Source organism: Stenotrophomonas sp. TWI1409 (assembly GCF_039673015.1).
In the GTDB taxonomy this organism is placed as follows: domain Bacteria; phylum Pseudomonadota; class Gammaproteobacteria; order Xanthomonadales; family Xanthomonadaceae; genus Stenotrophomonas; species Stenotrophomonas maltophilia_A.
The window spans coordinates 1-45,560 of sequence record NZ_JBDJKU010000038.1 but is presented as its reverse complement, the minus strand read 5'-3'; the positions used below and the strand labels follow the sequence as shown (position 1 = coordinate 45,560).

The following is a 45,560-nucleotide window of genomic DNA, read 5'->3' as shown; positions in this document are numbered from 1 at the left end:
TTGGGGGGTGGGGGGCCGGGGGGCCGCCACCCTCTGGGGGTGTTGTTTTTTGCTGTGCCGGGCCCGGGCCCGGCACTACCAAGCCTGGGTAAATCACCCGGCGGCCAGCAACTGCGGCTGCAGCGCGCTGAAGATCCGCGCCAGCCGCTCCGCCCATGCCTGCTGCCCGGCGGCATCGGCGATCAGGTCCTGGCGGATCTCCAGTTCCACGTGCACCAGCCCGCGGCCTTCGCCATGCACCGGCACCGCGTAGTCGCTGGTGCTGCTGACTGAATAGGGTTCGTTGTCACCCACCACCAGGTCGCCTTCGTCGCGCAGTGCCTGCAGCAGTGCATGCGCAAAGCGCGTGTCCTGGTTGTACAGCACGCCGGCATGCCACGGCCGCTGCATGCCGTTCATCGCTGGCGTGAAGCTGTGCATCATCACCAGCAGGGTGGGGCGACCGGCATCGCGGCGTGCGTCCAGTTCGGCGTCGATGCGTGCGTGGTACGGCGCGTGGATCGCATCGATGCGCTGTTGCCGCTGTGCCACTGACAGACCGGCATTGCCCGGGACCACGGTGTGGTCGCTTACTTCCGGAATCAGCGTCGGCGAGGCCAGTGGGCGGTTGCAGTCGATCAGCAGCCGCGAATAGGTCTGTTCGATCGCCCATGCATCCAGCCGTTCGGCCAGTGCGCGGGTGGTGCCGGCAATGCCGATGTCCCAGCCGATGTGGCGGTCCAGTTCGACCTGTGGCAAGCCCAGGCCGGCGAGGGCGCGCGGCACCTGCTGGCCGGCGTGGTCGGCCAGCAGCAGGTACGGCGAAGCGCCCTGCGGCCGGTGAAGGGTGTAGATCGCCGGGTCGTCGGCGCCGAGCAGCGCCGGCAGCGCATGCAGGCCGGCGTCAGCCACGCGGGCGCCCGTCCAGGTGGTGCTCGATCATCCACAGGCCGGCCCAGAGCTTGGCGTCCAGCTCGTAGCCTTCGCCCATCTTCTGCACCAGCCAGGCCGCGGCCTCACTGCGTGGAATCTCGTGCACGGTGATGTCCTCGCTGTCATCACCGCCACCTTCGCCGATCCGGCGCAGGCCGGTAGCGCGTACGAAGGCGATCTTCTCGCTGCTGGCGCCGGACGACGTCGGGCCGATCATCAGCACTTCGGCGTGATCGGCGGTCCAGCCGGTTTCTTCTTCCAGTTCGCGCACGGCCGAGACTTCAATCGATTCGCCGGCGTGGATGTCGCCGACCAGGCCGGCCGGCATCTCGATGGTGGGTGCCTGCAGCGGCACGCGGAACTGCTCGACGAACAGCACCTTGTCCTCCGGGGTGACGGCGATGATGATGGCGGCCAGGCCACCGGCGTGGGTACGTTCGCTGTATTCCCAGGTGCCGCGCACCAGCATGCGCTGGTACTTGCCTTCATAGACGACACGCGGGGCTTCGGTGTTGCGCTGGCTCATGCGGGCTCGCTGGAATTGGAAAAGGATGGAGTGGGAACGGGGTCGGCCACACCGGCGGCATCGAACAGCCGGCGGCGGGTCATCGGGCCGAAGCGCAGGGTCTGGCACAGGCCACCGAGCAGCTCCGGGTCGGCCGCCTGGCGCAGCAGACCGGGTTGGCTGCCGTCCAGCGGCGCGTCCAGCGCGATGGTGGTCAGCTGGCGCCAGAGCTGGGCGTGCTCGCGCTGTTCGCGCAGGCGCACCGCCATCTGTGCCGCGCCGCGCAGGCGCAGGAACGGCACTTCGTCCAGGCGTTCGTACAGCGCATCCATGCTGCCGAAGTGGGCCAGCAGCACGGCGGCGGACTTGCTGCCGACACCACTGACACCGGGAATGTTGTCCACCGCATCGCCGCACAGTGCCAGGTAATCGGCGATCTGGTGCGCGTGCACGCCGTGCCGCGCCTTCACTCCGGTTACGTCCCAACGCTGGTTGCGTGCGTAGTCCCACTGCTCGTCGTGATCCAGCAGCAGCTGCGACAGGTCCTTGTCGGCGGAGATGATCACCCCGCGGTGGCTGCCACGGTGCACGTGCAGGGCGCTGCCGATCAGGTCATCGGCTTCGTATTCGTGGTGGGCAAGCACCGCAAGGCCCAACGCCGCGCACAGCGCCTTGCAGTGTACGAACTGGCGCTTGAGCGCTTCCGGCGCCGGGTCCCGATTGGCCTTGTAGGCAGGGTACAGGCGATGGCGGAAGCCGCTGTCGAGCGCTTCGTCGAAGGCGATGGCGATGTGCTGGGGGCGCTCGCGCTCCAGCAGGTCCAGCAGGAAGCGGGCGAAGCCGTGCACGGCGTTGGTCGGCCAGCCCTGCGCGTCCTGGAACTGGTCTGGCAGCGAATGCCAGGCGCGGAACACGTAGATGCTGGCATCAACCAGGTACAGCGACGGCGGCGGAGCCGGCAGGGTCATGCCGGTGGCGTCCAGTCGCGCAGCAGGGCCGCCGGATCGGGGCGCTCGCGTTCGGGTACATCGGCCTTGGGCGTGCCAATGTGGATGAAGCCGGCGATGCCTTCGCCTTCGGCCAGGCCCAGATGTGCCTGCACGACCGGGTCGAAGGCCATCCATGCAGTCAGCCACTGCGCACCGAAGCCCAGCGCCTGCGCGGCCTGCAGCAGGGCGAAGCAGACGCAGCCGGCGGTCATCAGCTGTTCCTGTTCGGGCACCTTCGGGTCCGGGCGCGGGCTGGCGACCACCACGATCACCAGCGGCGCATGGCTGAAACGCTGGCGGTCCTTCTCGAATACCGCCTCGCCGGCATGCGGGTCGCGCTGGCGGCTGCGCTCGGCCAGGAAGTCGCCCAGAGTGTGACGTGCATCGCCGGCAATCTTCAGGAAGCGGAACGGTACGCGCTTGCCGTGGTCGGGCACGCGCACGGCCGAGGCCAGCATGCGCTGCAGGGTGGCTGGATCCGGTCCGGGCTCGCCCAGTTGCCGCGAGGGCACCGAGCGGCGGGCATCCAGGGCAAGCAGGGCAGCGGGGTCGGGCATGGAGTCTGAACCGGTCATCACGGGTGTTTGATTATAGTCGGGGTGGTCAATGACGCCGTCTGTGTCGCGTCCCGCCCCTGAATATCAAACTGTGATGAACATCATGCCACTGGCGGGAAAGGGACGACCGCTTCCTCTCGCCTCGTGGGCCTCGCACGGCTTACGATATCTATCTTGCCGGGCCGCCGGTCATGAGGTTTGAAGTGAGGACTGTTTCACTGTCCGTGACGGGCTGGCCGGCCTACCATCGACGTACCGGCACATGGGGTGTGCCGGCCGTCGCGATGTCCATGCTGTCTGTCGTACCAGAGAAGGTGGGGAGCCTTCCCGAATGATGAGCGCGCCCACACCGATGGGATCGCCGGGCCGTGACCCGGTCCAGCTTCAGCGTGCCCGGGACATGGTCCTGCCGGCGCTGTGCCAGGCGTTCGGGGCCGCACTGGCGCGTTTCGACGATGCACTGTTCGACCGCGCCGGCAATGCTGGCTCGTCGCAGCTGCTGTTCCTGGATGCGATGCGCGAGCTGCGCCGTCGCCGTGAGGACATCGCCGCCGCCTTCGCCGGCCACCTGCAGCGGGCCTGGGATGCACTGGCCAGTGGCGAGCCGTTGTCGGCCGAAGCCACCCTGTCCGGGCCGGCCGAGGATGGCCTGAGCCTGCTGGCTGAACATGTACTGGAATCGCGGCTGGCGGTGCGCAATTTCGCCACCGTGCTGCTGCGTGACTTCAAGCCGGTGCTGGCGCGGCTGGACCGCCGCCTCGGCCGCCTGATCGGCGGCGCCGAGCTGGACGCCGACCACAACCCGGTCAGCCCCGAACACCTGGGCGTGGCCATCCATGAGGCCTTTGCCGGCTGCGAACTGGCGCCGGAAGTGCACCTGGTGCTGATCAAGCTGTGCGAGCGCGACCTGCGCGCGCCGGTGGGCCGCATCTACGAGAAGCTGGACGAGCAGCTGGCCGCCGCTGGCGTGATGTCGCAGATGGGGGCGCCGCGGCGTCCACTGTCTGCCGCGCCCGACCCGCGCATGGCGCCCGGGTCGGACGATCTGGTCGAGCCGCGCCACGCGGCGGGCTTCGAATCCGAATTCAGCGATGATGAACAGGCCGCGCCGGCCTGGGCACAGCGCTTCGCTGCGCGCTGGTCCGAGCGCCGTGGCCACATGCAGCAGCACCTCGGGAGCGAGGATGCCGGCAACGGCGAGGCGTATGCCGGCCAGCAGGGAATGCTGCTGGAGGCCCTGCATGAGCTGCTGCAGCAGACCCGTCACGTTCGCGAGGACGCCACCTCGGCAGCGCAGGTCGCGGTCGGCCAGCACCGCCCGTTGAGCCAGCGCGAGATGATGTCGGTGCTGTCGCTGCTGCAGGCCACGCCCAGCGCCACCCTGCGTGCGGCCATCGGCGAGGACGGCGAATCACTGGCGCAGCGGCTGAAGAGTGAAGTGCTGTCCAGCGCCACCCGTCTCGGCGTCGATCCTGGCCAGACCCGGCTGGACCCGCAGGACGAAGATGCGATCGATCTGGTCGGCATGCTGTTCGACGTGATGCTGGACGAACGCGAGCTGGAGGGCCGTTCGCGCGAGTTGATCGGCCGCCTGGTGGTGCCCTTCGTCAAGGTGGCGATGCTCGACCGCCGCATGTTCGTGCAGAAGACCCACCCGGCCCGCAAGCTGCTCAACTCGCTGGCCGAAGCCTGCGAGGGCAATACCGGCGAAAGCCAGGCCGAGCGCATGCTGATGGCCAAGGTCGAGGAAATCATCGAGCGCCTGGTGGCTGAGTTCAACGAGAACCTGGCGATCTTCCTGACCCTGGAAGAAGAATTCCGCGAGTTCCTCGTGCAGCACCGCCGCCGCGTGGAAATCGCCGAGCGCCGCGCCGCCGAAACGCAGCGCGGCCAGGAGAAGCTGGAAATGGCCCGCAGCCGGGCCGGTGCCGAACTGGATCGCCGCATCGGCGATGCCACCCTGCCGCCGGCCATCGCTGAGTTCCTGCGCCAGCCATGGCAGCACCACCTGACCCTGGCGCTGCTGCGCGAGGGCGAGGAGGGCGCGTCGGTGGCCGAGGCACTGAGCCTGGCTGACGGCCTGCTGGAGGAAGTGGCCGAGGCCCGCCGCCAGATCGTCGGCAAGCCGTGGCTGCAGGCCTGGCAGCCGGTGCTGGCCAAGGTATTTGCCAGCGTCGGCGTGCACGGCGATGCCGCCACCGGTGCCATCGACGCCCTGCACGACACCCTGCAGGGCATTGCGGAATCGCGACCGGAACTGCAGCGCGCGCTGCCGGAGCTGCCGCAGGTCGCCTTGCCGGCGCCGCCGGTGGCTGAGTCGCCAGCGGTGGAGCTCGGCGGGCAGATCGACGCCGACGATTTCGACAACGCCGACGCCGACCGCTTCCGACGCATGGAAATCGGCAACTGGCTGGACTTCGTCGACAAGGACGGCAAGGTGCAGGCCGGCAAGCTGTCCTGGGTCAGCCCGATTTCCTCGCGCCTGCTGTTCGTCAACCGCCGCGGCGTGCGCTTCTGCGTGGCCTCGCCGGAAGAACTGGCGGTGATGGTGCGGCTGGGCCGCCTGCGCGCCCACGTCGACGATGGCGCCTTCGACAGCGCGATGCAGGGTGTGATCGATCGGCTGGACCCGGGCAGCGCAACACTGCACTGAGCCGTGGCCGCCTGCTAGGATCGGGAAAACTCACCGATCAGCGGGGACCTGCATGGCCGTGGCGTTGCTGGGGATCAAGGAGACTGCGCCGGGCGAACGGCGCGTGGCGTTGACGCCGGAAACCGCGCGCAAGCTCGGTGCCTTGGGCATCACTGTCTGGTATGAGGCCGGCGCCGGTCTGGCGGCGGGATTTACCGATGCTGCCTATGACGACGCCGGTGCACGTGTGTTCGATGTAGGTCGCTGGGCCGAGATCGATATCCTGCTGTGCGTGCAGGCACCGCCGGTGGCGGTGCTGGAGCAGCTCAAGCCCACTGCCAGCGTGGTCGGCCTGCTGACCCCGGCCAGCGATCCGGCGCTTGCGGCATTGGCCGCTGGCGACCGCCTGCACCTGTTCCCACTGCAGCAGCTGCCGCGCACCACCCGCGCGCAGGCGATGGATGTACTCAGCTCGCAGGCCGGCATGGCCGGTTACAAGGCGGCACTGATCGCGGCCGAGCGTGCGCCGCGTTTCTTCCCGATGCTGACCACCGCCGCCGGTACCGTGCGCCCGGCCAAGGTGCTGGTGATCGGTGCCGGTGTGGCCGGTCTGCAGGCCATCGCCACCGCGCGTCGTCTCGGTGCACAGGTGGAAGGTTTCGACGTGCGCCCGGAAACCCGCGAGCAGATCCAGTCGCTGGGCGCGCGCTTCCTTGATCTTGGTGTGAGTGCAGCCGGTGAAGGCGGCTATGCGCGTGCGTTGACCGATGAGGAACGCGCCGAGCAGCAGCGCCGGCTGGCCGACCACCTGCGCAGCGTGGATGTGGTGATCTGCACGGCAGCGGTACCGGGGCGACCGGCGCCGACGATCGTGACTGCCGCGATGGTGGAAGGCATGGCCACCGGCAGCGTCATTGTCGATCTGGCGGCAGAGAGCGGCGGCAACTGCGCACTGACCCAGCCGGGGCAGTGCATCGAACATCAGGGCGTGACCATCGATGGCCCGCTTGGCCTGGCCAGCCGCGGCGCGACCCAGGCCAGCGAGATGTACGCGCGCAACCTGCTCAACTTCGTCGCCTTGTTCGTGCGCGAAGGGGAGCTCAGTTTCGACTGGGACGACGAGTTGCTGGCGAAGACACGCTGGCAGGCGTGAGCCGGTAGCGCCGGTTGCCTTCCCGGTAGATCCACGCCATGCGTGGAGGAACGGCCCAGCGTGCGGACCAGGGTCCGCACCCACCCTGCGGATGCCGGCGTTACCGCGGCTTCGCCGGCGGCGGGTTGTCGCGCACCCAGTCCTTGCGTTGTTCCGGCGTCATCTGCGACCAGCGCTCGCGCAGGGTGTCGCGCTGTTCCGGCGGCATGTTCCGCATCTGACCGAACAGGGCCCGGGCCTGCTCACGCTGTTCCGGGTTCATGTGCTCGAAGCGGCGCAGGCCACGGCGGGCCTTGTCGCGCTCCTCCGGGCTCATCGACTGCCAGCGCTGGCCATGCGAAAGCATGCGCTGGCGCTGGCCGGCATCGGCGCTGTTCCAGCGGTCGCGCAGCGGCGCCAGCAGGGATTCGCGCTGCGCTTCGCTCAGGTGTTCCCACGCCGGCAGCGGTGCGGCCGGCGCAGGGCGTGCGGCAGGGGCGGGCGCGGCGCTCTGCGCCAGGGCCGGGAAGGCCGGCAGCAGCAACAGGGTCATCAGCAGGGGCAGGGTGTGCAGTCGGGACATGATTCACTCCATCGCCAGGTCGGTATCGCCCAGCCACAGGTACAGATCGGGATTTTCGTCGTAGAGCGCGCTGTTGTCTTCCGCCGAGGCAAGCACAGGTGCCGGCGCAGGGCCCGTCAGGGTGCCGTGGCCGGTGAACTGCAGGCCGATACCCAGTGCCACCACCAGTGAACAGGCACTGGCCAGCCACCAGCGCCAGCGCCCGCGATGGGCGGCCGTGGCGCCGTGGCGAGCCTGGCGCAGCCGGGCCAGCGTTGCCGGCGACAGCGCGTGCAGCGACTGCGCGTGCAGGCTGCGCAGGGTGTCATCGGAAGGCAGGGAGCGGTTCACGGGTGGGTCTCCAGATAATCCTGCAGCGCCTGGCGGGCGCGTGCCAGATGGGTTTTTACCGCGCCTTCGCTGCAGCCCATGGCGCGGGCGGTGGTGGCCCCGTCCAGGTCCTGCAGCACGCGCAGGGTGAAGGCCTCGCGCTGGCGGGCGGGCAGGCGGCGCAACGCGTCCACCAGCTGTTGGTACTGCTGGCGCTGTTCGTGCGCCTGTGCCGGGTCCGGGCCGGGGTCGGCCCAGTCGATCTCGCCGCCGTCGGCGTCCTGGTTGTCGCGCCAGAACGGCAGTCGGAAGCGGCGCCGGCGCTGCACGTCGATCACGCGCCGGCGCAGGATGCTCCAGAACAGCGGGGCCCATTCGGCAGCAGGCTTGTCGGCGTAGTCCAGCATGCGCAGCAGCGCGTCCTGCACCGCGTCCATGGCGTCTTCGCGCTGGCGCAGGCCGGCCTCGGCGAAGCGGAACGCGCGCGGGCCAACACTGGCCAGGAACGCCTCCAGCGACGCCGGCAGGGCATCGGTCTCGGCGCTCGGGGGGACGGGGCTGCTCACCAGCACAGGGTACGGTTCCTCGCTCGGGGTCACCATCGACAACGCGTGAGCGCGGCTTCGGTTGACGCCGGGCGCGCACCGGGTTCAGCCCATGGTTATGATGGGACGACGAAGACAGAGCAGGAGCGTTGCCGGTGAGTGACGGGTTCGTAGCGCTGTACATCTTCATGCTGGCAGCCATCGCCGGCCACGTGATCATTTCGCGGGTGCCGGTGATCCTGCATACCCCGCTGATGTCGGGCTCCAACTTCATCCACGGCATCGTGCTGATCGGTGCAATGGTGGTGCTGGGGCACGCGCAGACACCGCTGGAGAAAGCTCTGGGCTTCCTCGCCGTGGTGCTTGGTGCTGGCAACGCCGCCGGTGGCTACGTGGTCACCGCGCGCATGCTGGAAATGTTCAAGCCGAGCGCGCCCAAGGGCGGCAAGGACGAGCCGAAGGAGCCGCAGGCTTGAACATCAGCACCGTCGAACTGCTCGATTGGCTGGTCAAGGCCAGCTACCTCGTCGCCGCCACGCTGTTCCTGCTGGGCCTGCAGCGCATGGCCTCGCCGCTGACCGCGCGCAGCGGCATCCGCTGGGCCGGGCTGGGCATGCTGCTGGCCACGGTGGCGACTTTCTTCCTGCCCGAACTGCATAACGTGCCGCTGATCCTGGTGGCGCTGCTGCTGGGCGCGGGCCTGGCCTGGTGGTCGGCCGGCAAGGTTGCCATCACCGACATGCCGCAGATGGTGGCGCTGTACAACGGCATGGGCGGCGGCTCGGCCGCGGCCATCGGTGCAGTGGAACTGCTGCGCTACGCCTTCCTCGCCAACCGTGATACCAGCCACTGGAGCGCACAGGCGCTGGCCGACCTCGCTGCCCGCCAACCCTCGGGCATGGTGCTGCTGCTGGCGGTGGTCGGCGCGGCCATCGGTGCGGTGTCGCTGTCCGGCTCGGTGATTGCCTGGGCCAAGCTCGATGGCCGCCTGGACAAGCGGGTGACCTGGCCGGGCCAGCAGGTGATGAACCTGCTGGTGGCACTGGCGGTGGTGGTGCTGGCGATCATCGCGGCCAGCACGCTCAACACCTGGGCGATCGTCGCGTTCTTCGTGCTGGCACTGGCACTGGGCGTGCTGATGACGCTGCCGATCGGTGGCGCCGACATGCCGGTGGTGATCTCGCTGTACAACGCGCTCACCGGCCTGGCGGTGTCGTTCGAAGGCTATGTGCTGGGCAACGAGGCGCTGATCATCGCCGGCATGATGGTCGGCGCGGCGGGCATCCTGCTGACCCGGCTGATGGCCAAGGCGATGAACCGGCCAATCCGCAACGTGTTGTTCTCCAACTTCGGCGGCGGCGGCGTCGGCGGCGAAGCGCAGGCGATCACTGGCGCGCAGAAGCCGATTGAAGCGTCGGACGTCGCGGCGATGATGGCCTACGCCGAACGCGTGGTGATCGTGCCCGGTTATGGCATGGCGGTGGCGCAGGCCCAGCACAAGATCTGGGAGCTGGCGCAGCGGTTGGGCCAGCGCGGGGTGAAGGTGAAGTTCGCGATCCACCCGGTGGCTGGGCGCATGCCTGGGCACATGAACGTGCTGCTGGCCGAAGCGGGTGTGCCCTACGACCTGATCGCCGACATGGACGACATCAACCCGGAATTCGCCAACACCGATGTGGTGCTGGTGATCGGTGCCAACGACGTGGTCAATCCGGTGGCACGTACCGACCCGGCCAGCCCGATCTACGGCATGCCGGTGCTGGATGTGGTCAACGCGCGCAACGTGGTGGTGATCAAGCGCGGCAAGGGCACCGGTTTTGCCGGCATCGAGAATGCGCTGTTCTACGCCGACAACACCCGCATGCTGTACGGCGATGGTGCGGAAGCGGCGGCCTCGCTGGTGAGCGAACTGAAGGCGCTCGACGGCGGGCATTGAGCGGCGGCTGCATCGGGTAGGTGCGGACCTTGGTCCGCACGCATTTGCCGGCCAGCGGCCGGCACTACCCCCATCCACGCATGGCGGCTGCGCCCGGTAGGTGCGGACCTTGGTCCGCACGCTTCTGCCGGCCAGCGGCCGGCACTACCTGCCGGTGGGTCAGCGCGCCAGCCAGGCGCCCACGGCCAGGCCCAGGGCCAGCCACAGCCATTCCATCGCGCCGTTGGCGAGGGTGATCAGGGTCCACGCCAGGTGCGGGCCCATCCGCAGGGTGGCGTCCCACAGGTCCAGCCCGATCGAGCCGCCCATCCACGCGCTGGCGATGGCCCAGTTGGCCACGGCCGCCACCAGCAGGGTGCCCAGCACGACCAGGGCGATGCGCAGCCGGCCCGGGCCCAGCGTGCCCATGCGCAGCATGAACACCAGTTCCAGGGCGGTCAGTACCGCCATCCAGCCGACCTGCCGGCCGGTCATCAGCGCCAGCATCATCCAGGCGAGGGGAGCAACAAGCAGACCCAGCAACAGCATGATGGGCCAGAGCCAGGTCACGGTCCTGGCACGCGCGGCATTGGAGGACATCGAAGCTCCCTGAAGATCACCCACAGGATACTGTGGTTTGCCGCAGTGCACCGGCGACGGCAGGGCGGCTGGGCTAGAATGCCGTCTTGCGTGGCCTTGGCCACGGCCCCATATCGGTCCCCATGTATTCCCGTAGCAGCGAACCTGTCCACTTCGAACGCGATTGCGAGGCCGTGATGGTCCCGCAGGGCGACACCGTGACCCTGCCCGCCGGCAGCTATGGGTACATCACCCAGGCGCTGGGCGGCAGTTATTCGGTGTTCGTCGAGGGCAACCTGTTCCGCATCGCCGGCAAGGACGGCGACGCCATCGGCAAGGAGGCACCGGCACCGCTCGAGCTGCCGGCTGACGCCACCGATGAACAGGTGGAACAGCTGGTGTGGCAGCAGCTGCGCACCTGCTTTGATCCGGAAATTCCGGTGAACATCGTCGAACTGGGCCTGGTCTACGAGGTCGAGATCAAGCACCTGGACGAAGGCAAGCGCGAGATCGACGTGAAGATGACCCTGACCGCACCGGGCTGCGGCATGGGCGAGATCCTGGTCGACGACGTGCGCAGCAAGCTCGAAATGATTCCGACGGTGGCCGAGGCCGACGTCGACCTGGTGTTCGACCCGCCGTGGAACCAGCACATGATGTCCGAGGCGGCCCGGCTCGAGACCGGCATGCTTTGACCCACGGCCCGCAGTGACGCGGGCCGGGCATTACCCGCAACCAGAACAGGAAATCTCCGGTGTCCCAGTCCATTCCCAGCTTCGCCGTCACCCGTTCGGACCACCCGCGCAGCGCTGAAGAGCGCGCCCAGATCCTGGAGAAGCCGGGTTTCGGCCTGCACTTCACCGACCACATGGTGGAAGTGCGCTGGGACAAGGACACCGGCTGGCACAACGCCAACGTGCGCGCCTACGGTCCGCTGCAGCTGGACCCGGCCGCGGCCGTGCTGCACTACGGCCAGGAAATCTTCGAGGGCATCAAGGCCTACCGCCATGCCGACGGTTCGATCTGGACCTTCCGCCCGGATGCCAACGGCCGTCGCCTGCAGCGTTCGGCGCAGCGCCTGGCGCTGCCGGAACTGCCGGTGGAGATCTTCGTTGAATCGCTGAAGCAGCTGATCGCCGTCGACAGCGCCTGGGTGCCGTCGGCCGATGAGTCGAGCCTGTACTTCCGTCCGTTCATGATCGGCGACGAAGCCTTCCTCGGCGTGCGCGGCGCGCACAAGGCCGGCTACTACGTCATCGCCAGCCCGGCCGGCCCGTACTTCGCCAAGGGCGTCGCCCCGGTGTCGATCTGGCTGTCCACCGAATACGCACGTGCAGCCAAGGGCGGCACCGGTGCTGCCAAGTGCGGTGGCAACTACGCGGCTTCGCTGCTGCCGCAGCAGAAGGCGCAGGCACAGGGCTGCTCGCAGGTGCTGTTCCTCGACCCGGTCGAAGGCAAGTACCTGGAAGAACTGGGTGGCATGAACGTGTTCCTGGTCTACAAGGACGGCACGCTGGTTACCCCGCAGCTGTCCGGCAGCATCCTCGAAGGCATCACCCGCGAGAGCATCCTGCAGCTGGCCCGCGACCGCGGCATGAAGGTCGAAGAGCGCAAGGTCACCATCGATGAGTGGAAGCAGGGTGTGACCTCGGGCGAGATCGCCGAAGTGTTCGCCTGCGGTACCGCTGCGGTGGTCACCCCGATCGGCCAGCTGAAGGGCGAAGGCTTCTCGGTGGGCGACATCAACGCACCGGCCGGCGAAGTGACCATGTCGCTGCGCAAGGAACTGACCGACATCCAGTACGGCCGCCTGCCGGACCGCCACAACTGGCTGGTCAAGCTGGGCTGATCGCCCGCGTTGAACCGGTAGCGCCGGGCCATGCCCGGCGGCGCTTCTTGAAAGCCCGTCCCAGTGACGGGCTTTCTGCGTTGTGGGCCCGCCCGTCGACCGCAGCAGGCGGGCGCTTGACGCAAATAGGTTTGCACTGCAAACTAAATTCAAGCGACCCCGATGGAGCGTGTCATGCAGCAGCCGTCCGTCATTGATCCTTCCTCGCGCCTGCAGGCGCTGACCCGTGAATATTCGCGGTACTCGCGAAGTGCCGGGGGCCTGTCGGCGATGGCAGGCGGCATTGCCTGCCTGGCCTCGTTCCTTGCCGGCGCGCTGCTGCCGACCACCCTGGCGCTGCGCATCGTGCTGATTGCCGTGCCGGTGCTGTGGATCGTCGGCAAGCAGTGGCTGGCGCGCCGCTACTACCAGCGCCTGGGCCAGGTCGAGGAGCAGGTCACGCCGGCAGAACGCAACTTCCAGCGCTTCTTCATCGCCTTCACCGCGCTGGTAAGCGTGCTGGTGATCGGCAGCGTGCTGACCCGGCTGGCGCCGATGGGCGAACTTCCCTGGAACCTCCGCGCCATTGGCTACCTGGCCGTGGTGGCGCTGCTGCCCTGGGTGGTGTGGCGCTGGCTGCGTACGCCGCTGGAGTTCATCGTGGGCGTGTTCCTGCTGTGCCAGGCCGCGCTGGCCTTCACCGGGCAGGCGTATGGCTTCGGTCCGAGCACCGCCGTGTTCCCGCTGGCATCCATCGCACTGATCGTGGTCGGCTGGCGCGACCATCAGCGCTTCCAGCGGCTACAGGTGGAGATGCGCGCGTTCATGGCGGCGCGGACGAACGTCGAATGACCCAGCTGCCTGATTCCAGAGCGCTGCTCCAGCTCGACCGCTTGATCCACGAGCCGGCACGCCTGCTGATCCTGTCGATCCTGGCAGGTGCCGAATCCGCCGAGTTCGGCTTTGTCGAACATCTCAGCGGGTTGAGCAAGGGCAACCTCTCCAGCCATCTGAGCAAGCTGGAGGCTGCTGGACTGGTCGCCATCGACAAGTCGTTCCGCGGCAAGCGCCCACTGACCACCCTGCAGTTGACGCCGATGGGCCGCACTGCCCTGGCCGAGTACCGCACACAGCTGGCGGCGATCGTTGCCGGCATTCCCGATCCGGATCGAAAGGACGCCTGACATGACATTGCTCCCGCGCCTGTTTGCAGTTCTGGTCGTTTCCTTCTCTGCCCTCATCGGCGCGGCCGCGGCCGCAGATCCGCGCCAACAGGGAGCCACGCTGACCACGCGGTTCTACGAAGGGCACATCGACGCCCTGTGGGAACGGATGACGCCGCAGATGCAGGCGGGGCTGCAGTCCCCGCAGAGCCTGGTGGCGCTGCGCGAGCAGGTGCTGGCGGGCTGGGGCGCAGAAACCGAGCTGGTCAGTGAGAAGGTCGAGAAGGTTGATGGATTCGACACCTATCTGCGGCAGGCGCGTTTCGCCAGGAGCCCGGCCATCATCCAGATGCTGTGGGCCATCGATGCCGACGGGCGGATTGGCGGCTTCTACATCCGCCCGCTACAGACCACGCCGCCGCAGGCCGCAGCGAGCGGGTTCCTCGACTACCAGACCCGCACACGGCTGCAACTGCCGTTCGACGATGAGTACTTCGTGTTCTGGGGCGGGCGCAGTGTCGAACAGAACTACCATGCGGCCCATGCCGGCCAGCGCTTCGCGCTGGATCTGCTGGTGGTCCGCGATGGCCGGTCGCACCGTGGCGATGGCCTGCGCAACGATGATTACTACTGCTTCGGTCGCCCGATCCTCGCGCCCGCCGACGGCACGGTGGTGGACGTGATCGAGGGTGTCGCCGACAACGTGCCGGGCCAGATGAATGCCGCCCAGCTCACCGGTAACCGCGTCATCCTCGACCACGACAACGAGGAATACTCGGTGCTGGCGCACCTGCGCCAGGGCAGTGTGCGTGTGGCGCAGGGACAGGCTGTCCGCAGCGGCGCGCACCTCGGTGACTGTGGCAACAGCGGCAACTCCTCCGAGCCGCACCTGCACTACCAGCTGCAGGCAGGGCCCGTGTTCGGTGTCGGCGAAGCGCTGCCGGCACAGTTCTCCGGTTATGTGGCCGATGACCAGCCGGTTGCACGCGGCGAGCCGGTCAAAGGTCAGCGGATCCGGCCGGCGCGCCTCCCGCAGGCAAAGTAGTCAGCGCGTCCGACGCGATGGGCAGGCACGCCGCGGGCACGCTGCGCCGTCGTTGGTGTCAGCAGTGGACGCCGATGTCGGCAAAGTCATCGCAGGACATGTGATGACCCAGTCAGGTGCGTGCAGGGCAGGAGAAAGTTCCTTCACCTTCACAAACCCTCGACCCGAAAAGTCTCAGAACGAACATTTCATCTTGCTGAAAAGACGCTGAAAATCTTGTGGTGTCCGGTTTTGGTCATTAGCGTCATCTGCACGGCGGATCGTTAGGGGGATCCGCTGGCTCGCCGGACTTCGAACCTCGCCAACGCAAGCCAGCCCAGGGTTCGGGCCGGTGCTTCTGCCGATTCCGGCATTCACACCACAAGAAAGGGAAATACGATGTCCCAGGTAACGCAACCGCGTGTGCGTCGAGTGTGGGTGGTCCTTGGTGCGTCCGTTCTGTCATCGCTGCTGCTGGCCACGCCTGCGCTGGCCGGTGATGTCCAGCTCAGCGGCCTGCAGTCCGCACAGACCCACCAGCGTTTCATCGTGAAGTACCGCGACGGCAGCGCGCCGGTGGCCAACACCACCGCACTGGCCTCTTCGCTGAAGAGTGCCGCCGCCGGCCTGGCCAGCAGCCAGGGCCGCGCGCTGGGCCTGCAGCAGGTCCGCAAGCTGGCCGTCGGCCCGACCCTGGTCAGGACCGATCGTCCGCTCGACCAGGCCGAATCCGAGCAGCTGATGCGCAAGCTGGCCGCCGACCCGAACGTGGAATACGTTGAAGTCGACCAGATCATGCGTGCCACGCTGACCCCGAACGACACCCGCTTCAGCGAGCAATGGGGCTTCGGCACCTCCAATGCCGGCATCAACATCCGGCCGGCCTGGGACAAGGCCACCGGCACCGGTGTGGTCGTGGCGGTGATCGACACCGGCATCACCAATCACGCCGACCTCAATGCCAACATCCTGCCGGGCTACGACTTCATCAGTGATGCGGCGATGGCGCGCGACGGCAACGGCCGCGACAACAACCCGAACGATGAGGGCGACTGGTACGGCGACAACGAGTGCCAGGCGGGCTACCCGGGTTCGAACTCCAGCTGGCACGGTACCCACGTGGCCGGCACGGTAGCGGCGGTGACCAACAACAGTACCGGCGTGGCAGGTACTGCGTTCAACGCCAAGGTCGTGCCGGTGCGCGTGCTCGGCAAGTGCGGCGGTTACACCTCCGACATTGCCGACGCGATCGTGTGGGCGTCCGGCGGCAGCGTCAGCGGCGTGCCGGCCAATGCCAATCCGGCCGAGGTCATCAACCTCTCGCTGGGCGGCGGCGGCAGCTGTTCGACCACCTACCAGAACGCGATCAATGGCGCTGTCGGGCGTGGCACCACCGTGGTGGTCGCCGCCGGCAACAGCAACACCAACGTGTCCTCGTCGGTGCCGGCCAACTGCCCGAACGTGATCGCAGTGGCGGCCACGACCTCGGCCGGTGCGCGTGCCAGCTTCTCCAACTATGGCAACGGCATCGATATCTCGGCACCGGGCCAGGGCATCCTGTCCACCCTCAACAGCGGCACCACCACCCCGGGCAGCGCCAGCTACGCTTCGTACAACGGCACCTCGATGGCAGCACCGCACGTGGCCGGCGTGGTCGCGCTGATGCAGTCCGTAGCCCCGAGCCCGCTGAGCCCGGCGCAGGTGGAGAGCATCATCAAGAGCACTGCACGTCCGCTGCCGGGCGCCTGCTCGGGAGGCTGCGGCGCCGGCATCATCGACGCCGACGCGGCCGTGGCTGCGGCGATCAACGGTGGCGGCCCGAACCCGGGTGGCAACGTCCTGCAGAACAACGTTCCGGTCACCGGCCTCGGCGCTGCCAGCGGCGCTTCGCTGAGTTACACCGTGAACGTTCCGGCCGGCAGCACCCAGCTGCGCGTGGCGATCAGTGGCGGCAGCGGTGATGCCGACCTGTACGTGCGCCAGGGCAGTGCCCCGACCGATACCGCCTACACCTGCCGCCCGTACCTGAGCGGCAACAGCGAGACCTGCACCATCAACAGTCCGGCTGCCGGCACGTGGTATGTGCGGGTGAAGGCCTACAGCACCTTCTCGGGCCTGACTCTCAACGCCCAGTACTGAGCCCAAGCCCCTCTCCATGGGCACGCCCCGGCTCCGGCCGGGGCGTTTTTGCATGGGGACGCGCGGTGATACGAGCCGCCGCGTCGTGGTGGGTGCCGACCTTGGTCGGCACGCTGTTCCTCACACCGATTCGAAGCGGTTCGCGGCCACGTTCTTGCGCACGTGCTGCGGGTCGAAAATCCGCCCGTTCATCGCGATGTACACGCCGCTCGGCAGCGACTGCACCGCACCGATCGCGCAGCCGATGTTGAACTCCGCATCCGAGCCGCGGAAACGCGCCGGGCTCAGCGCGCCGGTCATCACGATGGTCTTGTCCGGGATCGTCGCCAGCACCTGGCCGGTCTGCACCATCGAATCGGTGCCGTGGGTCACCAGCACGTGGCGGGTCGGCTGCGCGGCGATGGTGGCGCGGATCAGTTCGCGGTCCTCATCGTTGATGTGCAGCGAATCCTTGCGCAGGATCGGAATCACGTTGAAGCGGAACGTCACGCCCAGCTCGCGCAGGATCATGCCGATCTGGGGGTCGCCGATCTGGTAGTCCGACTTGTCGTCGAAGTAGATCTTGTCGATCGTGCCACCGGTGGTGACGACCAGGAGCTCTTCCATCATGTGCATGCGCGAAACCAGGACAGGTACAGCGGCGCGGGGCCAGGAACACAGATGATACGGCCCGGCGGGCGCAGCGTCAGCGTCGCTTGCCGAAGCGGGCGCGCAGCCCGGGGAGGCTGGCGCTGAAGATCACCAGCAGGGCCAGCGCGATCTCGATCAGCGCCAGCCAGCGTGTTTCCGGGTGGCTCCAGGCACTCATCACCCCGTGGCTGAACCAGCCCAGGGCCAGCACCGAGGCCCAGAAACCGGCCTGGCGCCAGCCCAGTCGCAGGGCAACGGCCAACGCCAGCGGCGGCGCGGTGAACACCAGCTGGGTGGCCAGCCAGTGCTTGTCATTGATGAACCAGCCGGCGAACAGCGCGGCCAGCCCCATCAGGGCCAGCAGCAGGGCCGTGCGCGGCGCGGCGCTCATCGGGCCAACCGCTGCGCGATGTCGGCCACCCGGCGGCCCAGCGCGCGCGCCAGCACGGCTTCATCGTCGGTCGGCTGCGGGTCGTCGGCTGCACCGGCCACATGGCTGGCGCCATACGGCGTGCCGCCACTGGTGGTGTGGCTCAGCGCCGGCTCGGTGAACGGGATGCCGACGATCACGCAGCCATGGTGCAGCAGCGGCACCTGCATCGACAGCAGGGTCGATTCCTGGCCGCCATGCATCGAGGCGGTGGAGGTGAACACGCCGGCCGGCTTGCCGGAGAGGGTGCCGTTGACCCATTCGGCGCCCAGCCCGTCCAGGAAGTGCTTGACCGGCGCCGCCATGTTGCCGAAGCGGGTGGGGCTGCCAAGCAGCAGGCCCTGGCATTCGACCAGGTCCTGCACGCTCACGTAGGGGGCACCATCGTCGGGGACCGGAGGTTGTGCGGTCTGGGTCACGGCAGCCACCGGCGGCACTGTGCGCAGGCGCGCGGTCATGCCCGGCACTTCGCCGATGCCCCGCGCGATCTGGCGCGCCAGCCGTGCCACTGAACCGCCCCGGCTGTAGTACAGCACCAGAATCTCGCCCATCGTGCCCGCTTCTCCTCGTCGTGTGGCCACCAGTATGGCTATCCTGCGAGCATTCCGCATCGGGTACCCTTTCGCCGATGGAACCTTTGGATACGCTCAACCTGTGGATGGAGCGCGCGCGGGATCGCGCACGGGCCATCAGTTTCGGCCGCTTCCTGTGGCATCGCTTCCTCGACGACCGCCTGTTCCAGGCGGCGGCGGCGCTCGCGTACACCACGGTGTTCGCGCTGGTGCCGCTGGCCATCGTGGTGTTCGGCGTGCTCTCGGCCTTCCCTGTCTTCGACCGCTGGAGTGACCAGCTCAGCGATTACGTCTTCTCCAACTTCGTGCCCAACGCCGCGCGTGCGGCCGAAGGCTACCTGCGGCAGTTCTCGGCCAGTGCCGGCCAGCTCACGGCTGCCGGCTTCATCGCACTGGTGGTCTCGTTGCTGATCACCCTCAACAGCGTTGAAGAGACCTTCAACCAGATCTGGCGGGTCGGCTCGACCCGGCCCAAGCTGACCCGCTTCCTGGTCTACTGGACCGTGCTGACCCTGGGCGCAATGCTCGCTGCCGCTTCGCTGGCGGTGTCGGCGCGGGTGTTCGCGATGCCACTGTTCGGCACCCAGGAGGGCCGCTGGCTGGCCGAGTTCGCGCTGCGGCTGGCGCCGATCCTGATCGAGTTCGTCTGCATCACGCTGATGTTCCGGGTGGTGCCGCACCACACCGTGAAATGGCGGCACGCGGTGCCCGGCGCGATTCTCGCGGCGGTCATCCTGGAACTGGTGAAGTGGGGCATCGGCGCCTACCTGGGCAGCTTCCAGTCCTACCAGAAGCTCTACGGCACGGTCGCCTTCGTGCCGATCCTGCTGCTGTGGATCTACCTGTGCTGGGTGGCGGTGCTGCTGGGCGCGTCGCTGTCCTCGTCGATGGCCGCCTTCCGCTACCAGCCGGTGGAACTGCGCCTGCCGCAGGGCTACGAGTTCTATGGCCTGCTGCGCCTGCTCGGCCGCTTCCACCATGCCCGAGCCAAGGGCAAGGGCCTGGCCGATGATGAAATCCTGCGGCTGGAGCCGATGCTGACCGATTCGCTGCTGCAGGACCTGGCCTGCAACCTGCAGGAGATCGGCCTGCTGCGCCGCGATGAACGTGGCGAATGGCTGCTCTCGCGCGACCTGGACCAGGTCAGCCTGGCCGATCTGTACGAATGTACCCAGTTGCGCATTCCGGTAGCCGAGCAGCATCTGCCATACCGCGACGACACACTGGGCCGTGCTGCGCTGGCGGCACTGGACGATCTGCGACTGCCCCTGCGCGAACGCCTCAAGCGCAAGGTCAGCGATATCTACACCGATTCCGGAGACATGCCATGACCCGCAAGACCCCGTTGCTGCTCCCGCTGGCCCTGTTGCTGGCGCTGTCGGCCTGCAAACCGGCCCAGGAGCCGACCCCCGCCAGCAGCCAGCCGCCAGCACAGGCACCGACGCCGACCACACCGGCACCGGTCGAAGAGACCCCGGCCGAGCGCACCACTGCCGAGTTCCCGACGCTGAGGATGAAGGCGGTGGATGGCAGCGACTACGACCTGGCCGCGCACCGCGGCAAGTGGGTGATCGTGAATTTCTGGGCGACCTGGTGTGCCCCGTGCCGCAAGGAGATGCCGGAGCTGTCGGCGCTGCATGCGATGCGCAGCAACATCGAGGTGGTTGGCCTGGCCTATGAGGATATCGAGGTGCCGGAGATGCAGTCGTTCCTGACCAAGCACCCGGTGACCTATCCGATCGTGATCGTGGACCCGTTCGATCCGCCGGCGGACTTCGCCACGCCGCGTGGCCTGCCGTTGACGCATCTGCTGGATCCGCAGGGCAAGCTGGCGCACACCTTCCTCGGCCCAGTGACGGCCGCCGACATCGAAAAGCAGATCGCCAGCGCAAAGTAGTGGGTTGGTCGGCAGGGCCTGCGGCCCTGCACCCGTGGAGGCCAGAGCAACAGCAACGGCAACAGCCGAAGCAAAGGCGGGTCTCCTGAGGGATGGCGGGGTGGGGCCGGTTGCGGGGGCCGCTGCAAGTACGTCCATGTAGGCTTGGCAGCCGCTTGCTCGTGTGCGCTGTCCTGCGCACACGGCAAGACCGGGGTTGGGCCTCCTGCCCAACCCGCCCGAGGCATGCCTCGGGCCCATGCGGCTCACGCCCCCGCAACCGGACCCACCCCGCCTTCGACAGATCTCCGCGATCTGCAGTAGATCCACGCCATGCGTGGATGAATCTCCATCGGAATCGAATATTTCGAATTGGAATCGAAAAGCATCCACGCATGGCGTGGATCCAGCGTGTCGACCAAGGTCGACACCTACCAACAGCAGCAGGAAACTGTCGAAGGCGGGGCACTGTGGGTTTGCGGGGTGTGAGCCGCATGGATGCGGCGACCAAGCCTCCATGGACGGATTTACGGCGTCCCCGCAAACCCACAGTGCCCCGCCACCCCTCAGTAAACCAGCTGTTGCTGTTGCTGTTGCTGTTGCTCTGACCTCTGCGGGTGCCGGGCGCAGCCCGGCCGTAAACCCCTTACTTCTTTGCGCGCGGCTGGTTCAGCGGTTCCATCGCGCGGAAGCGCTGGCTGTACTCGTCGGTCAGGGTGCGTGCCTCCTGCCCGTTGCGCACGATGCTCGGCGTCAGCAGCACGATCACCTCCGAACGACGGCTGGTGCGGCTCTTCTGCCCGAACAGTGCGCCCACCACCGGAATCCGGCTCAGGCCGGGGATGCCGCTGCTGCCATCGGTGCCCGTGTCGGTGATCAGGCCGGCCAGCATGATGGTGTCGCCGCTCTGCACCGCCGCTTCGGTCGACAGCTTCTTGGTGGAAATCCGCGGGTTGCAGTTGCGCTCCTGCGGGTTGCAGTTCTCCGGCACGTTCGAGGCGCTGCTCACTTCCTGCACGATGTCGAGGAATACCGTGCCGTCGCGGGTGACGCGCGGGCGTACCTTCAGGATCACGCCGGTGTCGATGTACTGTACCGAGCTGTAGCTGCTGGTGCCGATACCGGTGTTCACCGTGGTGGTATTGATCGGCACCTTGTCACCCACGTTGAGCGTGGCCTCGGCGTTGTTGCGCACGAACACCGAGGGGGTCTGCAGCAGGCGCACATCGGTGACCTTGTCCAGCGCGCTCACCACCGCCGCGCCATTGTGGCCGGTGAATGCCCAGCCAAGGCCTTCGCCACCGGTCGCGGCACCGGCAAAGCTGCTCCAGGAGCCGCCGGCGGCGGCCGGCAGGGTCACGCCGGCCAATGCGCCGGTCAGCGCGCGCCCGGCCACCGCGTTGTCGAAGAACCAGTTCACGCCGTACTTCAGGTCCCCCTCCAGTGCGACCTCGGCCACCTGCGCTTCGATATGCACCTGCAGCGGCATCACGTCCAGCTTCTCGATCACTTCGCGGATCGAACGCCAGGCCTGTGGGGTCGAGCGCACCAGCAGGGTGTTGGTTTCCTCCACCGCCGACACGCCCACGCGATCGCCTTCCACTTCCAGGCTGACGCTGACATTGCCGGACTGGCGCTGCGGCAGGTTCATGCTGCCGTTGCCGGTGCCACTGGAGCCACTGCCCGGCGTCGAACCGAAATTGCTGCTGTTGTTGCTGTCCATGCCACGATCACCGTCGCTGCCCAGCTGCGACGGCATTGCACCCGGTGCCAACGAGGCCGGGCTGGAACCGCCGCGGTTGCCGCTGCTGGCGAAGGCTTCACTGAGGCGTTCGGCCAGATCGCGCGCCTTGATGTAGCGCAGCTCATAGGAGAACAGGCGGGCGCTGCCACCGGCGGTGTCGATGCGGTCCAGCCACTGCTGGATCTGGTCCAGGTAACGCACCTGCGGGGTGATCACCAGCACCGCGTTGGCGTTTTCCAGCGGCAGGAAGCGGAACATGCCGGCGCTGGGCGTCTTGCTCTCCTCGCCGAACACCTTCTCCAGGTCGGCGGCCACCTGCTCGGCCTTGCCGGACTGGATCGGGAACACGCCCACCGACATGCCCGACAGCCAGTCAACGTCGAAGATCTCGACGGTGCGCATGTAGTTTTCCAGCTCGGCGCGGGTACCGCCCAGGGTGATCACGTTGCGGCCGCTGTCGACGTTGACGATGGCGTTGGGGCGCGCATACGGCTCCAGCACCTTCTTCATTTCAGTTGCGGAGATGAACTGCAGCGGGATCACCCGTACCTCGAAGCCACGTGCGCTGGCCGCCGGCGCCGTGCTCGGCGCGACGGTACCGGCCAGCGCCTGATCGGCGGCGACGATGTTGTAGCGGCCGCCGCTGTAGACCATGCGGGCATTGTTCCAGCCCAGCACCATCTCCAGCAGGTTCAACGCCTGCGCCGGCGACACCGGCTTGGGCGTGGCCAGGGTGACTGTGCCCTGCACCCCCGGTGCGATCACGTAGTTCTGGCCCAGCATGTCACCGAGGATGGCCTTGACCACCGCATGCACCGATTCGCCTTCGAAATTGAAGGTTGCTTCACCGGTGCTGGCGCCATGCAGTGCCGGAGCCGGTGCGCGTGCTGCTTCGCGGTTGATCATGGTGCCGGTGCCACGGCGGATCACCGCCTGCGGAGCGCCCTGGGCGTCACGGGCAGCATCAGCGGCGACTTCGGCCGCCTGGCCGGCCTCGGCAGTGGGCGACAGATTGCCCTTGCGCTGCACATGCGGTGCGGACACGGTGCTGCAGCCGACCAGCAGCGCGAGGGCAAAGGACCAGGGAAGGAAACGCAGGCTCATGCATTCACTCTATCGGTTGGTGCCATCGCCCGGGGGCGGCGACGGTTGTTGCTGCTGTTGTTGTTGCTGCAGCTGGCGGCGACGGGCCTGGATGCGTTCGCGGATGGCCTGCATCTGCGCTTCGCTGGGGCCGTTGTTGTTGGCAGGCGGTGTGGCGGCCGCCGCAGCCGAGGATGCTGGCGCACTGCCAGCAGGCGACGGCGATGCGGTTGCCGCAGCCGGCGGCGGTGCCGGCGGAGCGCCTGCCGGGGGCGGCACAACGATCGCACCGGCCGGTGGCGCACCGTTGGCGCCGCGCAGCACGGTCGGTGGTTCACCCCCCTGCCCGTTGAATACCGCCAGTTCCAGCACCTGGTTGCCACCGGGGCCGATCACGGTGGCCTGACGCGGCTGCAGTGCGACCAGCTGCCAGCCGTCGACGGCTTCACCGTTGAGGCGCAGGCGCAGCGAGCGGTTCTGTTCGGTGGTGAAGGTGGCCATGCCGAAGTCGCCGGTCAGCAGCACGCCGGTCAGGCGCAGCGCGGCGCTGGCGGCGGGCTCGCTGCCGCCGAGCAGGTAGGGCTTCGGCCTGCGGTCCTCGGCGAACAGCGGTCGCTCGCCGATCGCGCTGTAGCTGTCGGCGCTGGCCATGCGTTCTGCGGCCAACGGCGGCAGCACCGGCAACGAAGGCACCGCATCGGCATCACCGTCCGCACCTGGCAGCTGGCTGCCCAGACCGAAGCCGGTGGCCAGCCAGACCGCTGCCGCCCAGCCGGCCAGTGCCAGCAGGAAGCCGGTGCGCAGGCTGATCTGCTCAAGCTTCATCGGCCACCTCCTGCCCTTCTTCCGGCGCAGCCGGTGCGGCGGCCGGTGAAGGTGTGGCCGAAGGCGGTTGCGGCGCCGCGCCTGGTTCGGCTGCAGGTGCCGGCGCAGCGCCATCGGCCGCAGCACCGGGCAGCAGGTAACCTGCCAGTTCGAACGACACGTCCAGGCCGAGCCCGGACTCGTTGGGCGACTGCTGGAAGCGCTGCGCGATCAGGTTGAGATTGTCGACGAACAGGCGCGGGCTGCCGGTTTCCAGGCTGTGCAGCACCGTGGCCAGTTCGGCCACACCGCAACGCAGGCGCACCTGCATGGCCACGCGCACGAATTCGGCGTCACGGCGGTTGTCGGTCAGTGGCGTGCGGTTGCTGATGGTGCAGCTGCGGTTGCCCGGGCTGGCCATCGCCACCGCATCCTGCAGCTTCGCGCCCAGCGCAGCGGCCGCAGCTTCGGCGGTGGCTTCGCGCAGGAAGCCCGGCCGCTGCTGCAGTGCCTCGCGGGTGGCGCGCAGGCGCTGTTCGATCTGCGGCTGCTGCTGCAGCTGCGCCTGCACGCGCTGCTCGCGCTCGCGCAGGGCGGCCACGTCGGCGTCGATTTCGCGCAGTGGCTGGGTGAACCAGGGGTGCACCAGCAGCAGGTACGCCAGGCCCAGCACTGCCAGCAGCAGCGCCAGTGCCAGCCAGCGGTCACGGCGTGCGCTTGGCATCGGCATCGGCCGCCTCCCGGGTCGGGGCCGCAGCCGGCAACGGCTGCAGTTCGGCGGTCATGGTGAAGCGGTCACGGCCACTGGCGGCGCCATCGGCCTGCAGTACGCCGGTCAGGTTGACCTTGCGCCACTGCGGTGCGTCCTGCAGCAGCTGCACCAGCTGCGAGGCCTCGCGGCTCAGGCCGATCAGCTGCAGGTTGTTGTTCTCGATGGCCAGCTTTTCCAGGTAGGTGCCCTCCGGCAGGCGCCGGGTCAGTTCATTCCAGATTTCCACCGTTCCGGCGCGCTGGCTGCGCTGCTTTTCCAGGAATGCGGCACCATCGATCAGCGCCTGCAGCTGCGCGCGTTCGCTGGCGACACCACGCGCACTGCGTGCACTGCGCTCGACCTGCGCACGCAGTTCGTCGGCGGCGGCGCGGCGGTTGTCGAGCAGCTGCAGGGCCGCCAGCACCAGCATCACCAGCGCGGCCACGGCCAGCAGCACATTCCAGCGCCGCGTCGGGTCTGCCCGCAGCTGGCGCTGCCCCGGTGGCAGCAGATTCACCTGCAGGGGTTCACCCTCGGTGTCGATGGCATCGACACCGGCCAGTGCATCGGCCCATTCGCCTACGCTGGCCCGCCACGCCTCAAGCTGGCGCAGTGGCCAGGCGATCAGTTCGACCTGCAGCTGGCCCTCGGCGGCGCCCCCGAGTTCACGCACGTCATAGCTGACCTGGCTGGATTCGAACGGCGTCTGGCGGTCGATCTCGAAACCGACCACGGCGCGCAGCCGGTCGGCCGCAGCCGCAGGCAGGCGCAGATGACGACGCAGTACCTCGCTGGCCGGCAGCAGCCACACCCGCGGCAGGCTGCGCAGTCGCGGTTCCAGCACGCGGTCCAGTTCGGCCGGCGACAGCGGCCATGGCACTCTGGCAACTGCTTCGCGGCGTTCTCCGGCCTCTCGCCAGACCTGCAGCTGCTCACCCTGGCGCTGCAGCAGCAGGCGCGCCTGTGCCCAGCCCAGTGCCCACTGCCAACGTGCCGGCACCCAGGCCAGCAGCGATTGCCGCCACCAGCGCAGGAAACGGCCGGCGCCAGGGCCGATCCGGCCCTGCACCTGCCGCACACTGTCCTGCCATGCCGTCATCTTGCTGTCATTCCCTGCTCCCAGCGAAGCACTGTGTAGGACCGCCCGGGAACCCCGCCCGAGCCATTGCGTACCACTGCCTGCAACACCGACCGGCGTCCACTGCCGTCGGTTGCACGAGACTCGATACTATAGGTGCCGCTGCTGCTGGCAAGCGTTGTCGCACCGCCAGCGGTATCTGCGTCACGCTCCTGCTGTGCGCGCTGCGCCAGCACGGTATCCGCATCCAGGCCCAGTGCGGTCAGCACCGGCGCGCTGGCGAACTGGGGATCCGGGCGTGCCTGGCGGCTGTACAGGGTCAGGTGCGGCAGCATGGCCTTGTACAGCGGGCCGCGCATGCCCAGTACCCGCTGCAGTTCACCGAGCGTCTCGAAACGCTTGTTGCGTGGGCCATACGGCAACCCCGCCGCCGCATAGTCCGGGGCTTCGGCACCGCCGCCCGGCTGCAGCAGGCTGTCTTCATCACGCCAGTCGACAATGGCACCGGCCAGCTGCCGGGCTGCCCCTTCGTCTTCGCCGAGCGCCTTGAGGAACGCGGTCAGCAAGGTCACGTCGGCCAGGTTCAGGTTGATCTTGCCGTTCTCGTCCAGCACCTTGATTTCGATGCTGGCGTCATCGAACTGCCAGCGGTAGGTTCGGCCATCAGCGCGCCAGGGCGCCCGCAGCGGATCGGCGGACAGGCGCAGCAGCGCGTACTCCAGGCCGGCGCGCGCCCGTTCCTGGCCGCGTGCATCGTCATCCAGCACCCGCTGCTGCAGATGCTCGACCCGTGCGCTCAGCGCGAACGCACCGACCAGCGCGGTCATCAATGCGATCAACCACAGCACCAGTACCAGTGCCGCACCGTGTTGCCGGTTCATCGCGCGCCTCCGCTGCCACCGTTGCGCGGCGCCACCACCAGCGTCGGCCAGGGCGCGCCCCTGGCCGGGACGATCCTGATCTCCACCAGCATCGGCAGGCGGCGGGTATCGTCCCAGCGCGGCATCCAGTCGCTCACCTGGCCGGTACTGGCATCGATGCCGCGATAGCGCAGTTGTACCGACTTCAGGTTTTCCACCAGCACTTCCGGCGGGCGCGGCGGGTTCTCGGCGATGCGCTCGCCTTCCTGCAGCAGCACCAGGTCCAGCAGCAGGCGCTGCTGGCCATCGCGGCCGTCCACCTGCAGCGCGTGCAGGTAGGGTCCGCCGCGGCCGAGGTAGCCCGGCAGATCGGCGGCGAACAACATGCGCTGCTCTTCGCCCTGGAAGAAGATCGGTTCGCGGGTGGGATCGGGTACTTCCAGCGGCGTGCGCAGCGCACCGGCCAGCTGCCGCCGCAACAGCGCCTGCACCGCGCGCATGCGCTCACTCTCGGCCGCGATCTGCTCGCCACGCTGACTGACCGCCATTGCCGAGCGGACGCTGGCGAACGCCAGCGCCAGGCCACCGGCCAGCAGCACCGTGGCCAGCATCACTTCAACCAGCGTGAAACCCGCGGCGCGGCGCTTCATCGCGCGCTCTCCAGGTCCGGCGGCAGCAGGCGCAGGCTGCGCCAGCGCAGCTGCTCGCGTTCGCTGTCGCCCCAACGCACCTGCAGCTGCAGTTCGGCCAGCCAGGGGGCACCGGCCGACTGTGACTGCACGACGTTGCCGGCACGTGGCTCCACCCACGGCTGCACCTGCAGCTCCCAGTGGTAGCGTCCCTGTTCCCAGTCACCCTGCTGGCTACCCACCTGCAGTGGCGTGGCGACACCGGTTTCGGCCAGCAGCGACTGCGCATGCAGTATCGCGCGCGTGCGCAGCTCGGCCTCGCGCACCTGCCTGGCACCACCGGACAGACTGCCCAGCAGCAGGGTCAGCGCCAGCCCGAGCAGGGCAAAGGCGATGATCACTTCCAGCAGGGTGAAGCCGCGAACGTGCCGCTTCATTGTGCCCGCCAGGGGCCGGAGCGGACCTCACCGGTCAGCCAGCCCACGTCGATGCGCCATTCGGCATCGTCACGCTGCAGCCGGATGCGGCCACCGCTGGAGCCACCATCGGGATGGAACTCGATCACGCCCTGCCCTGGCGCGGTGGCCAGCTGCGCGGCGCCTTCGAACTGCACCTGCAGCTGTGCCGGCACGTCACCATGGCGCTGGTTGGCGCCTTCCCAGCGCCGCTTTGCCGGTTCGATGACAAAGCGCTGCGGCTCGCCGCGGGCGATCGCCTGCGCGCGTACTACCCGCAGCTGGTTGGCGATGTCCTTGCCGGCGCTGCGCAGCTGCATGCCGGCGAAGCCGCGCGACAGGCCGGCGGCGGTAATCAGGCCGATCGCTGCGATCAGCGCGATCACCAGCAGCATTTCCAGCAGCGACAGGCCCGCTGCGCGCCTGCCGTGCAGGCGCGGGCGAGGCAGCCGGCGCGGCAGGAAATACGTCATGCAGGATTACGGCTGGTAGCGGATGTCGGCATCGACGCTGCTGCCGCCGGCCTTGCCATCCTTGCCGAGGCTGATCAGCTCGTACGGCTGGCCTTCGCCCGGCGCACGGTACTCCAGCGCGTGGCCCCACGGGTCGTTCAGGTCAGCCGGCTTGGCATACGGCCCCAGCCAGCCACCGACACCCGCCGGTGCGGTCACCAGATCGTTGAGCGAGCCGGGCAGCTTGCCGGTATCGATCTGGTAATTGTCGACCTTGGACGCAACGGTCTGCACCTGCGCCTTGGCGATGTTGGCCTTGCCGCGATCGGCGCCGCCCAGCACGCGGCTGGCGACCAGGGTCAGCACCGCACCGATAAGCACGATGACGATGATGATTTCCAGCAGGCTCATGCCCGACTGGTTGCGCGCGGCGGTGAAGGAAAGGCGGATCGGTCGACGGGAAGCAATCATGGTCGGTCCTTTCAGTTGCGGAGTGTCGGGGTTGCGTAGGGATCCATCGTCAACCGATGGCATTGGTCAGGTCGTACAGCGGTACCAGCACGGCAACGATCACCGCACCGACCACCGAGGCCAGCACCAGGGTGATCGCCGGCACCATCGCCGCCAGCAGGCGGTCGATGCGCCGGGCGCTGTCCTGTTCGAAGGTATCGGCCGCTTTCAGCAGCATGGTATCGAGTGCACCGGATTCCTCGCCGACCTGGATCATCTGCAGCGCCAGGCGCGGGAAACGCTTGCCGCGCGACAGCGCCAGCGACAGGCCGGTACCATTTTTCACTTCATCCGCGGCGGCTTCCACATCGGCGGCCAGCGCGCGGTTGCCCAGCACGTTGCGGGCGATGCCCAAGGCACCCAGCAGCGGCACGCCATTGCGCAGCAGCGTGCCCAGCGTGCGGGCCAGCCGCGCGGTTTCCAGTTCGCCGAGCAGGCGGCCGATGCCGCGACGCTGCAGCAGCCAGCCATCCAGCGCCAGCCGGAAGGCTGGTTGCCGCGCCTTGCGTTCGAAGAACAGCGCGAGTATCCCTGGCACCACCAGCAGCAACACCCACCAGTCGCGCACGAACAGACCCAGCTGCAGCACCGCGTTGGTGAACCACGGCAGCGCCACATCCAGGCTTTCGTACATCTGCGCGAACTGCGGCACCACGTAGCCGAGCAGGAACAGCAGCGCGCCGCCCACCACCACCAGCAGGATGGCCGGGTACACCAGCGCGTTGATCACCTTGCCCTGCAACGCGCGGCTGCGTTCGAGGTAGTCGGCCAGGCGCTGCAGGGTTTCGTGCAGGCTGCCGCCGGCTTCACCGGCCCGCACCATGTTCACGTACAGGCGCGAGAACAACCCATGCTGGCGCTCCAGTGCGGTCGACAACGGCGCGCCACCGCGCACCACATCGCGGATGTCGGTGATCGCGCGGCGCGAGCGTTCGTCTTCGGGCAACCCGAGCAGGATCGACAGCGCGCGATCCAGCGGCTGGCCTGCACCGAGCAGTGTCGCCAGCTGCTGGGTGAACTGCAGCAATGCCGCGCCCTGCAGCGGCCGTTGGCGGAACAGGTTGCGCCAGGTACTGCCACCGATCGCACCGCCATCGGCCAGCTGGGTCTCCATCGGCAGATGGCCCTGGTCCTGCAGGCGCGCGACCAGCTCGGCCTCGCTTGCCGCTTCCATCTGCCCGTCGAAGATCTCGCCGTGCGGATTCAGTGCCTTGTAACGGTAGGTCGGCATGTCAGCCCCGGCGTCCTGCGCGCATCAGCTTTCCTCGGTGACACGCAGGACTTCCTCGATGGTCGTCTGACCACTGAGGGCCTTGGACAGACCATCTTCGTACATCGTGCGCATGCCGGCTTCGCGGGCAATGCGTTCGATCTCGCCCATGCCGTCGCGGCGCATCACCGCGCGCCGCAGCGCGTCGTTCATCACCAGAAATTCCATGATGGTGGTCCGGCCGAGGTAACCGGTCGGCGCCAGCGCGGAGGGCTTCGGGCGGTACAGGTGGATCGGTCCTTCCGGCTGCAGGCGGCGCAGCTCGAAGCGTTCAATCTCTTCCGGCGAAGCTTCATAGCGCTCGGCATGGGTCGGCTCCAGCCGACGCACCAGGCGCTGGGCCAGGATGCCGTTGATGGTGGAGGTGAGCAGGTAGTCTTCCACGCCCATGTCGAGCAGGCGCGTGATGCCGCCGGCTGCGTTGTTGGTATGCAGGGTGGACAGCACCAGGTGGCCGGTCAGCGCCGACTGGATCGCGATGCGCGCGGTTTCCAGGTCGCGCATTTCGCCGATCATGATGATGTCCGGGTCCTGGCGCACGATGCTGCGCAGGGCGTTGGCGAAGTCGAGCCCGATCTGCGGCTTGGCCTGGATCTGGTTGATGCCTTCGATCTGGTATTCCACCGGGTCTTCGACCGTGATGATCTTGACGTCGGCAGTGTTCAGCTGGCTCAGCGCGGTGTACAGCGTGGTGGTCTTGCCTGAACCGGTCGGGCCGGTCACCAGCAGGATGCCGTGCGGCTGTTCCAGCACCTTGCGGAACTGCGGCAGGAAGGCGTCAGTGAAACCGAGACGATGGAAATCGAACACCACCGTTTCGCGGTCCAGCAATCGCATCACCACGCTTTCGCCGTGCGCGGTCGGCACCGTGCTCACGCGCAGGTCCAGCTCCTTGCCCTGCACGCGCAGCATGATGCGGCCGTCCTGCGGCAGGCGGCGCTCGGCGATGTTGAGCCGGGCCATGATCTTGATGCGGCTGATCACCGCAGCAGTGAGGTTGGCCGGCGGGCTTTCGCCTTCCACCAGCACGCCATCGACGCGGTAACGGACCTTCAACCGGCTTTCGAACGGTTCGACATGGATGTCCGAAGCGCGCAGTTCCACCGCGCGCTGGATCACCAGGTTGACCAGGCGGATCACCGGCGCTTCCGAGGCGAGGTCACGCAGATGCTCGATGTCATCGACCGCACCGCCCTCGCCATCGGCGGTTTCGACGATCGCGCCCATCGCGCTGCGGCCCTGCCCGAACCAGCGCTCGACCAGATCATCAATTTCTGCGCGCATGCCCAGCACCGGTGTCACCGGTACACCCAGTGCCAGCTGCACGGCCTGCTGCGGATAAGGATCATGGGCATCGGCCAGCCACAGCCGGACCCCCTGTTCATCCAGCGCGAGCGGGCAGACATGGAACTGCTTGAGGAAGCGCAGCGACAACGGCAAGCCTTCCGCCAGCCCTTGTGGCGGTGCTTCCGGCAGCTGTTTGCCTTCCAGCAGCGGCAGCCCCAGCACTTCGGCGCTGGCCTGTGCCTGGTCACGCTCGGAGACCAGCCCCAGCCGCACCAGCAGGCCCAGCAGGCTGCCGCCGGCCTCTGCGTGCAGCGGCCGCGCACGTGCCAGATCGCCTTCCTTCAGCCGGCCGCGCGCCAGCAGCGCATCCAGGATGCGGCCTTCAGCGTCGTCGGCAGCGGCGGTAGCAGCAAGCGCGTTCACATGACTCTCCTGTCAATCGGCTCGACTTTAACAGTTAAGCCATGATTTCCGCCGCCCCTGCGCCACCTTTCGTAAAAAGACGAAGCCCGTCACATGGGATGACGGGCTTCGGCCATTCAACTACGACAGTTCAAGCTTACTGCGTGGCGAGAATGCTCACCCCGTTGTAGGCCGCTTCACCCACCACCTTGATGTAGTAGGTGGCCGCCACCGGCTTGGTAACCCGCACCGTCTCGGAGGTGCCCGGACGGGTCGACTTGGCGTCGTTGTCGCTGGCACTGGGCTCACGGCCTTCAGCCACGTAGACCGAAACGTTGCCGGTGCCACCGTAGGTGATCACGCTGAACTGCTTGCCGGCAGCCGCTTCGAAGCTGTAGAGCTTGCTGCTGCCGGCCGCACCGGACAGGCCACCGACGGCAGCCTTGTTGGTCAGCGGCGTGGCCACCGGCCCGCAGTTCTCGGTGCACGGTTCTTCCAGTGCCTTGGCCAGCGCAGCCTTGGCATCGAGGATGCCGGTACCGATCGGGGTCGCTGCCGGGATGGCGACCGGGAACGGACGTGCGGTTTCCTTCAGCAGGGTACGCATCGCGGCCGGGGTCAACGGATCCTTGCCCTTGGCGATCAGTGCGCTCTGCACCAGTGCGGCAACGGCGGCCACATGCGGCGAGGCCATCGAGGTACCGCCCATGCCCATGTAACCCGGCGTGCCCGATTCCGGCGTGGTGGCCGCATTGGAGCCGGTCTGCCAGATGTAGCCACCCGGGTTGCCGTCGACACTGCCGCCGCCACCCGGACCGGACAGGTCCACGCGGGTGCCATAGTTGGAGTAGTAGGTGATGCCACCGGTGATGCGGGTGGCACCCACGGTCACCACGCCTTCGCAGCTGGCCGGACGGTACTTGGACGCGTTGTCGGCTTCATTGCCCGCCGCGACCACCACGGTGGTGCCACGCGAGATCGCGCCATTGATGGCGTCCTGGTAGGTGCTGCCGCAGGTACCGCTGCCGCCCAGGCTCATGTTGATGATCTCGGCCGGGTTGGTGTTGGCCGGGATGCCGGTCACCGTGCCACCCGATGCCCAGACCACCGCGTCGGCGATGTCGGACAGGTAGCCGCCGCACTTGCCCAGCACACGTACCGGCAGCACCTTGGCCTTGTAGGCGACACCGGCCATGCCGACGCCGTTGTTGGTCTGCTCGGCCACGGTGCCGGCTACGTGGGTGCCGTGCCAGGAACTGTCCTCGGCCAGCGAGCCGTCATAGCACTCGTTGTCGTTCTCGACCCAGTCACCGTAGTCCTGCGCACCCGGCACACGATCGTTGGTCGGGCGCCGCGAGGTCTCCGCATCGCTGATGAAGTCGTAACCCTCCAGCAGGTTGCCGACCAGGTCCGGATGCTGCGGCAGGATGCCGGTATCGATCACCGCCACCACGATGCCTTCGCCCTGCGAGACATCCCATGCCGCCGGTGCGTTGATGCCGCCGACCGCATTGTGCAGGTGCCACTGGTTCTGCTGGTAGAAGGGATCGTTCGGCACCAGTGCCGGCTGCACATCGCCGGCACGCAGCTCGGTGCGGCGCAGCTTCACGTCGGCTTCGGCGTACTGCACCGACGGGTCGGCCTGCAGTTCCTTCAGCACACGCTGCAGTTCGGCCGGGGCCAGGCGGCCCTGCACGCGGATCAGGTCCGCACCGGTAGCGAGCTTGCGTACCACCTGCGGGCCGAGGGTACTGGCACGTGAGGTACCGCCGGACAGGCTGGCCCGGGTCAGCGCCGACTGCACGGTGGACAGCTTCGCCGAGCGGTCGGTGGCGGCGGCAGCGCCGGCCCGGTACTTGACGATGATGCGCTCGGCGCCCGGCTGGGCGGTGCTGGCCTGGCGCACCGGTTCGCGGGTCGGCAGGCCGGCGGCGTGGACGGCACCGACGGCCGTCATCGACAGCACGGCGGCGGCAAGCACATTGATGCGAAGGTTCTGCTTCTTGATCACGTCGAATTCCTCTTCTGGGTCATGGATCGAACCAACACTGCGGCCATCATTCCTTGACGACTCCCGGCCGGCCCAGCCGGGATTGCCGTGACCTCCCCCCAGGCCCTCACTGCAGGTGCTGCGCCGGCGTGGGTGGCCGCCGGCGCGATGGAGTGGCTTACCAGCCGAAGCCGGCACCGACGCCAACCGAGCTGTCGTCGCTGCTGAAAGCACCGCCGAAGGTCACCGTGGCGCGATCGCTGATCGCACGCTGGTAGCCCAGCGACAACGCCGACTCGCCGCCCTGGAAACCAATGCCGACGCCGACCCGGTTCTGGGTGCGGATACCGGCGGCACTGGTGGCCATGTTGAGCATCGCCGCGCTCATCGCACCCTGGCGGTCGATGCGGCGATCCATGTGGCGCAGGCGTCCGTCGATCTCGCCCTTGAACACATCGAAGCTGTCGGCGACGGCCTGGACGCGGCTGTCGGTGTAGCTGTTGGCCGTGGCCATGCCACGGTCGAGCTGGCCCTTGTTGACCGCATCGGTGGCCGTGGTACCCGCCGCCACATTGGTGACCTGGCGCTCGTTGCCTTCACTGCCCACCGAGACCGTGTTGGCACGATCGGCAACCGAGCCCTGGCCCAGCGCCACCGCGTTCGCCGCGGTGGCATTGGCGCCCTGGCCGATGGCCGTGGACGAAGCGCCACTGGCGACGGCGCCCTCGCCCATGGCGACGGCATTGAAGCCCGTCGCGGGAGTGCCAACCGGAATCCCGGCACCGGCGGCAGCAGCGGTCGGCGTGCCCTGCACACGCGCGGTGCTGGCCGGTGCCGCGTCGGCCGTTGCAGGTGCATCAGCGGTGCTTGCCAGCGGGCTCTCATCCAGCGAGGCACTCATCGCGCGCAGGTTGGCAGTCCCGGCACGCGAGCCACCGGCGGTTCTGCGGTCGATCTCGCTGACCTTGCGGTCCAGCGCGCCGAGCGCATCGCCGACGTTGCTGTAGGTGGCACCCTGGATCACGTAGTTCGGGGCCACGAACACCCCCTGCATGCCGACGCTGGCACCACCGCCGAGGAAGCTGGCGGCATCGCTGAGCGACTGGAACAGCTGGCCGCCGTTGATCGCCTGGCGACTGCCCGCAGCGATGCTGCCGGCACCGACGTTGTCGATGGTGGTGCCCTGGAAGCCGGACAGGGTCAGGCGGTCACGGCTGGCGTCGTCGTAGCCGACCGCGCTGGCCGCGGTGGTTTCCACGGTGGCGATGCGCGAATCGAAATCGCCCACGCGCGTTTCCACCGCACCCACCCGCTGGTTGGTGACGTTGAGCTGGGAGCCAGTGATGGCATCGCTGCTGCCGGCGGCGATGCGGCCATCGGCCACATTGACGATGCGGCGCGTGGCTGGACCATCGGTGCCATTGCCACCGCCGACCGACACCACGTTGGCATCGAGCGCACGCGAGCCCGCACCCAGCGCCACCGAGTTGGCACCAGACGCGCCGGCACTGTTGCCCAGTGCAAGTGCACCGTTGCCGATCGCCATCGCGTTGGCGCCCAGCGCATTGCTGCGTGCGCCGCTGGCACTGGCCGCCGAACCGATCGCGGCGGCATCACTGCCGCTGGCGCTGGCGATACCTGCGCCGGTGGCCTTGACGTAACGTGCCGTGCCATCGGCAGTCGCTGCGACCGCATCAAGCTGGCCACGATTGACCGCATCGGTGCGCTCGGTACCGGCAGCGACGCGGGTGATCTGACGATCACTGGTACTGCTGCCCACCGACACGGTGTTGGCACGGTCGGCCACCGAGCCTGCGCCCAGTGCGATGCTGCCGGCCGCCGAAGCGTTGGCACTGACACCCACTGCGGTGGCATTGGCGCCGGTGGCCTTGCTGCCGTAACCCACTGCAGTGCCAAGGCGACCACTGGCTTCGGCATAGCTGCCCAGCGCCGAAGCGCCGTCGGCCGAAGCATTGGCGCGGAAACCACTGGCCTGCGACTGGGTGCCGCTAGCCGTGGCCTGCGCGCCGCTGGCAGTGCTGTAAGCGCCCTTGGCCTGGGCGCCGGCGCCGGTAGCACTGGCGCCGAGTTCGCTGGCGCTGGCGCCACTGCCCACGGCTACGCTGTCGACACCAGCAGCCTGCGCCGCGTTGCCGAGCGCCGCCGCATTGTTGCCGGTGGCCAGCGCATCGAAGCCCACGGCCGTGGCATTGCCGGCCATGGCATTGGCACCACTGCCCAGCGCGGTGGCGCCGTTGCCGATGGCGTTGGCCGCGTTGCCGGCGGCCAGTGCGTTGTCACCGTCCACCAGGGCACCGGCCTCGCCATCGGCATTGCCGCTGGCCTGGAACTGCCGGCTGGTCTTGTCGGCGACGCTGGCGACTGCATCCAACTGGCCCTTGTTCACCGCATCGGTGGCTTCGGTACCGGCTGCGACATGGGTGACCTGGCGCTCACCGCCCGCCTTGCCGACGGCCACCGTGTTGTCACGGTCGGCCTTGGAGCCGGCACCGAGCGCGACGCTGTTGCTGCCATTGGCGGTGGCGTTGGCACCCAGCGCGGTGGCACTGCTGCCTGCCGCCCACGAATTCCAGCCGATCGCCGTGGCGTAGTCTTCGGTGGCCCACGCGCCCGCACCGAATGCCGCGGCACCGGTGCCACTGGCACGCGAGGGGATCAGGCCGAAGAAGGTGCTGCCACCGATGGCCACGCTCTCCTCGCCACTGGCCTCGCTGGACTGACCCACGGCAACGGCACCGGTTCCGGCCGCAGCGGCACCGAAACCGACTGCGGTGGTGTTGGCACCACTGGCCGCCGAGCCGTAGCCCAACGCGGTGCCGAGGCGACCGCTGGCTTCGGCGTAGCCGCCGACAGCGGTAGTGCCATCGGCGGACGCGGCGCTGCGGAAACCGCTGGCCAATGCCTGGGTGCCGCTGGCATTGGCTTCTGTACCTGTGGCCGTGCTGTATGCACCGCTGGCCTGCGCGCGCGCGCCGACCGCGCTTGCCCCCAGTTCACTGGCGCTGGCGCCGGTGCCGAGCGCCAGGCTGTCTTCGCCGGTGGCCTGTGCCGTGCTGCCCAGGGCAGCCGCGTTGCCGCCGGTGGCCAGCGCATCGATGCCCACGGCGGTGGCGTTGGCGGCCAGCGCATTGGCACCGCTGCCAAGCGCGGTGGCACCGTTGCCGATCGCATTGGCCGCGTCACCGGCCGCCAGCGCGTTGTCGCCGTCCACCAGCGCCCCGGTTTCACCATCGGCATTGCCGCTGGCCTGGAACTGCCGGCTGGTCTTTTCCGCTGCCGCGGCTACGGCATCGAGCTGATTCCTGTTGACCGCATCATTGCCCTGCGTGCCATCGGCCACGTTGGTGATCTGGCGGGTGTTGCCACCGCCGCCCACCGACACGGTGTTGTCGCGATCCGCGATCGAATCGGCACCCAGCGCCACGCTGTTGGCGCCGCGCGATTCAGCGGCGTTACCCAGCGCGGTACTGTTGATGCCCCCCGACCAGGCGCCACCACCCACCGCGGTGGAGTAGTTGCCCGACGCTTCGGTGGCCAGCAGACCGAACAGCGAGCCACCGACGGCGACGCTGTTGGTGCCGGTGGCCAGGCTGCCCTGGCCGGTGGCGGTGCTGTAGGCACCGGAGGCTTCCGAGTCGCCACCCACGGCCACGCTGTTGGAACCGGAGGCATTGGCAAAGTTGCCGAACGCGGTGGCATTGAAGGCCGAGGCCTGTGCATAGCCACCGATGGCGGTGCTGTAACCGCCGCTGGCTTCGGCACCGATACCGAAGGCCGCCGACGCCGTACCACTGGCTACGCTCTCGCTACCGACAGCGGTGGCCGCGTCACCACTGGCATTGCTGAAGTAGCCCACGGCCACGGCCTCTTCGCCGGACGCTTCGGACAGCACGCCATTGGCAGTGCTACCGGCGCCGCTGGCGATGCTGGCCGCACCGAACGCCGCGCTCTGCTCGCCGCTGGCTTCGCTTTCCGCGCCATGCGCGGTGGCGTACTCGCCCGTGGCCTGTGCGTTGGCACCAACAGCGCTGGCGTTGGCTGCGGTCGCCAACGCATTGAAGCCCAGCGCCTGCGCATTGCTGGCCAACGCGTTGGCGCCGCTGCCCAGTGCGGTAGCGCCATTGCCGATGGCGTTGGCGGCATCACCGGCCGCCAGTGCGTTGTCACCTTCCACCAATGCACCGGCTACGTCGTCGCCGTTGCCGCTGGCCTGGAAGAAGCGGCTGGTGGTGGTGGCCGTGGTCGCCACCGCATCCAGCTGCGCCTTGTTCACCGCATCGGTGGCCTGGGTGCCGGCGGCGACGTTGGTGACCTGGCGTTCGTTGCCGGCGCTGCCCACCGACACCGTGCGCGCGCGGTTGGCGACCGAACCGGCACCCAGCGCGACCGTGTTGCTGGCGCTGGCATTGCTGCCGGCACCGAGCGCGATCGCACTCTCACCACCGGCCACCGTGTTGGTGCCGATGGCGATGCTGTTGATGCTGTTGCCCAGCGCCTGGAAGCCCAGCGCCACGCTGTTGTCGCCATAGCCGAAGGCACCGCGGCCAACGGCGGTGGAACTGGCGCCGTTGGCCCAGCTGTTGTAACCGATGGAGGTCGCGCCGCTGCCGCTGGCCCAGGCCGCGTTGCCGAACGCTGACGCGTTGGTGGCGGTGGCCCATGCACCCGAACCGAATGCTGCTGCGCCACTGGCAGTGGCCCAGCTGTATCCGCCTACTGCGGTGCTGTCATCGCTGCTGGCGAATGCGCTGTCGCCGACCGCAACCGCATAGCTGCCGGTGGCGCGCGACTTGCCGCCTGCGGCGAAGCTGTTGTCACCACTGGCCTTGGCCGCGTTGCCGAAAGCGCTGCTGGCAGCCCCGGTGGCCTGCGCACCGCTGCCGACTGCGGTGGCATCGGCAACAGCGGTGGTGCCCACCTGCTGCGCCGTGCCATCGGCACCGATGATCGGCTGGTTGAACTCGTCGTAGGCCTGGCCGAGGCCACCGATGGCGACACCGCCATTGCCGGTGGCCGCGCTGTTACGGCCCACGGCCACGCTGTCATCGCCGATGGCCGACGCGGCAGCACCCTGCGCAATGGCACCTGCGCCGATCGCATTGCTCGACGAACCCACAGCGATGGAGCCTTCGCCATCAGCCAGTGCGCCAGCATCACTGCCCGCCTCCGGCTGTGCCTGGAAGAAACGCGCGGTGGTGTCGGCAGTGCCGGCCACGGCGTCGAGCTGGGCTTTGTTCACCGCATCGGTGGCTTCGCTGCCCGCAGCGACGCTGGTGATCTGCCGCTCGTTGCCGGCGCTGCCGACGGCCACGCTGTTGGCGCGCACCGCTTCGGAATTCGCGCCGAGTGCCACACTGTTCGCGCCGCGTGCGGTGGCGTAGTAACCCACGGCCGTGCTCTGCGCTCCGCTCGCCCAGGTCTGCGCGCCGAGGGCACTGGCGTTCTCGCCCGGTGCATAGGCGAAGTAGCCGACCGCGGTCGCTTCGGCGCCGGAGGCTTCGCTGAGGCTGCCGTTGGCCACGGCACGGTCGCCACTGGCGATGGCACCGGCACCGACGGCGGTCGCGGCTTCGCCACTGGCCTGGGTCTGCACGAAGAAGCCCAGGCCGGGGATCAGGTCAGCCGGACCACCGATGGCAACGCTGCTGGTGCCCGTCGCGTTGCTCTGCGTACCCAGCGCGGTGGAATAATCGCCGATGGCATTGGCCACGGCGCCGAAGGCCGACGCCTGCGCACCGGCCGCATAGGCGCCGACGCCGTAGGACGACGCCGCAAAACCACTGGCTTCGGCACTGGCGCCGACCGCAGTGCCGCCGACGCCTGCGCTGGTTGCGCCGGTTTCCACCGGCACGCCGCCGCTGGTGATCAGCGGGTTGCCGTCGGCATCCACCGCAGCGCCACCCACGGCAACGCTGCCCGGACCGTTGGCCTGCGCGTTGTTGCCGAACGCGGCACTGTTCTGGCCCGAGGCCAGCGCGTTGTTGCCAACGGCGGTGGCGTTCTGCGCGACGGCGGTGGCGCCGGCACCGACTGCAGTGGTGCCGTTGCCGATGGCATTGGCGGCCTCGCCGGCCGCCAGCGCCTCGTCGCCCTCGGCCAGTGCACCGGCATCGCTGTTGCTGCTGCCATTGGCCTGGAAGCGCTTGGCGGTGGCATCGGCCACGGCGGCGACGTCCTTCAGCTGACCGACATTGACTGCATCGTTGTCTTCGGTGCCTGCGGCCACGCTGGTGATCTGCCGGGTCAGCCCGTATTCGGCGGCACCAACGGACACGGTATCGACGCGGTCGGCCAGCGAGCCCGCGCCGAGCGCCACGCTGCCGGTGGCCACCGCCGCGGAATTCGAGCCCAGCGCGGTGCTGTATTCACCGACGGCGGTGCTGAACGCACCCACCGCGATCGATGCTTCGTTGGCTGCGGTAGCGCCGCGGCCCAGCGCGGTGCTGCCCGGGCCCATCGCCACGGCACCGCCGCCGACAGCCGTGGCGCCATCGGCAGTCGCTTCGGACAGCGCACCCAGCGCGGTGGCCGCGCCGTTCTCGCTCGCGGCGGTCGCGCTTGCGCCAACCGCGGTGTCGCCGAGACCGAAGGCCGCAGCGCTCTGCCCGACCACCACGCTGGCATCGCCGATTGCCAAGGCGCCCTGGCCGAACGCGCTTGCGCCCAGGCCCGCGGCAATGGCCTGGGTTCCGATGGCAGTGGTGGCATTGGCCAGCGACTGTGCGCCGGCACCGGCCGCCACTGCGCCCTGCCCGTCGATCTTCGCCGCGTCGCTGTCATCGCCTGCGCCATCGGCCTTGAAATAACGGTTGCCGTCTGCGGCGACATCGGCCAGCGCAGCCTGGGTGGCGCGCGCCTGCGCGTCCAGCTGCGCCTTGTTCACCGCATCGGTGGCCTGGCTGCCTGCGGCAACATTGGTGATCTGCCGTTCCTTGCCGGTATCACCCACGGACACCGTGTTGGCACGCGTGGCCTTGGAGCCGGCGCCCAGCGCTACGCTATTGGCCGCACTGGCGCTGCTGTTGCTGCCGATCGCCACCGCGTTGCTGCCCTTGGCCGTGGCCGAGCCTTCGATCAGGCACTTTTCGAGCAGCTTGCCGCTGAATGCCACGCAGGTGGCGCTGCCGCCGATCTGCACCGACTGTGCTGCGGCGATACCGCTCATGCCCAATCCCAACACCAGGCCCAGTGCCATCGCCAACCTTGCGGGCGCAGCCTGCGTTGCATCGCGGCGCTGGTCGACGACCCCGTCGCCGCTGTCGGAGGAGGCCAGTTCCGAGGCCACCACCAACTGACCCAATGCTTTGTTCCAGACCTTGCGATAAATCCGATTCATCGGTACGGCTCCTGATTGGACTGGTTTTGGGCAAAGCAACGCCACCGCTGGGCTTTCCGGCCCAACGTCCCCTGGGGGCGTTTATTCGCGTGATTTACTGCGGGGTATTGCCGAACGGCGCGCAGCGACAGAAAACCGAGCGCGTGCGCCAAGCGGTTACTGCGAAATGAATGATTCTGAAACGGGGTTCAAGTGTTAACGGCAACTTTGCAGATCGTCAAGACTTTGACACAGCAAATCCTATTGCCGTGAAGCACATCACTATTTCACGTGTTTATGAAATGATTTTGTTATGCATGCGTGACGATTCCTCGACGCATGAAAATGCATGTAACTAGCGGTCGCGACTGGAGTTTCAAGCGCGCAAAGAAAAACCCGCCGATCAACGGCGGGTTTTTCCATACGCGATGGCATTGAGGCCTGCGCGATGCAGTGCGATCAGCCGCACCACACCCGCGCGTTGCGGAACATGCGCATCCACGGCGAGTCACCCTGCCACTCGGCCGGAGCCCAGCTCAGGTTGAGCGCGCGCGGGGTGCGCTCCGGGTGCGGCATCATGATGGTGACGCGGCCGTCGCTGCTGGTCAGGCCGGTGATGCCGTCCGGCGAACCGTTCGGGTTCAGCGGGTACTGGCTGGCGACGTTGCCATTGCCGTCGATGTAGCGCAGCGAGACGCGTGCGGCGGCCTGGTCGACGGCGTTGTCGAACACGGCCTGGCCTTCGCCGTGCGCCACCGCTACCTGCAGGCGCGAGCCGGCCATGCCACGCAGCAGGATCGACGGCGATTCCACCACTTCCAGCAGCGCGGTGCGGGCTTCGAACTGCTCGCTGGCGTTGCGACGGAACTGCGGCCAGTGCTCGGCACCCGGGATGATGTTTTTCAGCTGGCTCATCATCTGGCAGCCGTTGCACACGCCCAGCGCAAAGCTGTCGTCGCGCGCGAAGAACGCGGCGAAGGCATCACGCAGTGCGCTGCGCTCCAGGATCGAGGTGGCCCAGCCACGGCCGGCACCGAGCACGTCGCCGTAGCTGAAGCCGCCGCAGGCGACCAGGCCGGTGAAGTCCTGCAGGGCCACGCGGCCTTCGATCAGGTCGCTCATGTGCACGTCGAACGCGCGGAAGCCGGCACGTTCGAAGGCGTTGGCCATTTCAATCTGGCCGTTCACGCCCTGCTCGCGCAGCACGGCCACGCGCGGGCGCGCACCGGTGCTGATGAACGGCGCCGCCACGTCTTCGTTGAGGTCGAAGCTGAGCTTCGGCTTCAGGCCCGGCGCATTGAAGGCACGGGCGACCTCGCGCTCGGCATCCGCGTTGGCCGGGTTGTCGCGGCGCTTCTGCATCGCGTGGGTGACCGACCACCAGGCGTCGAACAGCGCGTCCCAGCGCCACTCGGCCAGGTTCTCGCCACCCAGCGACACGCGCACCACCGGTGCAGTGGTCGGCTTGGCGATGCGCTGCGCGCATTCGGTCAGTGCATGGCGCTCGACCAGGTCGGCGAACGCTGCGCGGTCTTCGCGTGCGATCTGCACCACCGCGCCCAGTTCTTCGTTGAACAGGCTGCGGAACGGATCATCGCCCCAGGCATCGAGGGTGATATCCAGGCCCAGGCGCGAGGTGAAGGCCATTTCGCACAGCGCAGCGAAGGCGCCGCCGTCGCTGCGGTCGTGATAGGCCAGCAGCAGGCCGGACTGGCGCGCATCGCGGATCAGCTCGAAGAAACCACGCAGGCGCTGCGGGTCGTCCAGGTCCGGCGCGGCACCGGCGAAGGCCGGCAGGTCGGCGTGGTCGGCATGCACCTGGGCCAGGATCGAACCGCCCAGACGCTGCTTGCCGGCGCCGAGGCCGATCAGCCACAGCTCGCTGTCCACGTCGCGGTCGAGCAGCGGCGTCAGCTGCTGGCGCACGTCGGCCACCGGCGCGAACGCCGAGATCACCAGCGACACCGGCGACACGCTCTTGTGCGCCTCGCCCTGGTCGTGCCACTGCGCCTGCATCGACAGCGAGTCCTTGCCCACCGGGATGCTGATGTCCAGCTGCGGGCACAGTTCCATGCCCACTGCCTTCACCGCGTCGTACAGCAGCGCGTCTTCGCCGGGGTGGCCGGCCGCGGCCATCCAGTTCGCCGACAGCTTGATTTCATCCAACGCATCGACCGGGGCCGCGCACAGGTTGGTCAGCGCTTCGCCCACCGCCATGCGTGCCGACGCAGCGGCGTCGAGCAGGGCCAGCGGGGTGCGCTCGCCGATCGACATCGCTTCGCCGGCCACGCCGTCGAAGTCGGCCAGGGTGATCGCCACGTCGGAAACCGGCAGCTGCCACGGGCCGACCATCTGTTCGCGTGCGGTCAGGCCGCCGACGCTGCGGTCACCGATGGTGACCAGGAAGTTCTTCGAGGCGACGGTCGGGTGCGCGAGCACGCGCAGGCCCGCTTCCTGCAGGTCCAGGCCACCGGTCTTCAGCGCCGGCCAGCGCGGGGCCGACGGATGCGCGGTGTCGCGGTGCATCTTCGGCGGCTTGCCGAACAGCACATCCATCGGCAGGTCGATCGGCGCATCGGCCGGGGTGTGGCCCGGCACCGCACCGTAGGCCACCACCAGGTGTTCCTCGGCAGTCGCCACGCCAACCGCGGCGAACGGGCAGCGCTCGCGGGCACACAGTGCGGCGAACTCGGCCAGGCGCTCCTGGGCCACGCCCAGCACGTAGCGTTCCTGCGACTCGTTGCACCACAGCTGCATCGGCGACAGCGACGGATCATCGGTGGGCACCTTGCCCAGATCGATGACACCGCCGACCTTGGAGTCGTGCAGCAGTTCCGGGATGGCATTGGACAGGCCACCGGCACCGACGTCGTGGAAGAATTTGATCGGGTTGTTCGCCCCCATCGCCACGCAGCGGTCGATGACCTCCTGGCAGCGGCGTTCCATTTCCGGGTTGTCGCGCTGCACGCTGGCGAAGTCCAGGTCCTCGGCGCTCTCGCCGGAGGCCACCGAACTGGCGGCACCGCCGCCCAGGCCGATCAGCATCGCCGGACCGCCGAGCACAATGACCGCATCACCGGCCTGCAGCTGGATCTTGTCGACCTGCACGCGGTCGATCGCGCCGAGGCCACCGGCCAGCATGATCGGCTTGTCGTAGGCACGCACCAGATCGGCGCCTTCCGGCAGCTCGAAGCTGCGGAAGTAGCCGAGCAGGTTCGGGCGGCCGAACTCGTTGTTGAACGCAGCGCCGCCAAGCGGGCCGTCGGTCATGATTTCCAGCGCCGGTGCCATGCGCGGGTTCAGCGCGCGCGGCGCTTCCCACGGCTGCGGCAGCTCGGGAATGCGAAGGTGCGAGACCGAGAACCCGGACAGGCCCGCCTTCGGCTTGCCGCCGCGGCCGGTCGCGCCTTCGTCGCGGATCTCGCCACCGTTGCCGGTCGAGGCACCCGGGAACGGCGCGATCGCGGTCGGATGGTTATGCGTTTCCACCTTGATCTGGAACGCGCTGGGCACCTGCGGCTCGCGGCGGTATTCGCCGCTGGCCGGATCCGGGCGGTAACGCGACGCCGGATGGCCTTCGATCACCGCGGCGTTGTCGCTGTACGCGCTGAGCGTGTGCTGCGGGGTCTGCTGGTGGGTGTTCTTGATCATCCGGAACAGCGAGCGGTCCTGTTCCTGGCCGTCGATGGTCCAGCTGGCGTTGAAGATCTTGTGGCGGCAGTGCTCGGAATTGGCCTGCGCGAACATCATCAGCTCGACGTCGGACGGCGCGCGGCCGAGCGCGGTGAAGCGTTCGCGCAGGTAGTCGATCTCGTCCTGGGCCATGGCCAAGCCGAGGCGCTGGTTGGCAGCCTCCAGCTGGTCCACCGGCACGCGTTCCAGTTCACCGCGGGCCGGCGCCGAGAACAGCGCCTGGCCCTGTCCCACGGTCTCCAGCACCGACTGCGTCATCGGGTCGTACAGCGCCTTGACCAGCGCCTGCTGGGCGGCGGCATCGGCCGGCCAGCCCTGCACGTCGATGCGCAGGCCACGCTCGACCCGGCTGACCGGCTGCCCGGCACCACGGACCAGTTCGGTGGCCTTGCTCGACCACGGCGACAGCGTGCCCAGGCGCGGCACCACGATGCGGCTGACCGCGCCGTCGGCCACGGCCTCGGCCTGCGGCGCGGCTTCGAGGATGCGGCACAGGGTGGTCAGGTCGGGGGCGGCGCTGCCTTCGGGCTGCACGAAGTAGACGTGCCAGGCACCGCTGATGCGCAGGGAGGGAGCGATGGACTGCAGGCGGGATTCAAGACGTTCGCGGCGGAACGGCGACAGGGCGGGCGCGCCCTCGAGGACCATCATGTCCGGGGAACCGTAGTTGGGAAACGGGCCCGACATTGTACCGGAAGCGGGGGAAGGGCTTTGGCCGGGCGGCGCCCGGCACCCGCCGAAGCCAAGGCAACGGCAACAGCAACAGCAACGGCCAAGGCAACAGCAGGCATTCCGTGGGCTGGCGGGGTGGTGGGGGCCAGCAGGACACGCCGTAAACCCGTCCATGGGGGCTCGATGGCGCCATCCATGGCGCCAACGGTCCTGCTGGCCCCCAC

At 68.3% G+C, this 45,560-nt stretch carries 37 protein-coding genes; 12 read left to right on the top strand and 25 right to left on the bottom strand.

Features of this window, described 5'->3' with window-relative positions; all coding sequences use genetic code 11:
- Window positions 1–93: 93 nt before the first annotated feature.
- From ABE423_RS13460 to ABE423_RS13445, 4 genes are read right to left on the bottom strand one after another with little or no spacing between them, the layout of a single operon-like run.
- A complete protein-coding gene (locus ABE423_RS13460) occupies window positions 94–891 on the bottom strand; it encodes an N-formylglutamate amidohydrolase (RefSeq protein WP_293796184.1) in 798 nt (265 codons plus the stop codon).
- Entirely contained in the window at window positions 884–1,438 is a 555-nt protein-coding gene (locus ABE423_RS13455; RefSeq protein ID WP_010481791.1) for an NUDIX hydrolase, read from the bottom strand. Before ABE423_RS13455 ends, ABE423_RS13460 begins: the two co-directional genes overlap by 8 nt.
- Window positions 1,435–2,385 carry a 5'-3' exonuclease H3TH domain-containing protein gene (locus ABE423_RS13450; protein ID WP_346486349.1) on the bottom strand — a complete coding sequence of 317 codons (951 nt, stop codon included), beginning with the start codon at window positions 2,383–2,385 and terminating at the stop codon, window positions 1,435–1,437. The genes ABE423_RS13455 and ABE423_RS13450 overlap by 4 nt, the downstream gene beginning before the upstream one ends.
- A complete protein-coding gene (locus ABE423_RS13445) occupies window positions 2,382–2,963 on the bottom strand; it encodes a nitroreductase (protein ID WP_088028247.1) in 582 nt (193 codons plus the stop codon). Before ABE423_RS13445 ends, ABE423_RS13450 begins: the two co-directional genes overlap by 4 nt.
- 331 nt (window positions 2,964–3,294) lie before the next feature.
- On the opposite strand from ABE423_RS13445, the gene ABE423_RS13440 reads away from it, so the two are divergent.
- Both ABE423_RS13440 and ABE423_RS13435 read left to right on the top strand, forming a co-directional pair.
- Window positions 3,295–5,616: a DUF1631 domain-containing protein gene (locus ABE423_RS13440; RefSeq protein ID WP_049422876.1), complete on the top strand. Its 2,322-nt coding sequence runs from the start codon at window positions 3,295–3,297 to the stop codon at window positions 5,614–5,616.
- Window positions 5,617–5,668: 52 nt separating this feature from the next.
- Window positions 5,669–6,748 carry an NAD(P) transhydrogenase subunit alpha gene (locus ABE423_RS13435; protein ID WP_032130088.1) on the top strand — a complete coding sequence of 360 codons (1,080 nt, stop codon included), beginning with the start codon at window positions 5,669–5,671 and terminating at the stop codon, window positions 6,746–6,748.
- A gap of 100 nt (window positions 6,749–6,848) precedes the next feature.
- Here ABE423_RS13435 and ABE423_RS13430 read toward each other — a convergent pair whose 3' ends face one another.
- The 3 genes from ABE423_RS13430 to ABE423_RS13420 are packed head-to-tail and all read right to left on the bottom strand — an operon-like array spanning window position 6,849 to window position 8,221.
- On the bottom strand, window positions 6,849–7,310 hold the full coding sequence (locus tag ABE423_RS13430) for a DUF3106 domain-containing protein (RefSeq protein ID WP_346486346.1): 462 nt from the start codon (window positions 7,308–7,310) through the stop codon (window positions 6,849–6,851).
- A 3-nt stretch (window positions 7,311–7,313) separates the two neighbouring features.
- Window positions 7,314–7,640, bottom strand: coding sequence for a hypothetical protein (locus ABE423_RS13425; RefSeq protein ID WP_032130086.1), 327 nt, complete (start codon window positions 7,638–7,640; stop codon window positions 7,314–7,316).
- Window positions 7,637–8,221, bottom strand: a complete 585-nt coding sequence (locus ABE423_RS13420; RefSeq protein WP_080356593.1) for an RNA polymerase sigma factor — start codon at window positions 8,219–8,221, stop codon at window positions 7,637–7,639. The genes ABE423_RS13425 and ABE423_RS13420 overlap by 4 nt, the downstream gene beginning before the upstream one ends.
- 98 nt (window positions 8,222–8,319) lie before the next feature.
- On the opposite strand from ABE423_RS13420, the gene ABE423_RS13415 reads away from it, so the two are divergent.
- Together ABE423_RS13415 and ABE423_RS13410 are read left to right on the top strand one after the other, a co-directional pair.
- Window positions 8,320–8,640, top strand: coding sequence for an NAD(P) transhydrogenase subunit alpha (locus tag ABE423_RS13415; RefSeq protein WP_005408173.1), 321 nt, complete (start codon window positions 8,320–8,322; stop codon window positions 8,638–8,640).
- On the top strand, window positions 8,637–10,100 hold the full coding sequence (locus tag ABE423_RS13410; RefSeq protein ID WP_346486343.1) for an NAD(P)(+) transhydrogenase (Re/Si-specific) subunit beta: 1,464 nt from the start codon (window positions 8,637–8,639) through the stop codon (window positions 10,098–10,100). Before ABE423_RS13415 ends, ABE423_RS13410 begins: the two co-directional genes overlap by 4 nt.
- Before the next feature lie 159 nt (window positions 10,101–10,259).
- Here ABE423_RS13410 and ABE423_RS13405 read toward each other — a convergent pair whose 3' ends face one another.
- Window positions 10,260–10,679 (bottom strand): hypothetical protein, encoded by a 420-nt coding sequence (locus ABE423_RS13405; RefSeq protein ID WP_253145884.1) that lies wholly within the window; start codon window positions 10,677–10,679, stop codon window positions 10,260–10,262.
- A gap of 122 nt (window positions 10,680–10,801) precedes the next feature.
- Between ABE423_RS13405 and sufT the strand changes: the two genes are divergently transcribed.
- From sufT to ABE423_RS13375, 6 genes are all read left to right on the top strand, one after another.
- Window positions 10,802–11,353 (top strand): putative Fe-S cluster assembly protein SufT, encoded by a 552-nt coding sequence (sufT, locus tag ABE423_RS13400; protein ID WP_005415385.1) that lies wholly within the window; start codon window positions 10,802–10,804, stop codon window positions 11,351–11,353.
- Window positions 11,354–11,412: 59 nt separating this feature from the next.
- Window positions 11,413–12,507, top strand: a complete 1,095-nt coding sequence (locus ABE423_RS13395) for a branched-chain amino acid aminotransferase (protein ID WP_004144913.1) — start codon at window positions 11,413–11,415, stop codon at window positions 12,505–12,507.
- 174 nt (window positions 12,508–12,681) lie between these two features.
- On the top strand, window positions 12,682–13,338 hold the full coding sequence (locus ABE423_RS13390) for a hypothetical protein (RefSeq protein ID WP_253145893.1): 657 nt from the start codon (window positions 12,682–12,684) through the stop codon (window positions 13,336–13,338).
- A complete protein-coding gene (locus tag ABE423_RS13385) occupies window positions 13,335–13,670 on the top strand; it encodes a transcriptional regulator (protein WP_012510131.1) in 336 nt (111 codons plus the stop codon). Before ABE423_RS13390 ends, ABE423_RS13385 begins: the two co-directional genes overlap by 4 nt.
- A 1-nt stretch (window position 13,671) precedes the next feature.
- On the top strand, window positions 13,672–14,694 hold the full coding sequence (locus tag ABE423_RS13380) for a M23 family metallopeptidase (protein WP_346486339.1): 1,023 nt from the start codon (window positions 13,672–13,674) through the stop codon (window positions 14,692–14,694).
- A gap of 378 nt (window positions 14,695–15,072) precedes the next feature.
- The gene (locus tag ABE423_RS13375) at window positions 15,073–16,812 is read left to right on the top strand and encodes a S8 family peptidase (RefSeq protein ID WP_100434086.1); all 1,740 of its coding nucleotides are present in this window, start codon (window positions 15,073–15,075) and stop codon (window positions 16,810–16,812) included.
- Between the two features lie 120 nt (window positions 16,813–16,932).
- Here ABE423_RS13375 and ABE423_RS13370 read toward each other — a convergent pair whose 3' ends face one another.
- From ABE423_RS13370 to wrbA, 3 genes are all read right to left on the bottom strand, one after another.
- The gene (locus ABE423_RS13370) at window positions 16,933–17,418 is read right to left on the bottom strand and encodes an asparaginase domain-containing protein (protein ID WP_032130424.1); all 486 of its coding nucleotides are present in this window, start codon (window positions 17,416–17,418) and stop codon (window positions 16,933–16,935) included.
- Window positions 17,419–17,497: 79 nt separating this feature from the next.
- Window positions 17,498–17,833: a DUF2069 domain-containing protein gene (locus ABE423_RS13365; RefSeq protein ID WP_293796219.1), complete on the bottom strand. Its 336-nt coding sequence runs from the start codon at window positions 17,831–17,833 to the stop codon at window positions 17,498–17,500.
- A complete protein-coding gene (wrbA, locus tag ABE423_RS13360) occupies window positions 17,830–18,423 on the bottom strand; it encodes an NAD(P)H:quinone oxidoreductase (RefSeq protein ID WP_012510135.1) in 594 nt (197 codons plus the stop codon). Before wrbA ends, ABE423_RS13365 begins: the two co-directional genes overlap by 4 nt.
- 77 nt (window positions 18,424–18,500) lie before the next feature.
- Here wrbA and ABE423_RS13355 point away from each other — a divergent pair, with 77 nt between their 5' ends.
- Window positions 18,501–19,775, top strand: a complete 1,275-nt coding sequence (locus ABE423_RS13355) for a YihY family inner membrane protein (RefSeq protein WP_032130426.1) — start codon at window positions 18,501–18,503, stop codon at window positions 19,773–19,775.
- On the top strand, window positions 19,772–20,341 hold the full coding sequence (locus ABE423_RS13350; RefSeq protein ID WP_121504922.1) for a TlpA disulfide reductase family protein: 570 nt from the start codon (window positions 19,772–19,774) through the stop codon (window positions 20,339–20,341). Before ABE423_RS13355 ends, ABE423_RS13350 begins: the two co-directional genes overlap by 4 nt.
- A gap of 625 nt (window positions 20,342–20,966) precedes the next feature.
- On the opposite strand, the gene gspD is transcribed toward ABE423_RS13350, so the two are convergent.
- The 14 genes from gspD to purL form a co-directional block, all read right to left on the bottom strand.
- Window positions 20,967–23,168 (bottom strand): type II secretion system secretin GspD, encoded by a 2,202-nt coding sequence (gene gspD, locus ABE423_RS13345; protein ID WP_032130125.1) that lies wholly within the window; start codon window positions 23,166–23,168, stop codon window positions 20,967–20,969.
- 9 nt (window positions 23,169–23,177) lie between these two features.
- Window positions 23,178–23,972, bottom strand: coding sequence for a hypothetical protein (locus ABE423_RS13340; protein ID WP_032130126.1), 795 nt, complete (start codon window positions 23,970–23,972; stop codon window positions 23,178–23,180).
- Window positions 23,962–24,681: a type II secretion system protein GspM gene (gene gspM / locus ABE423_RS13335; RefSeq protein WP_049424965.1), complete on the bottom strand. Its 720-nt coding sequence runs from the start codon at window positions 24,679–24,681 to the stop codon at window positions 23,962–23,964. The genes ABE423_RS13340 and gspM overlap by 11 nt, the downstream gene beginning before the upstream one ends.
- Window positions 24,656–25,801 carry a PilN domain-containing protein gene (locus ABE423_RS13330; protein WP_293798090.1) on the bottom strand — a complete coding sequence of 382 codons (1,146 nt, stop codon included), beginning with the start codon at window positions 25,799–25,801 and terminating at the stop codon, window positions 24,656–24,658. The genes gspM and ABE423_RS13330 overlap by 26 nt, the downstream gene beginning before the upstream one ends.
- Window positions 25,798–26,661, bottom strand: coding sequence for a general secretion pathway protein GspK (locus ABE423_RS13325; protein ID WP_032130129.1), 864 nt, complete (start codon window positions 26,659–26,661; stop codon window positions 25,798–25,800). Before ABE423_RS13325 ends, ABE423_RS13330 begins: the two co-directional genes overlap by 4 nt.
- Complete coding sequence (locus ABE423_RS13320) at window positions 26,658–27,290, bottom strand: type II secretion system protein J (protein WP_189720559.1); 633 nt, start codon at window positions 27,288–27,290, stop codon at window positions 26,658–26,660. The genes ABE423_RS13325 and ABE423_RS13320 overlap by 4 nt, the downstream gene beginning before the upstream one ends.
- Window positions 27,287–27,706: a prepilin-type N-terminal cleavage/methylation domain-containing protein gene (locus tag ABE423_RS13315; protein WP_346486333.1), complete on the bottom strand. Its 420-nt coding sequence runs from the start codon at window positions 27,704–27,706 to the stop codon at window positions 27,287–27,289. The genes ABE423_RS13320 and ABE423_RS13315 overlap by 4 nt, the downstream gene beginning before the upstream one ends.
- A complete protein-coding gene (locus tag ABE423_RS13310; RefSeq protein WP_032130132.1) occupies window positions 27,703–28,197 on the bottom strand; it encodes a GspH/FimT family pseudopilin in 495 nt (164 codons plus the stop codon). Before ABE423_RS13310 ends, ABE423_RS13315 begins: the two co-directional genes overlap by 4 nt.
- Window positions 28,198–28,203: 6 nt before the next feature.
- Window positions 28,204–28,647: a type II secretion system major pseudopilin GspG gene (gspG, locus tag ABE423_RS13305; RefSeq protein ID WP_004142831.1), complete on the bottom strand. Its 444-nt coding sequence runs from the start codon at window positions 28,645–28,647 to the stop codon at window positions 28,204–28,206.
- A gap of 49 nt (window positions 28,648–28,696) precedes the next feature.
- A complete protein-coding gene (locus ABE423_RS13300) occupies window positions 28,697–29,917 on the bottom strand; it encodes a type II secretion system F family protein (RefSeq protein WP_032130133.1) in 1,221 nt (406 codons plus the stop codon).
- A gap of 24 nt (window positions 29,918–29,941) precedes the next feature.
- A complete protein-coding gene (gene gspE / locus ABE423_RS13295; protein ID WP_049424954.1) occupies window positions 29,942–31,666 on the bottom strand; it encodes a type II secretion system ATPase GspE in 1,725 nt (574 codons plus the stop codon).
- 136 nt (window positions 31,667–31,802) lie between these two features.
- The gene (locus ABE423_RS13290; RefSeq protein WP_125894942.1) at window positions 31,803–33,656 is read right to left on the bottom strand and encodes a S8 family peptidase; all 1,854 of its coding nucleotides are present in this window, start codon (window positions 33,654–33,656) and stop codon (window positions 31,803–31,805) included.
- A 157-nt stretch (window positions 33,657–33,813) separates the two neighbouring features.
- Window positions 33,814–40,992 (bottom strand): ESPR-type extended signal peptide-containing protein, encoded by a 7,179-nt coding sequence (locus tag ABE423_RS13285; RefSeq protein ID WP_346486328.1) that lies wholly within the window; start codon window positions 40,990–40,992, stop codon window positions 33,814–33,816.
- 438 nt (window positions 40,993–41,430) lie between these two features.
- Window positions 41,431–45,315, bottom strand: coding sequence for a phosphoribosylformylglycinamidine synthase (gene purL, locus ABE423_RS13280; RefSeq protein WP_346486326.1), 3,885 nt, complete (start codon window positions 45,313–45,315; stop codon window positions 41,431–41,433).
- Window positions 45,316–45,560: the final 245 nt, after the last annotated feature.

What these genes read in the sequence shown, in the direction of transcription:
- gspD (WP_032130125.1), bottom strand. Translation starts at nt 23,168, where the DNA reads ATGAGCCTGCGTTTCCTTCCCTGGTCCTTTGCCCTCGCGCTGCTGGTC.
- wrbA (WP_012510135.1), bottom strand. Translation starts at nt 18,423, where the DNA reads ATGGGCGAGATTCTGGTGCTGTACTACAGCCGGGGCGGTTCAGTGGCA.
- ABE423_RS13405 (WP_253145884.1), bottom strand. Translation starts at nt 10,679, where the DNA reads ATGTCCTCCAATGCCGCGCGTGCCAGGACCGTGACCTGGCTCTGGCCC.
- ABE423_RS13450 (WP_346486349.1), bottom strand. Translation starts at nt 2,385, where the DNA reads ATGACCCTGCCGGCTCCGCCGCCGTCGCTGTACCTGGTTGATGCCAGC.
- ABE423_RS13300 (WP_032130133.1), bottom strand. Translation starts at nt 29,917, where the DNA reads ATGCCGACCTACCGTTACAAGGCACTGAATCCGCACGGCGAGATCTTC.
- ABE423_RS13370 (WP_032130424.1), bottom strand. Translation starts at nt 17,418, where the DNA reads ATGGAAGAGCTCCTGGTCGTCACCACCGGTGGCACGATCGACAAGATC.
- ABE423_RS13445 (WP_088028247.1), bottom strand. Translation starts at nt 2,963, where the DNA reads ATGCCCGACCCCGCTGCCCTGCTTGCCCTGGATGCCCGCCGCTCGGTG.
- ABE423_RS13385 (WP_012510131.1), top strand. Translation starts at nt 13,335, where the DNA reads ATGACCCAGCTGCCTGATTCCAGAGCGCTGCTCCAGCTCGACCGCTTG.
- ABE423_RS13435 (WP_032130088.1), top strand. Translation starts at nt 5,669, where the DNA reads ATGGCCGTGGCGTTGCTGGGGATCAAGGAGACTGCGCCGGGCGAACGG.
- ABE423_RS13340 (WP_032130126.1), bottom strand. Translation starts at nt 23,972, where the DNA reads ATGAAGCTTGAGCAGATCAGCCTGCGCACCGGCTTCCTGCTGGCACTG.
- ABE423_RS13350 (WP_121504922.1), top strand. Translation starts at nt 19,772, where the DNA reads ATGACCCGCAAGACCCCGTTGCTGCTCCCGCTGGCCCTGTTGCTGGCG.
- ABE423_RS13285 (WP_346486328.1), bottom strand. Translation starts at nt 40,992, where the DNA reads ATGAATCGGATTTATCGCAAGGTCTGGAACAAAGCATTGGGTCAGTTG.
- ABE423_RS13390 (WP_253145893.1), top strand. Translation starts at nt 12,682, where the DNA reads ATGCAGCAGCCGTCCGTCATTGATCCTTCCTCGCGCCTGCAGGCGCTG.
- ABE423_RS13325 (WP_032130129.1), bottom strand. Translation starts at nt 26,661, where the DNA reads ATGAACCGGCAACACGGTGCGGCACTGGTACTGGTGCTGTGGTTGATC.
- gspM (WP_049424965.1), bottom strand. Translation starts at nt 24,681, where the DNA reads ATGCCGATGCCAAGCGCACGCCGTGACCGCTGGCTGGCACTGGCGCTG.
- ABE423_RS13455 (WP_010481791.1), bottom strand. Translation starts at nt 1,438, where the DNA reads ATGAGCCAGCGCAACACCGAAGCCCCGCGTGTCGTCTATGAAGGCAAG.
- ABE423_RS13420 (WP_080356593.1), bottom strand. Translation starts at nt 8,221, where the DNA reads ATGGTGACCCCGAGCGAGGAACCGTACCCTGTGCTGGTGAGCAGCCCC.
- ABE423_RS13375 (WP_100434086.1), top strand. Translation starts at nt 15,073, where the DNA reads ATGTCCCAGGTAACGCAACCGCGTGTGCGTCGAGTGTGGGTGGTCCTT.
- sufT (WP_005415385.1), top strand. Translation starts at nt 10,802, where the DNA reads ATGTATTCCCGTAGCAGCGAACCTGTCCACTTCGAACGCGATTGCGAG.
- ABE423_RS13440 (WP_049422876.1), top strand. Translation starts at nt 3,295, where the DNA reads ATGATGAGCGCGCCCACACCGATGGGATCGCCGGGCCGTGACCCGGTC.
- ABE423_RS13330 (WP_293798090.1), bottom strand. Translation starts at nt 25,801, where the DNA reads ATGACGGCATGGCAGGACAGTGTGCGGCAGGTGCAGGGCCGGATCGGC.
- ABE423_RS13320 (WP_189720559.1), bottom strand. Translation starts at nt 27,290, where the DNA reads ATGAAGCGCCGCGCCGCGGGTTTCACGCTGGTTGAAGTGATGCTGGCC.
- purL (WP_346486326.1), bottom strand. Translation starts at nt 45,315, where the DNA reads ATGATGGTCCTCGAGGGCGCGCCCGCCCTGTCGCCGTTCCGCCGCGAA.
- ABE423_RS13355 (WP_032130426.1), top strand. Translation starts at nt 18,501, where the DNA reads ATGGAACCTTTGGATACGCTCAACCTGTGGATGGAGCGCGCGCGGGAT.
- ABE423_RS13380 (WP_346486339.1), top strand. Translation starts at nt 13,672, where the DNA reads ATGACATTGCTCCCGCGCCTGTTTGCAGTTCTGGTCGTTTCCTTCTCT.
- gspG (WP_004142831.1), bottom strand. Translation starts at nt 28,647, where the DNA reads ATGATTGCTTCCCGTCGACCGATCCGCCTTTCCTTCACCGCCGCGCGC.
- ABE423_RS13315 (WP_346486333.1), bottom strand. Translation starts at nt 27,706, where the DNA reads ATGAAGCGGCACGTTCGCGGCTTCACCCTGCTGGAAGTGATCATCGCC.
- ABE423_RS13365 (WP_293796219.1), bottom strand. Translation starts at nt 17,833, where the DNA reads ATGAGCGCCGCGCCGCGCACGGCCCTGCTGCTGGCCCTGATGGGGCTG.
- ABE423_RS13430 (WP_346486346.1), bottom strand. Translation starts at nt 7,310, where the DNA reads ATGTCCCGACTGCACACCCTGCCCCTGCTGATGACCCTGTTGCTGCTG.
- ABE423_RS13310 (WP_032130132.1), bottom strand. Translation starts at nt 28,197, where the DNA reads ATGACGTATTTCCTGCCGCGCCGGCTGCCTCGCCCGCGCCTGCACGGC.